Here is a 54051-nt window from a genome sequence, read left to right on the forward strand (position 1 = left end):
TCTCGTTGCCGTCGAGGTCGATGCCGCGCACGCGTGCGAAGGGGTACCGCGGCGTCTTCTGCCACAGACCGGGCACCGAGAGGCATCCCTCGTCGAGGAGCTCCACCTCGCCGGATGTCTCGACGATGACGGGGTTGATGACGTATCCGACGTCGCCGTCGACGTTGTAGCTGAACGCCCGCAGGTTGACCCCGATCTGCGACGCGGCGACGCCCGCGCGACCGGGAACCCGGACGCTGTCGAGCAGGTCGGTCACGAGCCCGCGCACACGGTCATCGACCTGTTCGACGGGGGCTGACACGGTCTTCAATACGGGGTCGCCGAACAGGCGAATGGGTCGTTCCGGCAATGCCGCTCCGTTCAATGGCCGCCGCGGTCGACGGGCAGCCCCTCCACGACGAGCGCGGCGAGCTCGCGTGCGGCGTGGCGCGTGATGGGACGGAGTTCGTCCCAGTGCACCACGGATCCGGCGGCCAGTTGGGGGTCGTACGGGATGCGCACGATCTCGCGGACCCTCGACTGGAAGTGGGCCTCGATCTCGTCGACCTTGACCAGGTGCGTACCCTGCGTCGCGAGGTTGATCGCGACGATCGCGTTGCGCACCAGGTCGCCGAAGCCGTTCGCCTCGAGCCAGGTGAGGGTCTCGGATGCGAGTCTGGCCTCGTCGACGCTGCCGCCCGAGACGATCACGATCGAATCGGCTCGCTGCAGCGTCGCGCGCATGACGGAGTGGACGATGCCGGTGCCGCAGTCGGTGAGCACGAGCGAGTAGTAGCGAGCCGCGAGCCCGGCGACGACGTTGTAGTCGTCGTCGTTGAACGCCTCGGACAGCGTCGGGTCGGTGTCGGACGCCAGGATGTCGAGTCGGGTCTCGTCGCGTGAGACGAAGGCCGAGAAGTCGGTGTAGCCGCCGATCGAGGACGCCCGGGTCACGACATCGCGAACGGTCTCACGCGTCTGTCGGTCGACGCGCTCCGCGAGCGTGCCGCGGTCGGGATTCGCGTCGATCGCGATGATGCGGTCGTCGCGCGCGTCGGCGAGGGCCATGCCGAGCAGCGTCGTGATCGTGGTCTTGCCCACGCCGCCCTTGCGGGTGAGCACGGGGACGAACCGCGCACCACCGTCGAATCGGCGCTGGATGCGCGTGCTCAGCTCTTTATACGCGCGGGCCTTGGCCGAGTCGCCGAGGTTCACCAGGTGCAGCGACGCCTCGTAGACGAAGCGGTTGAAGCCGCCGTGCGGAGCCGGTCGGGTCGTGCGGTTCAGGTCGATGAGGCGGTCGGCCGTGAGTGACTCGGAGGTCTCGGGCACCTCGGCGGGCGTCGCGGCAGCCGACGGCGCGTCCACGATCGCGACGTGGCTGCCCGTGTCGGTGCTCACCCGCTCGCGACGCGTGCGGGATGCGTCGGCCGCGAGCAGTGCACCGTAGGGCGAGGGGTCGGAGTGCGCGCCGGCGCGGGAGGATGCGCCGACGAGGGCCGGGGTGATGACCTCGACCGAGGTCGTCGTCGGCCCGGCGACGAGTCCGCCGGGATCGACCGCGACGTCGTCGATGGCCACGGCCACCTCGTCGTCGGGCATGACGGGCCTCGGCGACGGCGGAAGGTCGACCCGGATGTTCAAGCTGTCGGGAATCGCTCCCGCGGAATGGGCCCCGCCGGTCGCCTCGGGCGCGGACCGGTCGACCGCTGCCGTGCGCCCTCCGGGGCGCCTCGATGCAGCCTGGTCGTCTCCCCTGATGTCAGCCACCGATAACCCCTCCTCAGTGCGAACGTGAGCCCACGTTACCGTGAGCTCACGCTCAGCCTACAGCGGACGGACCACCACGAGGAGGTCCCCGGCCTCGACCTGCTGGGTCTTCGGGATGGCGACGCGCTCGACGACACCGGCGATCGGCGACGTGATCGCGGCCTCCATCTTCATGGCCTCGATCGACGCGACGCTCTGGCCGACGGCGATCTCGGCTCCCGGCTCGACCTGCAGGGTGACCACTCCGGAGAAGGGTGCCGCGACGTGGCCGGGCTGCGAGGCATCGGCCTTCTCGGCCGCGCGGGAGTCGACCTCGATGCTGCGGTCGCGCACGAAGACCGGGCGCAGCTGGCCGTTCAGGATGGTCATGACGGTGCGCATGCCCTTGTCGTCGGCCTCGCCGATCGCCTCGAGTCCCGCATAGAGCCGGACTCCACGATCGATCTCGACCACGTGCTCCGATCCCTGCCGGAGGCCGTAGAGGTAGTCGATCGTGTCGACCACGGAGAGGTCGCCGAAGAGCTCGCGGATCTGCTCGAACTGACGGGTCGGCGCCGGGAAGAGCAGGTTGTTGAGCATCGAGCGACGCGTCGTGCTGTCGCCGTCGAGGGCCTCGAGCTGCTCGGCCGTGAGCTCGGTGACGCCGATGCGCACGTCGCGGCCGGCGAGCACCTTCGTGCGGAACGGCTCGGGCCAGCCGCCGGGCAGGTCGCCGAGCTCGCCCGCCATGAAGCCGATGACGGAGTCGGGTACGTCGTACTTCTCGGGGTTCGCCGCGAAGTCCGCGGGGTCGGCCCGAACCGCGGCGAGATGCAGCGCGAGGTCGCCGACGACCTTGGACGACGGGGTCACCTTCGGCACGCGGCCCAGGATGTCGTTCGCCGCGGCGTACATGTCCTCGATGAGCTCGAATTCGTCGGCGAGGCCCAGCGCGATGGCCTGCTGGCGAAGGTTCGAGAGCTGGCCGCCGGGGATCTCGTGGTGGTATACGCGCCCGGTGGGGCCCGGGAGTCCGGACTCGAACGGCTTGTAGACGCGACGCACGGCCTCCCAGTACGGCTCGAGGTCGGCGACGGACTGCAGCGAGATGCCGGTGTCGCGCTCGGTGTGCGCGAGGGCCGCGACGAGCGACGATGCCGAGGGCTGGCTCGTGGTGCCCGCCATCGGCGCGCTCGCGACGTCGACCGCGTCGACGCCGGCCCGGGCGGCCGCGAGCAGGGTCGCGAGCTGGCCGCCGGCCGTGTCGTGGGTGTGCAGGTGCACCGGGACGTCGAACCGCTCGCGCAGGGCCGTCACGAGCTTCTCGGCCGCGGTCGGGCGCAGCAGGCCCGCCATGTCCTTGATCGCGATGATGTGCGCGCCCGCGGCGACGATCTCCTCGGCGAGGCCGAGGTAGTACTCGAGCGTGTAGAGGTCTTCTGCCGGGTCGAGCAGATCTCCCGTGTAACAGAGGGCGACCTCGGCGACCGCGGTGCCGGTGGCGAGCACCGACTCGATCGCGGGTCGCATCTGGTCGACGTCGTTCAGGGCGTCGAAGATGCGGAAGATGTCGACGCCAGTCGCGGCCGCCTCGCGCACGAACGCGTCGGTGACCTCGGTCGGGTACGGGGTGTAGCCGACCGTGTTCCGCCCGCGCAGCAGCATCTGGATGTTCACGTTCGGCAGTGCTTCGCGCAGCGCCGCGAGGCGCTCCCACGGGTCCTCTCCGAGGAAGCGGAGCGCGACGTCGTACGTCGCGCCGCCCCAGGCCTCGACCGAGAGCAGTTCGGGGGTCATCCGGGCGACGTACGGCGCCACGGCGACGAGGTCCTTCGTGCGCACCCGGGTCGCGAGGAGCGACTGGTGCGCGTCGCGGAAGGTCGTGTCGGTCACCGCGAGCGGCGTCTGCGCGCGGAGCGCGGCGGCGAAACCCGTCGGGCCGAGCTCGAGCAGCTGCTGGCGCGAGCCCGCGGGTGCCGGCGTCGCGAGGTCGATCGGGGGCAGCTTCTCGACCGGGCTGACGGTCGTCGGGGCCTGCCCGTTCGGCTGGTTCACGGTGACGTCGGCGAGCCAGTTGAGGATCTTCGTGCCCCGGTCCTTCGACACGCGACCGCGGAGCAGTTGCGGTCGCTCGTCGATGAACGAGGTGCTGAGGTCGCCGGCGATGAATGCCGGGTCGTCGAGCACCGCCTGCAGGAAGGAGATGTTCGTCGAGACGCCGCGGATGCGGAACTCGGCGAGGGCGCGTCGTGAGCGTGCGACCGCCGACGGGTAGTCGCGGGCGCGGCAGGTCAGCTTCGCGAGCATCGAGTCGAAGTGCGGGCTGATCTGGGCGCCCGGGTTGACGGTTCCACCGTCGAGGCGGATGCCGGCACCGCCGGGCGAGCGGTAGGTCGTGATCTTGCCGGTGTCGGGGCGGAACCCCGCGGTCGGGTCCTCGGTCGTGATGCGGGTCTGCAACGCTGCGCCACGAAGCCTGATGTCGCCCTGCTCGAGCCCGAGCTCCGCGAGCGTCTCGCCGGCGGCGATGCGCATCTGGGAGACCACGAGGTCGACATCGGTCACCTCTTCGGTGACGGTGTGCTCGACCTGGATGCGCGGGTTCATCTCGATGAAGACGTGCTCGCCGGCACGCTCGCCGGCCGTGTCGAGCAGGAACTCGACGGTGCCCGCGTTCACGTAGCCGATCGACTTCGCGAACGCGATCGCGTCGCGATAGAGCGCCGTGCGGATGTCGTCGGAGAGGTTCGGCGCCGGTGCGATCTCGATGACCTTCTGGTGACGACGCTGCACCGAGCAATCGCGCTCGAAGAGATGCACGGTCTCGCCGGTCGCGTCGGCGAGCACCTGGACCTCGATGTGCCGAGGGCGGAGCACCGCCTGCTCGAGGAACATCGTCGGGTCGCCGAATGCACTGTCGGCCTCTCGCATGGCCTCTTCGAGCGAGGCGCGCAGGTCGTCCTTCGTGTTCACCCGACGCATTCCGCGACCGCCGCCACCGGCGACCGCCTTGGCGAAGATCGGGAAGCCGATCTCGTCGGCCTGGGCGACGAGCGCCTCGATGTCGCGCGAGGGCGGGGTCGACTTCAGCACGGGGACGCCCGCGGCGATCGCGTGCTCCTTCGCGGTGACCTTGTTCCCGGCCATCTCGAGCACGCGGGTGGGCGGACCGATGAACGTGATGCCGGCTTCAGCCGCGGCCTGCGCCAGCTCGGGGTTCTCGGACAGGAATCCGTAGCCGGGGTAGATCGCGTCGGCGCCCGACTCCCGCGCGACGCGGATGATCTCCGACACGTCGAGGTAGGCGCGCACCGGGTGGCCGGGCTCGCCGATCTGGTAGGCCTCGTCGGCCTTCAGCCGGTGCAGCGAATTGCGGTCCTCGAACGGGTACACCGCCACCGTCTTCGCACCGAGTTCGACCGCCGCCCTGAACGCCCGAATGGCGATCTCTCCGCGGTTGGCTACCAGAATCTTCGAGAACATGCAGGCCTTTCGGTGGGGGTTTCCGCACAGCGAACGTTTAGGTTTCGCCCAAGCAATAGAGGTAGCGTATCTGTTCGTGCACGTACTCAGCGTCAGTTCCCTCAAGGGCGGTGTCGGTAAGACGACCGTCACGCTCGGGCTGGCGTCGGCGGCCTTCGCCCGCGGCGTCCGGACCCTCGTCGTCGACCTCGATCCGCAGTCCGACGTGTCCACCGGCATGGACATCCAGGTCGCCGGCCACCTCAACGTGGCCGATGTGCTGGCCTCCCCCAAGGAGAAGATCGTGCGCTCGGCGATCGCTCCGAGCGGCTGGGCGAGGTCGAACCCGCAGTCCACGATCGACGTCATGATCGGCAGCCCCTCGGCCATCAACTTCGACGGGCCGCACCCCTCGATCCGCGACATCTGGAAGCTCGAGGAGGCGCTCGCGAACGTCGAGTCCGACTACGAGCTCGTGCTCATCGACTGCGCTCCGTCGCTGAACGCCCTCACGCGCACGGCGTGGGCCGCGAGCGACCGCGTCGCGGTCGTGACCGAGCCCGGACTGTTCTCGGTCGCCGCCGCCGACCGCGCCCTGCGCGCGATCGAGGAGATCCGCAGGGGCCTCTCCCCCCGCCTTCAGCCGCTCGGCATCATCGTGAACCGCGCACGCGTGCAGTCGCTCGAGCACCAGTTCCGCATCAAGGAGCTGCGCGACATGTTCGGCCCGCTCGTGCTCTCGCCCCAGCTGCCCGAGCGCACGTCGCTGCAGCAGGCCCAGGGTGCGGCGAAGCCGCTGCACATGTGGCCTGGCGAGTCGGCCGAGGAGATGTCGGCGAACTTCGACCAGTTGCTCGACCGGGTGCTCCGCACCGCGCACATCGGCGACTACGCGGCGGCTCCGTACGAGCTGGAGACCCCCGCGCTCTGAGGCGGGGCGCACCACCGGGCCGTTCCGGCCGCGCTGAAGCGGTCGGGCAGGATCGGTCGCACGGTGGAACTGCACGCACGGTGAACGCCGACGAGGTCGCGAGCTTCGGACGAGCGCCGAAGGCTCGGCTCAGGAGATGCGGCGGGACTTCGCGCCGCGACGCGCGGCCAGCTCGTCCATGGGGTCCGTCGACTGCGTGTCGAGCTCGACCAGCGAGTTCTCGACCTCGCGGAGCACTTTGCCGACGGCGATGCCGAAGACGCCCTGTCCGCGGTTCACGAGGTCGATGACCTCGTCGTCGGACGTGCAGAGGTAGACGCTCGCGCCATCGCTCATGAGCGTGGTCTGCGCCAGGTCTTCGACGCCGGATTCGCGCAACTGCGTGACGGCGGTGCGGATCTGCTGCAGGGAGATGCCCGTGTCGAGCAGTCGCTTCACGAGCTTCAGCACCAGGATGTCGCGGAACCCGTACAGTCGCTGCGAACCGGATCCGGCCGCACCGCGAACCGTGGGCTCCACGAGCTGCGTGCGCGCCCAGTAGTCGAGCTGGCGGTAGCTGATGCCCGCGGCACCCGCGGCGACCGCGCCGCGATAGCCGGTGCCGTCCTCGTGCTCGGGCATTCCATCGGTGAAGAGGAGTCCGAGGTCGTATCGATCGCGCGCGCTCCGGTCGAGCTCACTCATGCGATCCCCTCACTCTCGTCCTGACACCCCGGCGGGGCATCGTCCACGCTACCGAGCGGAGCGGGTGCGACCAAACACATCCGGCCGAACGTCACGGCGTGTCGCGATCGCGTACAGGCGACGCTCAGCGGGCGAGCTTGGCGAGCGTCGCGCGCACGACCTCCGCGCGCACGCGTTCGAGCCGGGCGGCGAGTTCGGCGGCGTGCTCGGAGACGCGCGCCTTGCCCGCGGCATCCGATCGCCTCGAGGGCGCCAGCGCCCGATCGATGAGGGCCGCGTCGCGCTCGGCCGCGGCCCGCAACGCCCGGAGATGACGCGGTTCGATGCCCACGTCGCGGAGGGCGACGAGCGATGCCAGCACCTCGAGGTCTTCGGCGTCGTAGGGCTCGGACGAGGTCATGAGCGAGGCGGAGACCGCCTCGTCGAGGAGCCCTCTCGGCGCCTTCGCCGTCGCGATGAGCTCATCGCGCGAGTAACGACGCGCTCCGAGGAACCCGCTGGCATCGGTGGCGCCCGGCAGCGCGGGCGTGTCACCCGCGTCGACCGCCTCGAGGTGGGCCCGGATGACCTTGAGCGGCAGGTAGTGATCGCGCTGCATGGAGAGCACCAGCGTGATGCGTTCGACATCGGCCGTGGAGAACTTGCGATAGCCGGCCGCCGTGCGCGCCGGGGAGACGAGTCGCTGCTCTTCGAGGAATCGCAGCTTCGACGGCGTCAGGTCGGGGAACTCGGGCTGGAGGCGCGCGAGGACCTGGCCGATGCCGAGCAGGGGGGCCGAGCCGCTCGCGTGCGTGACGGCGGCGTGGCCCGACACTAGCTGCTCGCCAGCGGCGCCAGGTCGCGACGCGATGCGTAGAACGTGAGCCGGAACTTGCCGATCTGCACTTCGGCCCCGTCGCTGAGCAACGCGGTCTCGATGCGCACGCCGTCGAAGTACGTGCCGTTCAGCGAGGAGAGGTCCTTCACCTCGAACGCCGTGCGGTGCCGGACGAACTCGGCGTGCCGGCGCGAGACCGTGACGTCGTCGAGGAAGATGTCGGCATCGGGGTGACGGCCGACGGTCGTCACGTCGGTGTCGAGCAGGAATCGTGCCCCGCTGTTGGGTCCGCGCCGGACGATGAGCAACGCCGAGCCCGATGGGAGCGCCGCGATCGCCTCCTGCTCTTCGGCCGTGATATCGGCGTCGACGATCGACAGCTGCGCAGCGGCCTCTCGGCTGAAGCCGATGGTCGTTCCGGCCGTGTTGCTGTCTCCGAAGTCGCCGTTCGTCGTGCTGCGGCCGCCCTCGGCGCCGCCAGCCTGTGAAATGTCGGTATCCGCCACGCTAGCCTCCCTGTTCAAGCGTATCCGATCGAGACCCATCCGCCACCCGTGGAATCCGGATGACTCGTGCGGTCTCGATCGCATAGATGATGCCGGCCCACCAGTAGAGGAAGGCGCCCCAGATCGTGATGGCCCATCCGATCGGCGCGCTCACCGGCTGCACTGCCGGGAATGCGAGGCCGAGCATGATGACCGGCAGCCCGAAGAAGAGGGCGAAGGTGGCGACCTTGCCGAGTTGGTGCACGGGCAGCGGTCCGTAGCCGTGGTTCGCGAGCACCACCCCGAGGATGAGCAGGTACACGTCGCGCGCGACGATCACGATCACGATCCACCACGGCACGAGGGAGTTCGCGGCGAGGCCGACGAGCGCGGCGAAGATGTAGAGGCGATCGGCCGCGGGATCGAGCAGCTGCCCGAGGCGCGTGATCTGGTTCAGGCGCCGCGCGAGGAACCCGTCGAGCAGATCGGTGAGGCTCGCGGCGACGAGCACCACGAGCGCGGTGACGTACTCGCCGGCCACGACCGCCCAGAGGAAGAAGGGCACGAGCACGAGTCTGAGCATGCTGAGGATGTTCGGAATCGTCCAAACCTGCGATCCGACCGCCCCCGCGCTCCGCCCAGCCACATGCCGATCCTATCGACCCCTAGAATCCAGCCATGACTGCCCTCGCCGTGTGTCTGGTGCTCTGCGCCGCGATCACCGCCGCCACCTGGATCCTCTCGCTCATCACCCACGAGCATTCGTGGGTCGATCGCATCTGGTCGATCGCGCCGATCGCCTACGTCTGGGTGTTCGCGGTCTCGGCCGGGTACGACGCTCGGCTCGTGCTCATGGCCGTGCTCGTCACCGCGTGGGGCGCGCGCCTGACCTTCAACTTCGCGCGCAAGGGCGGCTACCGGCCCGGTGGCGAGGACTACCGCTGGGCAGTCCTGCGCGAGCGGATGCCGCGGGCGGCGTTCGCGGCCTTCAATCTCCTCTTCATCTCGATCTACCAGAACGCCCTGATCCTGCTGATCACGCTGCCGGCCTACACGGTCGCGGAGTCCGCGGGGTCGCCGCTCGGCGCGTGGGATGTCGTGCTCGCCGTCGTGTTCCTCGGGTTCCTCGTCGGCGAGACGGTGGCCGACGAGCAGCAGTGGCGGTTCCACCGGTGGAAGGCCGCAGAGCGTGCGGCGGGGCGCACGCCCGCCCCGGGATTCCTGCAGTCCGGGCTGTTCGCCGTGTCGCGGCATCCGAACTTCTTCTTCGAACAGGCGCAGTGGTGGGCGTTCTACGGCTTCGCGGTCGCGGCGACCGGGATCTGGCTGCACTGGACGATCGCGGGCGCCGTGCTGCTCACGCTGCTGTTCATGGGGTCGACCGTGTTCACCGAGTGGATCTCGCGCGGGCGCTATGCCGACTACGACGACTACCGCGCACGCGTGTCGGCGATCGTGCCGTGGTTCCCGCGCCCGGCGCGGGCCGCGACCTCCGTCACCGTCGAACGCTGACGGCTCGGCGCGTCAGAGCCTCGCGCGGAGGCCGGGCCAGGCCTCGGCGAACCGGGGATGCAGTGGGAGCGCGTCGACCTCGTCGATGGGCGTCCAAGCCACGGTGATGGACTCGGGGTCGCCGATCAGCGGCTCGAACCGGCGTTCGGCCGTGGCGACCACGGTCGTGTACGACCAGTAGCCGAGGTCGAGCACGCTCGAGAAGCGCACCGCGAGCGCATCGGCGGGCACTCCGGCCTCTTCACCGGCCTCGCGGAACGCGGCCTCACGCGCGGTCTCGTGCTCGTGCCTGGCCCCGCCCGGCATGCCCCACGTGCCGCCGAAGTGGCTCCATTCGGCGCGGTGCTGCAGCAGGACCTCGCGATCGGCGCTGACGACGAGCAGCCCGGCCGCACCGTAGCGCCCCCAGTACCGCGCCCCGTCCGGCCCCTCGACCCAGCCGTCTCCGCTCGCTCCGCTCATGTCTCCAGCATGGCCCACGGATGCCGGTGACGGCTCACTCCGTGACGTCCGGTGGCGCGATCGCGTCGGCGAGGTCGTCGAGGAAGCGGATGATCACCCGCTGCTCGGCGGGATCGCGAGATTCGGCCACGTGCCGCATGCGCGCGTGCATCGGTCCGAGCGTTCGCCGGAGCCGCGCATGCGCCTCCGGCATCGCGCGGAGGAGCAGGACCCGCCCATCGGTGGGGTGCGGTGCGCGCTCGAGGTCGCCGCTCGCGACCAGCCTCGCGACGATCTTCGCGGTCGCGGCGGTCGTGACGCCGAGCTCGCGTGCGAGGCCGGCGCTCGTCGGCGGGTGCTCGGCGCGTTCCTCGGCGACGATCCAGCGGAGGGCCGCGGCATCCGTGTCGCCCATGTCCATGTCGGCGCGGAGCCGGCGGCGCATCTCGACCTCGGCTGCGCGGTGCCGGCGCACGGCCTCGAGGAGCGCCACGGTCTGGTCGTCGTCGGAGTCGTACCAGTAGCGCTCCGTCGAACTTTCGATTGTTCCGTCGGACACCATGCAATGGTAACGTCTGACTCACTAACTTGGTTAGCGATTTGAGGAGGACCGATGACCACCGCCATCGAACTGATCGACGACGACGTCGTGCTGCTCGACGAGCTCGGGACTCCGATCGGCACCGCGCCCAAGAGCGCGGCGCACGGACCCGACACCGCACTGCACCTCGCCTTCTCCTGCCATGTGCTGAACGCCGACGGCGAGGTGCTCGTCACCCGGCGGGCGCTGTCGAAGCAGGCGTGGGCCGGCGTCTGGACCAACTCGTTCTGCGGACACCCGCGGCCTTCCGAACCCCTCACGGCCGCGGTGCGGCGACGGGCCGAGTTCGAGCTCGGCCTCGAACTCGATTCGCTCGAACTCGCCCTGCCGACCTTCCGCTACCGGGCGGTCGACGCCGACGGCACCGTCGAGAACGAGATCTGCCCGGTCTACATCGCCACCGTCTCTGGCGAGCCCGACCCCAATCCGCGCGAGGTGGTCGAGTACCGCTGGGTGCGGCCAGACGAGCTCCGGCGCGCGATCGAAGTCGCCCCGTGGGCGTTCAGCCCCTGGCTCGGACTGCAGGCGGGCAGGTTGGAGCTCTATCGTGACTGACCTCGCCTCGGCCGCTGCGGCGGCCGACCTCGACCTGGAGCACGAGCTCGGTGCGATCTTCGCCGACGCCCACCGCCGCGCCGGCGATCTCGATCCGCACTACGCCGCACTCTGGACCTCGCTCGCACGGCAGAGCTCGGGCGGCAAGCGCATCAGGCCGCACCTCGTGCGACTCGCCTACCGCGGCCTCGGCGGCACCGACGCGCAGCTGTCCACCCGCGTGGCGGTCGCGTTCGAACTGCTGCACACGGCGTTCCTCATCCACGACGACGTCATCGACCGCGACACCGTGCGACGCGGCGATCCGAACATCACCGCCAGGTTCGCCGCCCGCGCCCTGCGCAACGGCACCGACGAACGCACGAGCGCCATCTGGGGCGAGACGGCCGCCGTGCTCGCGGGAGACCTCGCCCTGAGCCTCGCGCATCGGGAGATCGCGCTCCTGCAGGTCGACGCCGGGCGGCGCGGGCGCCTGCTCGACATCCTCGATCGCGCCGTCTTCATCTCGGCCGCCGGCGAACTGGCCGACGTCGTGAACGCCGGAGCCCCCGAGCCGACGAGCATGCCGCGAGTGCTCACCACGCTCGAGCAGAAGACCGCGGTCTACTCGTTCGAGTGCCCGCTCGCGGCGGGCGCGGTGCTCGCCGGCGCCCCCGAATCCTCGATCGCCGCGCTCGAGCGGTTCGGACGCTTCATCGGCATCGCGTTCCAGATCACCGACGACGTGCTCGGCGTGTTCGGCGACCCCGCCGTCACCGGCAAGTCGGCGGCATCCGACCTGCGCGAGGGCAAGCGCACGGCCCTGATCGCGCATGCGGCCACCACCGCCGACTGGCCGCGCATCGCGGTCGGGCTCGGCGATCCCTCGCTCGACGACGCCGAGGCCGACGAACTGCGCGAGATGCTCCGCGGGTGCGGCGCCCTCGATGCCGCCCTCGAACTGGCCGAGGAGCACGTGACGCTCGCACGCTACGAACTCGACTCGGCCGACCTGCCGCCCGAGCTCACCGCGGAACTCGGCGCCATAGCCAGGCGAGCCGTGGAGCGCGCCAGATGAGCCGCGCCGTGGACCCGACGAGACGCGAGGCCGCGCCGTCCGCGCCGGCAGCGCAGGCCGCGCCGCCCGCGCCCCCCGCGCCCGCTGCGCAGCCCGCCCCATCCGCGCCGTCCGCCGACCGATCGGAGCTGCTCGAACGCTACGACGACGCGGCCGCAGCGAGCGCGGCGACGGTGATCAGCCGGTACTCGACCTCGTTCGGCGGCGCGGCCCGGCTGCTCGACGCACCGACGCGACGCGGCATCCGTTCGATCTACGCGCTGGTGCGCGTGGCCGACGAGCTCGTCGACGGCACGGCCGCGGCCGCGGGTCTCGCCGCGACCGAGATCAGGGCAGTGCTCGACGAACTCGAGGCCGAGACCGAGACCGCCATGGCCAGGGGATTCTCGACGAACCTCGTCGTGCACGCGTTCGCGACGACGGCGACGGCGGTCGGCATCGACGCGAGCCTCACCCGCCCGTTCTTCGCGTCGATGCGGCGCGACCTCGACCCGAGTCCGATCCGCGCCGACGAGGTCGGACCCTACATCCACGGCTCGGCCGAGGTCGTCGGGCTCATGTGCCTCGCCGTCTTCCTGGCGGCCGAGGCGCCACGACCGACTCGGGCGAGCGGGAGCGGGCCGGCCGAACCGACGGAGCAGGCCGACCCCGAACGACGGCACCGGCTCGAGGTCGGAGCGACCCACCTCGGCGCCGCGTTCCAGAAGATCAACTTCCTGCGCGACCTCGAGACGGACTGGCGCATGCTCGGCCGCAACTACTTCCCGTGGTGCGATCCCGAGGCGTTCACCGAGGACGACAAGCGCCGGATCCTCGACGACATCGATCGGGACCTCGACATCGCTGGCCGGTCGATCCCCGAGCTGCCGCGCCGGGCACGGGGGGCAGTGCTCGCCGCGCACGGCCTGTTCGCGGCGCTCACCGCACGGTGCCGGGCCACTCCGGCCGAGGTGCTCATGACGACGCGCATCCGAGTTCCCGATGCCGCGAAGCTCGCGATCGTCGCACGCGCGATGATCGCCTCGGCCGGAGGTGCACGATGATCGACGGCTCGGAGCGCATCGCCGTGATCGGAGGCGGCATCGCCGGTCTCGCGACGGCGGCGCTGCTCGCGCGCGACGGGCACCGCGTCACGCTGCTCGAGGCCTCCCCCGTCGTCGGCGGGCGCGCCGGCACGTGGAGTCGCGACGGCTTCCGATTCGACACGGGCCCGTCGTGGTACTTGATGCCCGAGGTGTTCGAGCACTTCTTCCGCCTGTTCGGCTCGAGCGCCGAGCAGCACCTGACGCTCACGAAGCTCGACCCCGGCTATCGCGTGTACGGCGACGGGTACGACGCCCCGATCGACATCCGCTCGACCCGGGCCGAGAACGTCGCGCTCTTCGAATCGGTCGAGCCGGGCGCTGGTGCGGCCCTCGAACGCTACCTCGACTCGGCGGCATCGACATACGACATCGCACGCCGCCGGTTCCTCTACACGAACTTCGACGGCGTGCGCGGGATGCTCGCACCCGAGGTGCTCAAGGGCGGCGCGCGGCTCGCAGGCCTGCTGACGACGCCGCTCGAGCGGTTCGCGGCGCGCGCGGTGCACGATCGGCGCCTGCAGCAGGTGCTCGGGTATCCGGCGGTGTTCCTCGGCTCGTCGCCGTCGATGACGCCCGCGATGTACCACCTGATGAGCCACATGGATCTCGAGCAGGGCGTGTTCTACCCGCAGGGCGGGTTCACGAGGCTCATCGAGGCGATCGCGTCGATCGCCTCCGACGCCGGCGTCGAGATCGTGTGCAATGCCCGCGTCGAGCAGATCGAGATCACGGGCGATGCCGAGCCGTCGGTCACCGGCGTGCGGTTCCGCGAGGCGTCGGGCGCGGTGCGCCGGGTTCCCGCGCATCGCGTCGTCTCGGCCGCCGACCTGCACCACACCGAGACCGAGCTGCTGCCCCCGCATGCGCGCACCTACCCGGAGACGTGGTGGGATCGCCGAACGTCGGGGCCCGGCGCGGTGCTCGCGATGCTCGGCGTGCGCGGCGAGGTCGCCGGCCTCGCGCACCACACGCTCTTCTTCACCGAGGACTGGCACGAGAACTTCGGCCGCATCTTCGGTGCGGACCCGTCGGTGCCCGACCCGGCGTCGTTCTACGTGTGCATGCCGAGTGCGACGGATGCCACGGTCGCACCTCCGGGCGACACCAACCTGTTCGTGCTGATCCCGGTGCCCGCCGACGTGTCGATCGGATGCGGCGGCGAGGACGGCCGCGGCGACCGGCTCGTCGAGGCCGCCGCCGACCGGGCGATCGCCCGCATCGCGGAGGCGACGGGCACGGCCGACCTCGCGTCGCGCATCGCGGTGCGCCGCACCGTCGGCCCCGCCGACTTCGCGGCCGACCTGAACTCGTGGCGCGGCGGCGCGCTCGGGCCGGCGCACACCCTGCGGCAGAGCGCGTTCCTGCGCGGCTCGAACCGCTCGCGTCGCGTGCGCGGCCTCCTCTACGCCGGCGGGTCGAGCGTGCCGGGCGTCGGCTTGCCGATGTGCCTCATCTCGGCCGAGAACGTCGTGAAGCGCGTGCGGGGCGACCGGTCGAGCGGGCCGCTGCCGGAGTCGGGCGAGGCGCTGCCCGCGCGTCCGGGTCCGCCTGCGAGGATGACCGGATGACCGGCTTCGCCTACCTCGCCGCGCTCCTCGTCTCGATCGGCGCGATGGCCCTCGTGGATGCGCGGTGGCGGCTCGCGTTCTGGCGGCATCCGCTCGCCGCCGCGTGCGCGGTCGGCGCTGGCACGGCGCTCCTGCTCGTGTGGGACGTCGTGGGCATCGGGTTCGGCGTGTTCTACCGCGGCGACTCCGTCTGGGCCACCGGGGTGCTGCTGGCGCCGGAGCTGCCGATCGAGGAGCCGGTCTTCCTGGCCTTCCTCTGCTACCTCTCGCTCGTGGTCGTGCTCGGCGTCGAGCGGCTGCTCGCGAGCCGGCATCAGATCGACGACTCGGCTCAGGCCGAGTCGCGCACGGGATCATCCGCCGGGCCCGCCGATCGAGGGGCGGATGCCGCACCGGAGGTCCGCGCATGACGTACCTGCTGATCTGCGTGCCGTTCCTGTTGGCCTCGACCGTCGTCGCCGTGATCTCGCTGCGCCGGATGCCGGCGGGCACCCGCGCACGTCGCGTGCTCGCGCTGGCGATCGGGGCGGCGATCCTCCTCGTGCTCACGGCCGTGTTCGACACGGTGATGATCGCGGCCGGCCTGTTCGGCTACGCGGAGGGCACGAGGCTCGGCGCGACGATCGGCCTGGCCCCGGTGGAGGACTTCGCGTACCCGATCGCCGCGGTGCTGCTGGTACCCGCGGTGTGGACCCTCGTGGCGTCCCGACGGCGCGGGTCGCACGATCCAGGGTCGGCTCGACCCACGGCCCCCGCGCCCGCCGGGTCGTCGTCGTGACCGCGGTGCCGAGCGTGCCGACGCGATCGAGGGTCGGGCAGGTGCTGCTGTCGTCGCGACCCGTCAGCTGGATCAACACGGCGTTCCCGTTCGCGGCCGCCTACCTGCTGACCGCCGGCGTGGTCGACGTCACGTTCGTCGTCGGCACGCTGTTCTTCCTCGTGCCGTACAACCTGCTGATGTACGGCGTGAACGACGTCTTCGACTACGAGTCCGACCTCCGCAACCCGCGCAAGGGCGGTGCCGAGGGCGCACTGCTCGACCCGTCGCTGCACCGCACCGTGGTCTGGGCCGGGGTGGTCACGGCGGCCCCGTGCCTGGTGGTGATGCTCTGGTCGGCGGGCGCGGGGCATCCGTGGTCCTGGGTCGTGCTCGCCGCGAGCCTCTTCGCGGTCGTCGCGTACTCGGTGCCCGGGCTGCGCTTCAAGGAGCGCCCGGTGCTCGACTCGATCACCTCGAGCTTCCACTTCGTGAGCCCGGCGCTCTACGGGCTCGCCGTCGCCGGGGCGACCGCGACGCCCCAGCTGGCGGCGCTGCTCACGGCGTTCTTCTGCTGGGGCATGGCGAGCCACGCGTTCGGCGCGGTCCAGGACGTCGTGCCCGACCGGGAGGCCGGCATCGCGTCGATCGCGACCGCGTTCGGCGCACGCGCGACGGTTCGCCTCGCGCTCGCGCTCTGGGCGCTCGCCGGACTGCTCATGCTCGCGACCGAGTGGCCGGCACCGCTGGCCGCACTGCTCGCCGTGCCCTACCTCGTGGTGGTCTGGCCGTTCCGGTCGGTCGACGACGCCCACTCCGGCGAGGCGAATCGGGGCTGGCGTCACTTCATCGCGCTCAACTACGCGGTCGGGTTCGTCGTGACGATGCTGCTCATCTGGTGGGCGGCGATCCGTGCGTAGGGCTTCGGCCCGCGCGTAGGCTTGCCGCATGCCGACGCCGCTCTCCGACTCCCCAGTGCGCATCGACGCCTGGCTCTGGGCCGTCCGGCAGTACAAGACCCGCTCGGCGGCGACGGCCGCGTGCCGCGCGGGGCACGTGCGGGTCAACGGCGAGCGTGCGAAGGCGGCGCAGTCCGTGCGGCCCGGCGACGAGGTGCGCGTGAGGGTCGACGGATTCGACCGGCAGCTCGTCGTTCGGCAGACGCTCGTGAAGCGGGTGTCGGCGACGATCGCGGCGACGGCCGTCGAGGACCGCACTCCGCCGCCGCCACCACGCGAGAGCGTCGCGATCGTTCCCGTGCGCGACCGCGGCGCCGGGCGACCCACCAAGCGCGAACGACGCGACCTCGAGAAGCTCCGCGGCAGGGAGGCCTGATGCAGAAGGAATTCACCCACGAACCCGACGCCGATCGCTACGTGCTGCGCCTCGGCGGCGAGGTCGCGAGCGTGCTCGACTACCGCGTGCTCGGCGACGCCGTCGCGATGACGCGCGCGTTCACGAATCCGCGCCATCGGGGTTCGGGGTTCGCCGGTGAGCTCGTCGCATTCGCGGTCGACGACGTCGAGGCGACATCCGCCCGGCACATCGTGCCGAGCTGCTGGTACGTGGCCGAGTGGTTCGACCGCCATCCCGAGCGCGCGCACCTGCTCCGCCCGCGCACGACCTGAGGTCGGGCTGCGAGCGGAGCCGTGGTGGCGCGATCGGCGCTGTCGGCGCCCCGATCAGCGCGGTTCGGCGATCAGTACCAGTTGACCGACTGCGAGTGCGACCAGGCGCTGCACGGCGAGCCGTAGGACCCGTTGATGTAGCCGAGTCCCCAGGTGATCTGGGTCGCGGCGTTGGTCGCCCAGTCGGCGCCGGCGGTGGCCATCTTGCTGCCGGGCAGCGACTGCGGGATGCCGGTGGCACCGCTCGACCCGTTGTAGGCCGTGTACGACCAGCCGGACTCCTTCGCCCACAGCTTGTCGAGGCACTGGAACTGGTCGTCGCCCCAGCCGTACATGGAGGCGGCGAGCGATCGCGCGGTGTCGCGGGCACCCGCGGGCGTGTTCGCCGCGGCGAGCGTCTGGGCGGCCTCGGCCGCGGCCTGCGCCGCGGCGCGCTGCTGCTCGAGGTCGAAGGCCTGGGTCGCGGCCGCGGTCTTCGCGGCCTCGGCCTTGGTCTGCTTCGTGAGACCGACGACGTCCTCGGTCGGGATGACCTCGTAGTCGCTCAGCGATGCGACGGAGGCCTGCAGGCCCGACGCGTCGACCTTGCCGTCGGCGGCGGCGAGCGTCGCGTTGGCCAGCGTGATCGTGTCCTTCGCCTGCGACTCGGCCTTCGCCGCGGCGATGCCGCTGTACACGCCGAGGCCGTCCCGGCTGAGGCCGGTGGCCTGGGTGAGCTGCGCGGTCGCGTCGATCCGCTCCTGCGTCTTCACGGCGTCCTGCACGGCGAAGCCGGTACCGACGACGAGGCCGAGGGCGGCGACGGCGCCGACCGCGACGAGGCGCCGGCGGCCGACGCGTCGCGCGCGGGTGCCGCGACGGGTGGGGGTGGGTTCGGGGGTATTCGAGCGTTCTGACGTTGCAATCGAAGTGGTTCGCATGAATCCTGAAGGCTCGGAATCGGGGGAAACGGGGGACGCACCCGCCGAGCTCGGGCACAAGTCACACACTTTGCCGCCCGATGCTGTACAGATCCTCACTTCTTCCTGAGCAGAGCATGACCGCGCCCCGCGCTGCCCCGTGAATACTGGGGGGATGCCGCATTCCTCCGAATCCCCTGAGTTCCCCGCCCCCGGCACCCGGTGTCCGTGCACGAGCGGACTCACGTTCGGCGAGTGCTGCGGCCGGTGGATCGTCGACGGCCTGCCCGCCCCGACCGCCGTACAGCTCATGCGCTCGCGCTTCACGGCGTTCGCGCTCGGCGATGCCGGGTACCTGCTCGCGACCTGGCATCCGTCGACTCGTCCCCGCGAGCTCGACCTCGACCCGACGGTCAGCTGGACGCGTCTGGACATCCTGCGCACCGAGCGGGGCGGACCGCTCGATCGCGCCGGCGTGGTCGAGTTCGCGGCATTCTCCCGGCACGACGGCGAGCGTGGGGTGCAGCAGGAGGCCAGTTCGTTCGTACGCGAGGACGGACGCTGGTCGTACGTGGCCGCGATCGACTGATCGGGCGGCCCGAGGCGGTTCTGGCTGCTCTGGCGGCCCTGACGCTCTGACTGCTCGACCCGGTGGCGCCCCTGGTCAGGCGTCGAGCGTGCCGCCCTCGTCGAGCGGCCCGCCGTCGAGGGCGAGGTAGGCGCGTTCGACGGCGCCGATGAGGCCCTCGGGCGGGACCGGCCATTCCGCGTGTGCGGCGAGCGCGGCGTCGACGGACAGTCCTCGGCTGTACGCCTGGGCGAGCCGTTCGGCGATCAGCCCGAGCATGCCCGCCTGTCGCGCGACGAACGCGCGGTCGACGATGGCGCCATGACCGGGAACGACGAGGTCGCCCTCCCGCATCCGGGCCCCGAGTGCGCCGAGCACCACGGGCCAGGCGAGCGGGTACGAGCCGGACCCGTACATCGGCGGTCCGGACTCCTCGACCAGGTCGCCGAGCACCCAGACCCGCACCTCCGGAACGAACAGCACGAGATCGGTGTCGCTGTGCGCCGGCGGCTGAGGGAGCAGGTGCACCGTACGGCCGCCGAGGTCGAGTTCCACGGGCGCCTCGATCGGATGCGTCGGCGGCACGAGCTCGACGTCGGCCCAGGCGCGGCCAGGCTCGCGCGACGGGTCGAGGCGCCACGCGGCGAGCCTGGGCGCCTCGTAGCGCTCGAAGTGGCGTGCGATCGCGGCATGACCGTGGATCGGGACCTCCGTCGCCGGCGCCCGGAAGACCTGGTTGCCGAACGTGTGATCGAAGTGCGCGTGGGTGTTGACCAGGCCCAGCACCGGCCGGTCGAAGCGCGAGCGGATGTCGGCCAGGATCTCGGCCCCCTCGGCCGGGTCGGCACCGGCATCGACCACGAGGAGCCCGTCGGCGCCCTCGACGACCACGACGGAGAGGTCGAACGGACCGCCCCTGCGCTGGTGCACGCCATCGGCGACGGTGATCCAGGCCGGCATGGGCCGAGCCTAGTCCGGCGGGGCCCGTCCGCTCCCGGACAAAGGCAATGCAGAGGTTCGCGTCGTACGGTGGATCCCGTGACTGCGACCCGACCCACCGCCGACCACGACGCCGGCGGGCGTGGCCTCACCGAACGGGCCCAGCGTGCGATCGAGGCCATCGACGGCACCACGCTCGAAGAGATGCGAACCCTGCGCGACGACACCGAGCGGTTCATGCTCCGGTACAAGTTCGGCATGGACGAGGTGCTCACCAAGCTCTCGATCCTGCGCGAGGAGTTCGCGCAGACGCACGCGTACAACCCGATCGAGCACATCTCGAGCCGCCTGAAGAGCCTCGACAGCGTCATCGAGAAGCTCGAGCGCAAGGGCATCGAGCCGTCCTTCGACTCGATCCGCGAGACGATCACCGACATCGCGGGCGTTCGCGTGACGTGCAGCTTCGTCTCCGACGTGTACCGGGTCGCCGAACTGCTCACCGCGCAGGGCGACATCCGGGTGCTGAAGAAGAAGGACTACATCGCCGAGCCGAAGGCGAACGGCTACCAGAGCCTGCACCTGATCGTCGAGGTACCGGTGTTCCTCTCGACCGGCACGCATCACGTGGCCGTCGAGGTGCAGGTGCGCACGATCGCCATGGACTTCTGGGCGAGCCTCGAGCACAAGATCTACTACAAGTACGACCGGCAGGTTCCCGATGCCCTGCTCGAGGACCTGACCGATGCCGCGCGCACGGCCTCCGAGCTCGACGCGCGCATGGAGCGGTTGCACCGTGAACTGCATGGCGCGCCGGTGCGACCCGCCTCGACGCGGCCGATCGCGGTCTGAGTTCAGGCGAGGTCGGCGAGCACGGCTCGGCCGGCGTCGGTCAGCCGGAGCGAGCGGTCCTGCGACAGCCCGACCGCCCAGCCTCGATCGAGGAAGGCCAGTCGGATGCGTGCGCCGGCGACGCCGGCGAGGTGCGGCCGGCGCTCGGTCCAGTCGAGGCATCCGCGCACCGCAGGGCGCCGGCCCGGTGCGGACGGGGGCTCGTCGTCGAGCCCGAGGCGCCTCGCAAGCGGGCCGCTGCCGGTGATCTCGCCGACGCGCCCCGAGGTGAGCGGCGCGACCGATCCCTCCTGCACGAGCGCGTCGGCGATGACGAGCGCCACGCGGCCGGCGAGGTGGTCGTAGCAGGAACGGAGCTCGGCGAGCCGCACGGCCGTGGTCGACTGGCGGAGCGAGGTCACGGGCCGACGCGGCGCGATCCGCTGCAGTGCCTCCACCGCGTCGGCGACGCTCGCGTCGGCGAGTTCGAAGTACCGATGCCGGCCGATCCGCCGGTCGACGAGCAGCCCGCCTTCGACGAGTCGGGCGAGGTGCGCGCTCGCGGTCGGCGGGCGCACGCCCGCGATCGCCGCGAGCTCGCTCGCCGGGCGCGAGCCGCCGTCGAGGAGCGCGACGAGCATCGCCGCCCTGGCCGGTTCGCCCATGAGCCTGGCGGGGTGCGAGAGGTCTGCATCGCCGTTCACGAGCCCAGCGTACGCCGACGACGATTCGCCGCAGGGCGAACCGTTCCGGGCATAGCGTCGAGGCATGGTCACCATGATCACCGATCCCTCGAACGCGCGGCGCATCCTCGCCGACCTCGACCACCTGGTCCCCGAGGCGGATGCCGGGTCCGCACGCTCGACCGAGCGATTCCGCGCCGCGACCTCGCGCTTCGTCAACGGGACGGTGCACGATGCACGACGCGAGCGCCTCGAGCGGCGGCTCGCGGCGCTCGAGCCCGGGGAACTCGCGCGCACGGCGACCCGGCTCACGCGTCGGGCGCGGGCGCGCGACGAGCCGACGCACCGGATCGCGCGGACGGTGCCGGTCGCGTGCCTCGCCGAGCACCTGGGAATCGGCACCCCTGATGCGCTCCCCCGGCTCATCGCCGGAATCTCCGCGGTGTACGCGGGAGGAACCGCAGCAGGGGCATCGTCGGCCGCCGCCGTCCCTGACGCAGACGCAGCCACCGCAGAGGCACTCCAGACGGCACGCGGCCATGAGGACCCCGCACTCGCCGTGCAGCTGCTCGTCCAGGCGCACCTCGCCACCGCGGCGCTCATCGACGGCGCGCTCCGCACGATCGCCGACGAACCGGCCATCACCACCCGGGCGGCACTCGTGCGGACCCTGCGCCTGGATCCGCCCGTGCCGACGACTCGGCGCGTGGGCCCCAACGGCGGGGTCGTCATCCTGTCGCTCGCCGACGACGGCGCACCCGACGACGCGACGCCCCCCGAGGCGAGCGCCGCGCTCGCCTTCGGCGCCGGACCCCGCGCGTGCCCCGCACCGGCGCACGCGCTCGCGATCGCGGCGGCGATCGTCGACGCGCTCCGCGAAGCCGGGATTCCGGTCGAGCTCGGCCGGACCGCCGGAGGCGCCGGATGATCACGCCGGCGGAGTTCGCCTCACGGCACCGGGCCGGCGACCCGCTCCTGCTGCCGAACGCCTGGGACGGGGCATCCGCCAGATGGCTCGCAGCACGCGGACACGACGCGATCGGCACGACCAGCCTCGGCGTCGCCATCGCGAACGGGCGGCGCGACGGAGCCGGCGAGACCGCCGACGCGACGATGCGACTCGCGGAGCAGCTGACCGCCGGCGGCATCGGCGTCACGGTCGACATCGAATCCGGGTTCGCCGACGATCCCGCTCAGGTCGGCGCCTTCGCGCGCCGGCTCGAGGAGCTCGGCGTACTCGGCGTGAACCTCGAGGACTCCGACGCATCCGGCGCACTCGTCGACCCGGAGCTCGCGGCGGCGAAGGTGGCGGCCGTGCGGGCCGCGGCACCGGCGCTGTTCGTGAACGCCCGCACCGACGCGTTCTGGCTCGACGAGGGCGGACCGGTCGCCGAGCGGGAGGCGACGGCCGTCTCACGAGCTCGGCGGTATCTCGAGGCCGGCGCCTCCGGCGTGTTCGTGCCCGGCGTGCTCCCCCTCGAGACGATCGCGCGCGTCGCGTCGCGCGTGCACGCTCCGCTCAACGTGCTCGTGCAGCCCGGGGTGGCGTTCGCCGACCTCGCCGCGTGCGGTGTGGCGCGGGTGAGCACGGGCTCGCTGCTCTTCCGGGCGGCCCTCGGCGCGATCGACGACGCCGTGGCCGGTGGGCTCGGGCCGACGGCCGGAACCGCTGGCGGGATCCCGACCTACGCGGAGGTCGTGGCGCTGGCGGGATCCCGACCTACGCGGAGGTCGTGGCGCTCGCGGGCGCCGGCGGGTGACCCGAGCGCCGACGCACGTCAGTCAGTCGTCAGTCGTCAGTCGTCGGCGGCGTCGTCGGGGTCGGGCTTGCGGGCGCGGCTCGGTTGCACGCGCATGGGCTCACCCGGCATCTTCGGGAAGTCAGGAGGGAACGGCAGCTCGCCGAGGCCGTCGGCGAGGTCGCGCTGCCACCACTCGAGCAACGTGTCGAGCCGCCCGGGGTGGTCGTGCATGCCGGCCCACGGGTCGCCGACGTCGGCGAGGCGCGCCGGCACGGTACGGATCGTGAGCGAGGTGGGGTCGGCCGTCTCGAGCTCGTCCCACTCGAGCGGGCACGAGACGGGGGCGTGCGGCAGCGGTCGCGGACTGTAGGCGCCGGCCATCGTGCGGTCGCGGTTGGCCTGGTTGTAGTCGATGAAGATGCGGTCGCCGCGCTCCTCCTTCCACCAGTTCGTGGTCACGCGGTCGGGCATGCGCCGTTCGAGTTCGCGCCCGAGCGCGATCACGGCGTGGCGCACGTCGAGGAACTCGTGTTGGGGCTCGACGGGCGCGAACACGTGGATGCCGCGGCTGCCCGAGCTCTTGACGAACCCGGTGAGCCCGACCTCGCCGAGCAGGTCGCGCAGGGCGAGCGCGATGGGAACCGCCTCGGCGAACCCGGTGCCGGGCTGTGGATCGAGGTCGATGCGCAGCTGGTCGGGGTTGTCGGTGTTCGTCGCCCGAGACGCCCACGGATGGAACACGATCGTGTTCATCTGCGCCGCCCACACGGCTGCGGCCGGCTCGTCGAGCACGACCTGCGGATGCCGCCGGCCGCTGGGGTACGTGACCGTCACCGAACGCAGCCACTCCGGAGCGCCCCGCGGCGGGTTCTTCGAGAAGAACTGCTCGCCGTCGATGCCCTCTGGGAACCGCTGCAGGGACACCGGCCTGCCGCCGTTCGCCTCGATGAACGGCTCGCCGACGGCGACGAGGTACTCGGCGAGATCGAGCTTGGTGATGCCGACGTCGGGCCAGAGCACGCGGGATGGCGACGAGACGCGCACCTGGCGTTCGCCGTCTGGTCCGGGAACGATGAGCTGTGCCGCGTCGCCTGCCATGCCAGCGACGCTACTGCACGCCGCCGACGGGCCGCGAGGGCCGACCGCTCACGCGGCCGCGTATCGTCCAGCCGAGCGTTCTCGGGCCTTCTGCGCCTCGACCTCGCGGTTCTTCGGCGGCGCGTTCGTGACGAGGTCGTCGAGGAGGTGCTGCGTGATGTGCGCGATCTCGGCGACGGCGCGTTCGAAGGCCTCGGCGTTCGCCTTCGAGGGCTTCGTCGATCCGCTCACCTTGCGCACGTACTGCAGCGCTGCCGCCTGCACCTCGTCGCTCGTCGCGGCGGGCTCGAAGTTGTGGAGGGTGTGGATGTTCCTGCACATGCCTCGAGCCTACGACGAAGCGTCGAGGATGTCTCGGGTCGGCGAGCTAGGCCTCGGTTCGGCGCGCCTCGCGCTCGAGGTCGCGGGCGGCATCGGCGGCGGCCGCCTCCTCGGCGGTCGGGGCCGTGCCGCCGAGTCGCTTCGGCTGCCACCACTGGCCGGTGCCGTCGACCGGATACTCCCGCTGGACGCGATCGACGAGTTCCTGCAGGCGGACCTTCAGCCGTTCGGTCGCGACGTGCGGCTCTTCATCGGCGCCGACCGAGATGGGCGATCCGAACGCGAAGCTCACCGGAACCCCGAACCGTTCGAAGAAGCCGACCTTGTGACGCTTCGTGAGCAGGCGGTGCCCGCCCCACACGGCGACGGGGATGATCGGCACGCCGGCCTCGGCGGCGAGTCGGGCCGCCCCGGTCTTGAGGTCGCGCACCGTGAACGAGGCACTCACGCCCGCTTCGGGGAACACGCCGAGCAGCTCGCCGTCGCGCAGCGCCTCGACGGCTTTCGCGTACGCCGCGGCGCCCGCCTTCATGTCGACCGAGATGTGCCGCATGCTGCGCATGAGCGCACCGACGACGGGCTTGTCGAACACGCTCTGCTTCGCCATGAAGCGGATGCGGCGGCGGTTGCCGAGCCAGGTGACCCATTCGACCAGGGCGAACTCGAGATAGCCGAAGTGCGTCATGGCGAGCACGGCGCCACCGGTCGTCGGCACGTGCTCGATGCCGGTGACCCTGCGCTTGAGCCGCAGCGCGCCGAAGAGGCCGCGGCCGACGACGATCGCCGTGCTGTAGATGGGATCGCTGCGCCGTCCGGTCATGAGATCAATCGTACGGGGGCGCACTGCGCACCGCCTGTGCGATGTCGCCGCCGGGCGTCACGATCGAGGAGACGGGTCGCCGGGCACCGGCTGCAGGCGGAACAGCCGCACCACGCGTCCGGAGTCGCGCTCGTACGCCCGATACCCCGGCCACTGCGCCTCGATCAGCGCCCACGCGGCGTCGCGCTCGGCCTCCGTGTCGATGCGCGTCGCGCGCACGGCGAGGTCGCGGCCCCGAACCGTGATCGAGGCATCCGGCTGTGCGGCGAGGTTGTAGGTCCAGCCCGGATGCCGCGCCATCGCGAAGGTCGTGCCCGCGACGATCGCCCGCCCTTGCCCGTCAGGCGTGTACATGAGGGGCGTGTCGCGCGCCTCCCCCGTCTTCGCGCCGACGGTATGCAGCACGAGCGAGGGCACGAGCAGGGCGCTGAGCTGCACGCGGCCGCCGGTGATCCAGCCGAGGACGGCCTCGATCGGCGGCAGCAGCACGGGTGCGACCGCACGGAACACCCGCGTCCTCGTGAGCGGCGCGACGAGGCCCCGCACGACGTGCTGCACGGTCGACGGGCGCGGTCGCCCGTCTGGGAGGGCATCGTCCCGAACGGCACGCCGCGGCCCGCGAGCGACGCCGGTCGCGCGGCCGTCGGCTCGCACGCGCTCGAGGACCCGCTCCCGCTCGAGCCCCCATTCGCGTTCGCGCCGGTCCTCGACACCCGTGATGATGTAGGCCGATGCGATCAGGATCACCTGGGAGGAGAGGTTCAGCCAGAGCAGCAGCGCGATGAGTGAGCCGAACGAGGCCAGCAGCGGGTTCGAGGTCGCACCGCCGACGAACAGCCCCGAGAGCTCCTGCAGCACCGTGAGCCCCGCACCGCCGATCAGGGCGCCCACCCACAGCGTGCCCGCGCTCGGGCGCATACCCGAGAGCACCAGGAACATGCCGGCGACCACGACCGTGTCGATGACGAAGATCACCAGCACCGCGACCGCACCGGTGAGGAACACGTAGCTCTCGGCGGACCGCGAGAGGCCGATCCAGCCGAAGAGCAGGTCGAGCGCGGCAGTGCTGAAGAGCGTGATCGCGGCGGCGCCGACGAGCAGGGCCCCGAACCCGATCGCGAGCAGGAGGTCGCGCAGCATCGTCCAGACGAAGAAGCGCTGCGGGTCGGGCTGTCCGCCGATCCGGCGAATCGCGACGCGCATCGAGCCGATGGCCCCGATCATCGCGGTGACGAGACCGATGAGGGCGAGCGCCCCGGCGATGCTCAGCGTCACGGGTTGCACGAGGTCGTCGGGGTCGATGAGCGCGCCCTCGCCGATGAGCCCCGGTATGGCCTGCTCGACGGTCTCGACGAGCGCGTCCATCGCCTGGGGGTTGCCGTCGAGCCAGATGCCGGCGATCGCGAAGCCCAGGAACACGCCCGCGAACACCGAGAAGAGCGTGCGATAGGTGACGCTGTCGGAGAGGGCGGGGCCGTGCACCTTCATGTAGCGCAGGTAGGCGCGAACGGGCTTGAGCGCCATGGCCCAGGCGATCAGCGCGTTCACGCGCGCCATGAACCCCGTCTGCTCCGGCAACCGCTCGGGCTCCTTGATCTCGCCACCAGCCATGCGGTCAGGCTATCGAGCGCGGATGTCGCGCGCAGGCGCTTGACTCCGGGCGCGCCGGATGCGATGCACGGCCTCGCAGCGACCGCCAGCGGCATCCGGAGACGGGCCGACCGACGCCCGCTCGCGGCATCCGGAGACGACGATGGCGTCCGAGCCGGAGCTCGGACGCCATCGGTGCGTCACCGCGTGATCGGAGGGATCAGTACCAGCCCTGCGACTCGGAGGTGTTCCAGGCGCCGCACGCGCTGCCGTAGCGGCCGGCGATGTAGCCGAGGCCCCACGAGATCTGCGTGGCGGGGTTGGTGGCCCAGTCGGCACCGGCCGAGGACATCTTGCTGCCGGGGAGGGCCTGCGGGATGCCGTAGGCGCCGCTCGGGTTGGACGCGTAGACGTTCCAGCCCGACTCGCGGTTCCAGAGCGCGACGAGGCAGCCGAACTGGTCGTCGCCCCAGCCGTAGCGCGACGCCATCATGTCGCGTGCGATGGCCTGCGCCTCGCTCGGGTTCGAGGGGGCGCTCGGCGTGGCGCCACCGCCCGACGACGAGCCGGACGGGGTCTTCGCCGCGGCGGCCTCGCGGGCGGCCGCCTCGGCCGCTGCCTTGGCTGCGGCTTCGGCGGCGGCCTTCTCGGCCGCGACGCGGTCGGCCTCGGCGACGGCCATGGTCACCTCGGCGGTCTGCTTCTGCGTGGTGCCGACGAGCTCGAAGACCTTGCTGGGGCTGAGCCGTTCGTAGGAGTCGAGCGCGGCGACGGTCGTGGCGAGCGCCGAGGCGTCGGCCTTGCCCTGCGCTGCGGCGAGCGCCTGGCCTGCGACGGTCAGGGTGTCCTTCGCCTGCTTGTCGGCGCGCGCGTCGAGCACGGCGCCGTGGTCGACGGCGAGACCCTGTCGCGAGTCGCGCTCGGCGGCGAGGGCGAGCGCTGCGGTCTCGTCGACGCGCTGGGCCTTCGCGGTGGCCTCGCTCTGCACGGCGTAGCCGGTGCCGACGAGGGCTCCGACGGCGATGATGGCGCCCGCGGTGAGCACCGGGGCTCGGAAGCGACGGAAGGCTCCGGTCGCCCGACGACCGCGGCGGGTCACCTCGGTCTCGTTGTTCGTGGGGGTGGTGCCGGGGGAAATCTGGGTCGTGCTGGGGGAAGAAGTCTCGTTCTGCATGTCTTTCACCTGGGCGGCGACGACGCGCCGGGGGGCGCTTCGAGCCTTGCTTGGCGTTCCACGGACGCGGGGGCGCCCGGGCGAAGTCGCCAGTCTGCCGAGGAGTTCTGTACAACCCCTCAGTTCTTCCTGTGAATGTCATCCGAGGTATTGACGAAAGCTCAACGATCACGTTTTGGAAACATCGCCTGATGGAAGGCGCAATTCGAGGCTGATCTGCACCGCATCCAACGCCTGGAGCGCCTCGGTGAGCGCCGTCGAGCTGAATGCGCCCTCGTCGCGGAACGTCGAGAGCGCCGCCCGCTGTTCGCCGATCACGCGCAGTCGCAACCGCAGTCCGCGCTCGGATCGCGCCGTGACGGCCGCGCTGGAACCGTCACCTGACGCGTCCGGCGACGCACCTGCCCGAGCGACGTCCGCGGCGGCCGCGTCGGCCGTCACCCGCCGCGCGATGTCGCGCAGGCGGTCGTCGAGCTGCTCCCGATCGGCGTCGACCGCCGCCCGGTCGAAGCGTGCGGGCTTGACCCAGCGCACCAGCATCGGCAGCGTGCCGCCCTGCACGATGAGGGACGCCGCAGCGACCACGAAGGCGACGAACACGAGCAGCGAGCGCTCCGGCGTATCCGACGGGAGCGTCTGCGCGGCGGCGAGCGTGACGGCTCCGCGCATGCCGGCCCAGACGATCACGCTGCCCTCGCGCCACCCGAGCGGTTCGGCGGTGAAGTAGTCGATGTCGGCGACCTTGCGCCGGATCCTCCGGCGGAACACCGCGAGCCTGGCCTTGGACACCGTCGGCCCCTGCTCGCCCTGCTGCGGTCCACCGCGCCGGTCGAGCCGGAGGGGATGCTCCTCGTCCACCCGGTCGAGCCGCTGCTGCATGTCCGCGAGCGGCCCGCGCATCTCGACGCCGCGTCGCACCCGCCTTCGCTGCAGGCCGAGGGTCGAGAGCACGTAGAGCGCGCGCACCACGATCACCGCCAGCAGTGCGACGGCCGCGAGCACGAGCCCCGCGACGAGTCCGGACCTGCCGCCCTGGACATCGGCCACGATCGCCGACATCTCGAGTCCCATCACCAGGAACACGGCCCCTTCGAGGATCAACTCGACGGTGCGCCACGCCTGCGTGTCCGACGCGCGGTGCTGCGGCGAGAGCCGCGTCAGCGCCCCGCGGCCCGTGACGAGCCCGGCGACCACGGCCGCGACCAGCCCGGAGGCGCCGAGCGCCTCGCTCGGCACCGCGGCGAGGAACGGCACCGTGAACGAGATCACCGTGTTCGCCGTCGGGTCGGCGACGCGCTCCCGCACCCAGAGGTTCGCCTTGCCCACCACGTAGCCGATCACGACGGCCACCACCACGGCGAACACGAAGTCGCCGACGACCTGCCAGAAGGTGACGGATGCCGCGGCCGCGACGATCGCCGAACGCAGCAGCACGAGCGCCGTCGCGTCGTTCAGCAGGCTCTCGCCCTCGAGGACCGTCACGATGCGCGGACTCACCCCGATGCGCTTCACGATCGAGGTCGCGACCGCGTCGGTCGGGCTCACGATCGCACCGAGCGCGATGCCCCCGGCGAGCCCGAGGTCGGGGATCGCCCAGGAGAAGAACAGCCCGAGCAGCACCGAGCTCACGACGACGAGGCCCACCGACAGCCCGCCGATCGCGCTGAACTCGCGGCGGAACTCCATGGCCGGCATCTGGACGGATGCCGAGTAGAGCAGCGGCGGAAGCACGCCCGCGAGGATCCACTCCGGGTCGATCTCGACGTCGGGCACGAACGGCAGCAGGCTCGCCCCGATGCCGACGATCACGAGCAGCAGTGGGGCGGCCACGCCGAGCCGCGGGCCGAAGACCGCCGCTGCGGCGATGCCGAGCAGGCCGAGCACGACCACGACGAGCAGTTCCACCGGCCCTCCCTCCGCACCTCGCACGGATGCGGCATCCGGACCACGGGGCTGGGGAAAGTCTCGCGCACCGCGGACGGCCTGTCACGAGGCGGCGACGGTCGGACGGACCGCGCTCACAGCGAAGTCACAGCGTGGGAGCGCGACATCCGGAACAGCACGCCCCGCTCGATGGTTTTCTCTCATGTCGCGCCTCGCACGGCGACCAGCGACCCAGAGGGTGCCGCAGCCAGCGGTGCCCCATGAAGGAGGAACGAATGTCGAACGACTACCGCAGCACTCCCGAGGCGCTCGCCCGCCTCACGCCCCTCCAGCGCAGCGTCACGCAGGGCGACGGCACCGAGCCGGCCTTCCGCAACGAGTACTGGGACAACCACGACGACGGCATCTACGTCGACGTGGTCTCGGGGCAGCCGCTCTTCTCCTCGACCGACAAGTACGACAGCCGGTCGGGGTGGCCCAGCTTCACGAAGCCGCTCGACGCCACCGCCGTGACGGAGCATGTCGACCGCACGCTCTGGATGAAGCGCGTGGAGGTACGCTCGTCGGGTGCCGACAGCCACCTCGGCCACGTGTTCGACGACGGGCCGGCCGACGCCGGCGGGCTCCGCTACTGCATGAACTCGGCGGCACTGCGCTTCGTGCCCGTCGCCGAGCTCGAGGAGCAGGGCTACGGCGACTTCCGCAGCCTGTTCACGACGACGGATGTCGCGGCCGCGACATCCGAGAAGGAGAACGCATCATGACGAACCAGACCGAGACCGCGATCCTCGCCGGCGGCTGCTTCTGGGGCATGCAGGACCTGATCCGCAAGCGCCCGGGCGTCGAGTCGACGCGCGTGGGCTACACGGGCGGCAGCAACGCCGAGCCCACGTACCGCAACCACCCCGGCCACGCCGAGGCCATCGAGATCGTCTTCGACCCCGCGCAGACGAGCTACCGCGAGCTGCTGGAGTTCTTCTTCCAGGTGCACGACCCGTCGACGCTGAACCGTCAGGGCAACGACATCGGCACGAGCTACCGCTCGGCGATCTTCCCGCAGAGCCCCGAGCAGCAGGAGGTCGCGCTCGACACGATCGCCGACGTCGACGCCTCCGGCCTCTGGCCCGCGAAGGTCGTCACCACGATCGAGGAGGCCGCCCCGTTCTGGGAGGCCGAGCCCGAGCACCAGGACTACCTCGAGAAGTACCCGAACGGGTACACGTGCCACTTCGTGCGCCCCGGGTGGAAGCTGCCCAAGCGCGACGCCTCGACCGTCGCGTAGGCCGCGGGGTCGCCTCGCCGACGCGCGTCGTCGATGAACGCGAGCGGATGCCCCGCCGGACCCGGTCCGGCGGGGCATCCGTCGTTCACGGCACCCGCACGACCGGCATGGTGCCGGCATGCAGCTTCGCGAACGTAGGCTTGATCCCATGGCCGCGCCCGATCCGAACCCGCTCGCAGACGCCCTGCCGACGGATGCCGCGCCGCCGACCCTGCTCGACGCGACCGCCGAGGCGTTCAAGGCGGCGTTCCGAGACCACCCGGCCGGTGTCGCCCTGATCACCGCGACGACCCCGACCGGACCGGTCGGCCTCACGGCGTCGAGCGTCGCCTCGGTCTCGGCAGCGCCCGCCGCGCTCTCCTTCTCGGTCACGCGCGCCACCGGCTCGGCCGGCGGACTGCTCGCGGCCGAGTCGGTCGTGGTGCACCTGCTCTCGGCCGACCAGGTCGAGGTCGCGCGGGCGTTCGCCCGGTCCGGTGCGCCGCGCTTCACGCCCGATCAGGGCTGGCACGCGCTGCCGACCGGTGAGCCATGGCTCGTCTCCGCACCCGTCGCGCTGCGAGCGCGCATCACGCACACGCTGCCCGTCGGCGGCTCGTCGCTCGTGGTCGCCGAAGTGCTCGACGTGCACCTGGGCGAGCGTGCGCCGTCGCTCGTGTACCGCGACCGACGGTTCCATGCGATCGACGACGCATCGCCGCAGGTCTGACGATGCACTCGACGACACCGCCACGCCGTCGCCGGCGACGGCGCCGGCGCCGGCTCTCGGTCGCGCTGCTCTCGGTGCAGCTCCGCCGCTACGGCCTCGTCGGCATCATCGTGCTCACCGCCATCGGCACGCTCATCGCGGCGCTCATCGGCTGATCCGGCGCGAGGAGCGGGTCGCCTCCGACGCTCAGGCGGCGACGCCCAGCCGGTCGAGCGCGTCCTGCACGATCGTGAGACCGGCGAGTCCCGGCATCCCGCTGATGCTCTCGTCGACCTTGCGGGCCGCGCGCCGGCCCTCCGGGCCGCTCATGAGGTGCGTCATGACGTGCCGTACGTCGTCCTCCGACGAGATGCTCGAGCCGACCGGAGCCCAGAAGCGACTGAGCGCGAACCGCGTCACCTTCTGCGCCTTCGTGCTCGCGGCGAGCCGTTCGCGGGCCTGCGACGTGTAGAACGCGACGTGCCTGGCCTCCTGCTTGGCGATGCGGCGAAGCAATTCGGCGAGCACCGGATGCTCCTCGAGCTCGGCCATGCGCTGGTACGCGGTGATCGCCGACCACTCGTTCGCGGCCCCCCACGACATGTGGACGGCCACGAAGTCCTGGCCGACGAGGCCGCCGAGCACCGACTGCTTGATCGGGTCGAGCCGGTCCTTCCACCCGAGCTTCATGCGGTTCGCCTTGAGCGCGTCGTAGTCGACCGTGATGTCGTGCACCGCGAGCACGGCGGCGAGCGCCTCGCCGTGCCAGAACTCCTCACGGTTCCACATCGTCATGAACGCGCTCATGTCGGCCTCGCGGTGCGACGGCGTCGTGAGCAGGTCGCGCGTGTAGCAGACCGTGTGATACTCGACGTCGGCCATGTAGCGCAGGGTGCGCAGCGACGACTCGGGCAGCGGCTCGTGGCGGAACACCTCGAGGTCGAGGTCGCTCCACGCGACGCTGACGGAGGTCGCGGTGTACCGGTCGATGTCGAAGGCCATGCTCCCCTGCTCTCTCGGGTTCGTCGCGTTCAGGCGCCGAGGCGTCGCATCACGGCGGACGCGGTGCGGTCGTCGATGCCCGGGATCGAGCAGCGGATGTCGCGGGCCAGTCCCGCACGCGACGCGGCGTCGGGCACGGCGAACCTCGCGAACGCCTCCCGCTCGGTGGTCGCGACCGAACCGCGGCCGAGCGGCCACGCGGATCGCGAGAGCTCCCGTCGTGCGAGTCCGACCGACCGCGGCGACGCCGACAACCGGCGCGCGGCCTCGCCGGCGAAGAACTCCGTGTGCCTGGCCTTGATCGCCCTGATGCGCGCGACCGCGTCGGCGAAGGCCGGATTCGAGGATGCTGCTGCGGCAGCCACCGGTTCGGCGTCGGGTTCGGCCCCGGGTTCGGCCCCGGACTCGAGGCGTGCATAGGCGAGGTCGAGCACGAGATCGTCGACGACGCCGAGCGCGAGATGGGCGCCGACCACGTCTGGCCCCTGTCCGAATCCGGCGAGCGCACGACGGATCGGCCCACGGCCGGCGGGTGCACGGCCCGGAGTCGCGGCCGTGCCGTCTCGTGCGGCGTTCGCCGCGGCATCCGGGCCGCCGTCGCCGCCGGCCGCCACGGCCGCCCCGGCGATCGACCTCAGCGCGTCGGCGATCCAGTACTTCTCGTACGCCCACGACACGAGGAACGCGGTGACGCGTGCATCCTTGTGGGTCGGGGTCACGAGCACGTTGCGGAGGTGCTCCATCGTGGCGCCCTCGAACTCCGCGAGGGTCACGATCGTGCGAACCGCCGCTCGCGACAGTCCGGCATCCCGCATCGCGTCGAGGTCGAGCTCGGCGCGCAGGCTGCCGTGCGCGGTGCGCGCGAAGCCGCGGACGTCGAACGGCGCCGGCCCGGACCCCGCTGCGGGGGTCCGGCCGACGCCGACGGACTGGGTCATGTGCCGAGGCTACCCCGCGGCCGGCGACCCGGCACCGGGTGCCGGGTGGGCGATCGCGAGGCGCGGCATCCGCTCAGAACTTCTCGCCGAGCGCCTTCGCCTTGATGGCGTTGAACTCGCCATCGGTGATGACGCCCTGGTCGCGCAGTGCCGCGGCCTTCGTGATCTCGTCGGCCGGATTCGCGAACGAGACCTTGCGCACCTCCTCGTCGGAGTACTCGACGATCTCGGGGCGCCGTGACGACGAGCGCTCCGCCATGCCCTGCCCGCGAACGATGAGGTACACGAGGCCGGTCACGAACGGAAGGAACACCAGCAGCAGGATCCACAGCGCCTTCATCCACCCGCCGATGTCATGCGAGCGGAAGATGTCGATCGCGATGTAGATCAGCGTGAACAGGTAGGCGATGTAGGCGAAGATCCAGAAGCTGAACCAGATCCAATCCCACACGGTGGCGAACAATCCCATGGCGGGCCCTTTCGATCGGGGCACGAAAGCCGATCGTGCCATCTGGCGCTCAACCTATCGGCGCACGGCCCGCCGCGGAAGAGGCGCGCCCGTCAGCGACGCACCCGACCATGCGGGCCGACAGCGCCTGCCCCGGCTCGTCCAACCGCGTTTTCAGGATGAGATCGGTCATGGGCGCATATCGCCGTCATGATCGATGTGGTCCTGAAAAGGTGAGCCGAAGCCTTCGCGATCGCCGCATGCCGACTCCCCCTTGCGGCGTGCGCCGCCGCGAGACCAGCATCACCCGTGGGCGGACGCCGGCGCAATGCCCGCGGTGACCGTCCGGGTCTCCGTCGGCGTCGAGATGCAGGACGGTAGAGTGGCGATCGGTCGGGCTCGGACGAAGGAGTCTTCATGAGGGCGCTGCTCACCGGGTCGACGGTCGCCATCCTCGTGATCGCGTGGGCGACCACGGGGTGGGCTCTCGCGTTCGGCCACGACCTCGTCGCGCATCCGCCGAACGCCGCCGTCGGCGTGCTCATGTTCCTCGTGATCCTGGCGGCGATCATGGTCGCGGCCTTCGGCGTCGTGCACCAGGCGGAGCACCTCGCCGAGAAGGTCGGCGAACCGTTCGGCACGCTCATCCTGACGCTCACCGTCGTGGTCATCGAGGTCGCCCTGATCGCGTCGGTCATGCTCGGCCCCAGCGGTTCGGCGACGATCGGCCGCGACTCGCTGTTCGCCGTGATGATGATCATCATCAACGGCGTGATGGGCCTGGCCATCTTGCTCGGAGGCCTGCGCCACGGCCCCCAGAACTACAACACGGTCGGCACCTCGGTCTACCTCGCGGTCATCGTCGCGCTGTCGCTCTGCACGCTCGTGCTGCCGAACTTCACGGGTTCGACGCCCGGCGGAACGCTCACCTCCTTCCAGTCGATCGGCATCGCCGTGCTCGCCGCCGCGCTCTACGCGTTCTTCCTGGTCATGCAGGTCGGTCGGGACCGGAGCCTCTTCGTGCAACCGGTGGTGCCGGCCGCGGCGGTTTCCGCGTCCGCGTCGGCGTCGGCGTCGGCGTCGGCGCCGGCGTCGGCACCGGCGTCGGCGCCGGCACCGGCGTCGGCGCCGAGTTCACCGGCGGCGCCCGAGCATCCCGCCGTCGCACGCGGGGAGCTGGTCGCGCGAGCCGCCCTCCTCATCGTGACCGTGCTCCCGATCGTGCTGCTCTCGCATGACCTCGGCGTGCTCGTCGACCTCGGCATCGACGCCACCGGCGCCCCGGTCGCGCTCAGCGGCGTCGTCATCGCGATCATCGTGTTCACGCCCGAGGCGGTGACCGCGATCCGCGCCTCGCTCGCGGACCAGAACCAGCGCGCCTTCAACCTCGGGCTCGGCGCCTTCACCTCGACCGTCGGCCTGACGATCCCCGTCATCCTCGTGATCGGGCTGGTCAGCGGCCAGGAGGTCGTCCTCGGTGAATCGCCCGCGAACATGGTGCTCATCGCCATCACCCTCGCCATGACGTTGATCACGTTCTTCTCGCCCCGTACGACCGCCGTGCACGGCGCGGTGCACCTCATGCTCTTCGGGGTGTACGCGATCCTGCTCTTCGCACCCTGAAGACCCTCCGGCCCGTCGCGTTCGGTCGCGTCGGTCGGCGGTCAGCGCCCGCCGCGCCCGGCGAACAGCGCGTGGAGCAGCGGCAGCACGGACGCGATCATGAGCACGGTGCCGAACCCGGCGTCGTCCACGCGGAGGACCGCCCCGGCGACGAGCAGCGCGGCGAACAGGGTCGCCGACACCACGCGCCGTGCGGTGCGCTCGAGCCGGGCGACCCTCCGCTCGAGCGACGGGTTCGACACCGCGACGGACCCCTCGTCGATGCGGGTCACGAGGGAGTCGAGTCGCTTCGGCAGGCCGATGGCGATGCCCGCGATCTCGACGGCCTGCTTCGCGAGGTCCTGCACGACGTTGCCGCGCTCGTCGCGGATGAGCTTGGTCGCGTACGGCTCGATCGAGTCCCAGAGGTTGAACTCGGCATCCAGCGCACTACACACGCCGGAGGTGAGCGACATCGCGCGGACGATGAGCAGGAAGTTCTCGGGCAGCTGGAACGGCAGCGACCGCACCACGTGGCCGAACTCCTCGGCGAAGTCGCGGAACTCCCGCGGATCCACCTCGCGCAGCTCGGCGAAGCCCATGCCGCCGAACCGGGCGAACAGCTGCGTCATGGCGCGCTCGAGCTCGCCCGTGTCGGCCGACGGGAGCAGCACCCCGATGTCGCGCACGGCGTCGACGAGCCCCTTGCCGTCGCGCGAGGCGGCCGCGATGAGCAGCTTGCGCAGGCCGCTGCGCGTGCCGGCGGGAACCGTGCCCATCATGCCGAAGTCGATGAACGTCAGCTTCCACGGCCGCTCCGTCGAACCGTCGACGACCGCCAGCGGCGTGACGAAGATGTTGCCCGGGTGCGGGTCGGCGTGGAAGAAGCCGTTCGTGAAGAGCTGGTCGAACATGACGGCGGCGAAGGCCGGGGCCACGTCGGCCGGATCGATGCCGGCGGACGCCAGCGCCGCGGCATCCGTGACCTTGATCGCCGTCACGTCCTCGAGGGTGAGCACGCGCCGGGTCGTGCGCTCCCACACGATCGCCGGCACGCTCACCCGGGCGTCATCGGCGAACTCCGCCGCGAAGCGCTCGGCGTTCGCGGCCTCGTGCAGGTAGTCGATCTCCTCGAGGCTGGTCTGCGCGAACTCCTCGACGAGCGCGTGGGTGTTCACGCGGTCGGAGACGAGTCGCACATGGCTGAGCCACCCGGCCACCTTGCGCAGGGCGGCGAGGTCGACGTCGACGATCCGGTCGATGCCCGGCCGTTGCACCTTGACGACGACGGAGTCCAGCCCGGTGTCGGCCGCGTCGGTCGGCGCGAGCCGGGCACGGTGGGCCTGGCCGAGGGATGCCGCGGCGATCGGCTCCTCGTCGATCGAGGCGTAGGCGCGGTCGAGGGGCATGCCGAGCTCCGCCTCGGCGAGGGCGCGGATCGCCGCGAACGGCACCGGCGGCACCTCGTCCTGCAATCCGGCGAGCTCGGCCGTGATCTCGGGCGGCAGCACGTCGAGGCGCGACGACATGAACTGCCCGACCTTGATCATGAGGCCGCCGAGATCGATCGCGAGCACGTGGAACCGCTGGGCGAAGCGCCGCATCCGCTTGGAACGCGTGCGCTCGGCCACCCGGGCGAGCCCGATGCGCGGGAGGAACAGCTCGTACCACCAGGTGACGGCGAGGTTCCAGCCCGCGAACCGCAGGATGCGGCGATAGCGTGCGCGCGTATTGCCGGCACCGGGCACCGAATCGCCTCGATCCCGAGGAGCGGATGCCACCCGCGTCAGTCCTGGGCGAGGATCGCGTAGAGCCGTCGTCGCGTCTCGTCGAGCGCGGCAACGGCCTGCTGCACCTGCTCGGGGGTGCCGGTGCGCCCGACCTGCGCGGCGGCCTGCGCGAGCTCGAAGCCCGCCTTGGGCAGTGCCGTCGGCCCCGTGCCGTCGCCGGCGCCGGCGCCCGTGCTCGGCGGGGCCCACGGAGCGGAGGCGCCGGAATCGGCGACCGACGCGCGGCCCCCTTCGGTGAGCGAGTAGGTCTTGCGGCCGTTCGACTCCTCGGCGCTGATGAGGCCCTCGTCGGCGAGCAACTGCAGGGTCGGGTAGACCGAGCCGGCGCTGGGCTTCCACGTGCCGCCGCTGCGCTCCTCGATCTCGTGGATGATCTGGTAGCCGTGCATGGGCTGCTCGGCGAGCAGTGCGAGCACCGCCGCACGCACGTCGCCGCGGCCCATGCGGCTGCCCGCGCGCTTCTCGAAGGTCGATCGCAACTGCTCGAAGGCCTGCCAGATGCCGTCGGCCGGGATGCCGGCGCCGAATCCGCCGGTGGGGAACGAACCACTCATGACAACCTCTTCCGTCGCGTGTGAACGATACTCAACGATATAACGCGAGCGGCCTGAGCGATAGGGGTGCAGCGCATGCAGGCGATACCGTCGAGTACGGGTGCAGCACCCCACGATGGAGGCAGGACGGCAATGGAGCATTTCGACACGATCGTGGTCGGCGCGGGGGTGGCGGGCCTCACGGCCGCTCGACTGCTGGCGAGGGCCGGCCGTCGGGTCGTCGTGCTCGAAGGCCGCGACCGGGTCGGCGGTCGCGTCTGGACCGACCGTGCCGACGGGCTCGTCACCGACCTCGGCGCGTCCTGGATCCACGGCGTCAGCGACAGCCCGGTGGCCGCTGCGGCCGAGGCGTTCGGCATGCGCACCGCCGAGTTCACGGTCGGCGGGTACCAGCCCGACAGTCGCCCCATCGCGTACTACGGGCCCGATGCCGAGCGTCTGTCGGATGCCGGTGCGCGACGCTTCGCCGCCGACATCCACGCCGTCGACGCGACCCTGCTCGAGGTCGTCGCGGCATCCGCCCCGGATGCCTCGTACCGCGACGTGACCGAGGCGGCGCTCGCCGCGCAGGCGTGGGACGCCGAACGCGCCCAGCGCGTGCGCGAGTACCTCGAGCACCGTTCGGAGGAGCAGTACGGCGCGTGGATCGAGGACCTCGCGGCGCATGGCCTCGACGACGACTCGATCGACGGCGACGAGGTGGTGTTCCCCGACGGCTACGACCGCCTGCCCGAGCATCTCGCCGAGGGGCTCGACCTCCGCCTCGGGCACGTCGTCTCGCAGGTGCGATGGTCGCCGGAGGGCGTCGTCGTCACGACCGATCGCGGGTCGTTCGCCGCGGACACCACGGTCGTGACCGTGCCCGTCGGCGTGCTGAAGTCCGACGACTTCGTCATCGAGCCGCCGCTTCCCGAGCCGATCGCCGCCGCCCTGGGCCGGCTCGAGATGAACGCGTTCGAGAAGGTCTTCCTGCGGTTCCCGACGAGGTTCTGGGACGACGGCGTCTACGCGATCCGGCAGCAGGGACCGCAGAGCCGCTGGTGGCACTCCTGGTACGACCTCACCCCGCTGCACGGCACGCCGACGCTGCTCACCTTCGCCGCCGGTCCGGCCGCTCGCGAGACGCGCGACTGGCAGGACCGCCGGGTCGTCGAGTCGGTGCTCGCCCAGCTGGCACGGCTCTACGGCGATCGCGTCGAGCAGCCGACGCACGTGCACCGCACGGACTGGCAGGGCGACCCGTTCGCTCGCGGCTCGTACGCCTACATGACCGTCGGCTCGACGACGGCCGACCACGACGACCTCGCGACGCCGGTCGGCGGCGTGCTGCACCTCGCGGGCGAGGCGACGTGGACGGATGACCCGGCGACGGTCCCGGCGGCCATGCTGTCCGGGCACCGGGCGGCGGCGAACGTCCTCGGGCGCGACCTCCCGATCGACGAGGTGTGGTCGAGCTGACGCGTCGTCAGCCCTGCATCCGCGGGTCCCGGGTCGGATCCCAGTAGACGGCCGGGCACCCCTCGTCGATGGCCTCGGCGTGCCGTTCGAAGTGCCACGGCTCGTTGTCGTAGGTCGGGCAGAGACCGTAGCGGGCACCGTGCTCCTGCAGCCAGTCGATCGCGTCGTACGACCCGACGTCGACCGCGTTCCCCGCGACATGCTCCGACGTCTCCGCGGTGGCCACCCACCTGGCCGCCTCCGCCTCCGAGCCGTACTCCGCGACCGCCTCCTCGAGGAGCTGCTCCTGGTAGCCGGGCGACCGCCAGCCGCTGCTGACGAACACCTCGATGCCCTCCTCGGCGGCATCGGCCGCCGCCGCGCGGAGGGCGCCCAGCAGCGCCGGGTCGAGGTTGACGACCCCGGGGTACTGCTCGTCGAAGGCGCCCACCCCGTCGGGCAGGACGCCATCGGCCTCGGTTGCGGCACCGTCCGCCGCGAGCTCCGCCGTGCCGCCCTCCCCCGGCGGCCGCTCGCCGAACGCGCCGGCGGCGGGGAACGCGGAGGACCCGAGCGCGGATCCGAGCATCACCGCGCCGCCGCCGACGAGGACGAGCAGGCCGACGACCGCGGTCAGGAGGCCCATGCGGGCTCGGGTTCTGGATGGTGCGTTGCGACTCATGTCGCCAGCCAAGCCGCCGAGATGTTGCAGGGCCGTATCCGGTTTCGGATACGCCGACGATATGCCCCGGCTCCTAGCATGGCCATCATGCGAGTGCTGGTGGTGGAGGACGAACCGTTCATGGCGGAGGCCATCCGCGACGGGCTGCGCCTGGCGGCCATCGCGGCCGACCTCGCCGGCGACGGCGACACCGCCCTCGAGCTGCTGGGCATCAACGCCTACGACATCGCCGTGCTCGACCGCGACATCCCCGGGCCGTCCGGTGACGAGATCGCCGAGCGCATCGTCGCCTCCGGAAGCGGGATGCCGATCCTGATGCTCACCGCGGCCGACCGCCTCGACGACAAGGCGTCCGGCTTCGGCCTCGGCGCCGACGACTACCTGACGAAGCCCTTCGAGCTCCAGGAGCTCGTGCTCCGGCTGCGCGCACTCGACCGGCGGCGCGCGCACAACCGGCCGCCCGTGCGGGAGATCGCCGGGCTGCGACTGGACCCGTTCCGCCGGGAGGTCTTCCGCGACGGACGCTACGTCGCCCTCACGCGCAAGCAGTTCGCGGTGCTCGAGCTGCTCGTCGGCGCCGACGGCGGCGTCATCAGCGCCGAGGAGCTGCTGGAGAAGGCCTGGGACGAGAATGCCGACCCCTTCACGAACGCGGTGCGCATCACGGTCTCCGCGCTGCGCAAGCGGCTCGGCGAGCCCTGGCTCATCACGACGGTGCCGGGCGTCGGCTACCGCATCGACCCCGCGGCATCCGCCGGCGCCGGCATCGGCACCGAAATCGACACCGTTCCGGGTCGCGATGCGTAGGGCGCCCGGCATGAGCGCCCGCCTCAAGCTCACCCTCAGTTACGCGGGGTTCCTCATGTTCGCGAGCTTCCTCCTGCTCGCGGCGGTGTGGCTGTTCCTCCTCCGATACGTGCCCGCGCAGGCGGTCAACACGATCGGCGGGTTCGTTCCCGGTCGCGACGACCTCATCCGCGCGTTCGGCCCGGTCGTCACGGGGGTCCTGCTCTTCCTGCTGGTCTTCGGCCTGCTCGGCGGATGGTTCCTGGCCGGCCGCATGCTCGTGCCCTTGGCCCGGATCACGGAGGCGACGCGCCGGGCGGCCAACGGCTCCCTCTCGTACCGCATCGAGCTCGAGGGGCGGAACGACGAGTTCCGCGAGCTCGCCGACAGCTTCGACGCCATGCTCGCGCGGCTCGAGGCGCACGTCGACGAGCAGCGCAGGTTCGCGGCGAACGCGTCGCACGAGCTGCGCACCCCGCTCGCGATCACGCAGACCCTGCTCGAGGTCGCCCGCGACGATCCCGACCGGGTCGACGCCCAGCTCGTCGAACGCCTGAGCGCCGTCAACGCCCGCGCCATCGACCTCACGGAGGCACTGCTCGTGCTCAGCCGCGCCGACCAGCGCTCGTTCGCGAGGGAGGTCGTCGACCTGTCGCTCCTCGCGGAGGAAGCGGCCGAGACCCTCCTCCCGCTCGCGGAGCGCCGCGGCGTCGCCGTCGAGACGACCGGGGAGATCACGCCGGCGCTCGGCTCGACCGCGCTCCTGCTGCAGCTGATCACGAACCTGCTCCACAACGCCATCGTCCACAACCTGCCAGAGCACGGCACCGCGCGGGTCGGCACGGCCGTGCACGCCGATTCCGTCACGCTGACGGTCGAGAACACCGGCGAGCAGCTTGCGCCGCATTTGGTCGCCACGTTCACCGAACCGTTCCTACGGGGCACCGAGCGCATCCGCGGCGACCACGGCGGGGTCGGCCTGGGCCTCGCGATCGTCAAGCGCATCGCCCAGGCGCACGACGGCACCCTCACGATCGAAGCTCGCCCCGGGGGCGGCCTTCGCGTGACGGTGCGTCTCCCGGCCGTGCCGACGGACGCCGTCCGGTGAGCGTGGACCGATGAGCATCCGCGAGCGGATGCGCCCGTCGACGAGTGACGAAGCCGCACGAGCCCGGCGCGCTCGCCGCCTGCTGGGCGCCTCGTTCGCGGCGTACCTCGCCCTCCTCTTCTGGATCGTGCTCTGGAAGCTCGAGCTCCCGTACGTCGGTTCCGGCGCCCTGCGCCAGGTGAAGCTCGTGCCGTTCGTCTCGGACGCCTGCAACGGCGCCAGCGCGCCGTCGGAAGTCGTCGCGAACGTCCTGCTCTTCGTGCCGTTCGGCGTCCTCCTCGGCCTGCTCGCACCGGCGTGGCCGTGGTGGAGGACCGTCGCCGTGCTCGCCGCGGCGAGCCTCGCACTGGAGGTCGCGCAATACGCGCTCGCGGTCGGCAGCTCCGACGTCACCGACCTCGTCACGAACACGCTCGGCGGCGTGCTCGGGCTGGGCCTGCTCGTGCTCGTGCGCCGCAGGCTCGGCGAGCAGACCGTTCCGGCGATGGCGCGGGTCTGCGCGGTCCTGACCGTGCTCGCCCTGGTCGGCACCGCGCTCATCGTCGCGTCGCCGTTGAACTTCGGCCCGCAGCCCGACGTCCGGTTCCCACTGCACGGAGCCTCTGGCGCCGCATCCGGACCGGCGGCGGCGGCGGCGGGCGAGCCTCGCCTCGACGGGGAGCTGCGCGAGGAGCGGTGCCGCTGAACTCCGCTCAGTCCCGACGCGCGAGACGCGCCAGGCGCGCGGTGCGCCGCGACCTCGCCGCGAGCAGCACACCGCCGCCCAGCAGCAGCGCCGCGAGCGCGAGCACCCGGGTCGGTTCCGTGCCGGTCCTCGCCAGGCCGGCGCTCGGCGAACCGCCGCCGGGTGTCCCGCCGCCGTCTCCAGCGGGCTCGGGCGGCTCCGGCGCGACCGACCCGGTGACCGACCACACGCCCTGCGCGTCGTTGTCGGTCTCGGATGCCGCGGTGTCGGTGTCGAGGGTCGGGACGACGAGCGGATTCAGCCGCTCGACGACGTCGTCGACGAAGCCGTCGGCGTCGAGGTCGACCGGTTCGGCCGGCGCGACGTAGGCCACGTTGCGCATCGTGGTCGTGTCGCTCGGCACCGAGAGGATGCGGACGACCACCGTCAGCACGGGACCGTCGTCGCCCGCGGGGATCGAGTCGCCCGACGTCGCGACGGCGTCGGCCACGGAATACCCGTCGCCCGTCATGGAGACCAGCTCCACCGTGTCCGGGAGCAGCTGCGTGATCGTCCAGCCGACCGGTGCCGCCCGGGGGCCGTCGTTGTGCGGGGTGAGCGTCCAGGTGACGAGGTCGCCGATGCCGAGCACCTCATCGTCGGCGACGTCGAGCGCTTGCTCGAGCGAGAGGTCGATGCAGGTCATCGGATAGAGCACGGGGGCCTCGGTCAGCTCGTACACGGCGGCACCGCCGCCCTCGTAGTAGGAGGCACCGTCGAGGAAGCCGGTCGCCCGGCACTCGGATCCCCAGTCGTTCGGGTCGCCGTGGTCGCGGGCGTCGACGGCGATCGGCCCGTCGACGGGCAGGGCGCGCGCGACCGGTGTCGCCGCGGCATCCTCACCGGTCACGGCATTGGCGTAGGCCTGCACGGCCGTGGATGCCGCCGGGAACACGTTGCCGGTCGCGAGCACCGGGTCGCGCAGGGTGCGCCGTGCCGCATCGGGCGCTGCGGGGTCTGGCGACCCGACCGAGATCCAGGTGCCGCTGCCGCTGAACGCGTTGCCCAGCACCTCGATGCCCGACGACGAGTACGAGCCGGGCTCGGCGCCGTCCTCCCACAGCGGCGCGACGGAGATCGCGATCGCGTCGGCCTCCTGCTCGACGGCGTTGTCGGAGATCAGGAGCCCGTGCGCGCCGCCCGCGGTGACGAAGTCCGGCTGACCGCTCACCGTGTTGCGGAGGATCTCGACGCCGGTGGTGCCCTGCAGCACGTGCACACCGCCGCCATTGCCCGTCATGACGTTGTCGTGGATCGAGATGTCGTGGCTGATGCCGTTCTCGGGCGTGGTCACGACGAGGACGCCGACGGCGGCGTTGCCGGTGAACGACGAGGCGCTCACGTCGAGGTTCGCGACGCTGCGGCCGTACAGGGCGCGCTCGACGACGTTCGCCACCGTCGCGTTCGTCACCGTCGCGCCATCCGTCGCCGAGTAGAAGAAGCCGTACGACCCGCCGTCGATGCTCGCGTCGTCGACGTTCACGTCCTGCGACCCGTACGCGCGCAGGATCGCGGCGCCCGTTACGGGGGTCGGTCCTTCACGACCGTCCACGACGATGTCCGAGGCGTTCACGCCGACGGACTGGTGGATGACGAGGGCCGCGCCGGTCAGTTCGGCGTCGATGCCCGTGATGGTCGCGTTCTCGGCGCCGAGGAGGTAGACGCCGCTCGAGGCGTTCGGTGCGCCGACCACGGTGAGGTCGGTGATCGAGATGTCGACGCGATCGGACTCGGGGTCCATCGACGACTGGGCGCCGACCGCGTAGAGGAAGCCCGTCGCGCTCTCGTTCGTGATCGTCGCCCTGCCCGCGTTCACGAGGTTGATCCCGGTGCCGTTCTCGCCCCAAACGCCGGCGTCGAGCACGGCGTCGGAGACCGACGCGCCCTGCGTCGAGCCCAGGGTGATGGCGCCGAAGGCGGTGATCCGCGGCGCGGTGATGAGCGGGCCCGTCCCGGTGTTCAGCAGGTGGGTGGTGATGCCGTACATCATGCCCGTCACGCTCGGCGCCTCGATGACGGCGTCGGTCGCCTTGAAGACGAGGATGCCGGTCGACTGGTTCGCATCGGCGCCGGTGATGCCGGGCCGGACCACGCTGGGGGCGGTGGTGGCCCCGAGCGAGATGCCCTCGCGGCTCGCACCGTCGATCGTCGGCTCGGTGATGGTCGGCCCGTCGGCCGCGTTGGTCGTGCTCGTGCCGATGCCGCGGGCGAACCCCTGCACGGTGACGCCGTCGACCACCGCACCGCTCGAGTTGGCGAGGTCGATGCCCGTTCCGGTCGCGTCGGGCCCGGTGGCGACGACGTCCGTCACGTGCGGCTCGGATGTCGCGCCGAGCGAGATGCCGGACGTCGACGCCGTGACGCTGCCGCCCGAGACCACGATGCCGCTCGCCGTCGACGCCGCAGTGGCGAGGATGCCGGTCGCGACGCCGGTGATGTCGGCGTCGGTGATCGTCGCCGAGGCTGTCGTCAGGTTGACGCCGTACGACGAGAGCTCTCCGCCGCCGTCCATCGTGTATCCGTCGATCACGATCCCGGTCAGGCCGGCGCCGAGTTGGACCCCCGTCGGCCGCGCGACGGCACTCGGATTGCGCACCGTGACGGCGTCCAGCGTGACGCCGGACCCGGTGACCGACACGGTGGCACCCGTCGACGCGACGCCCAGCGAGACATCCGGAGCCAACGCGAGGCCACCGGCGCTGACCGTGATGCGGGTGAAGAGCACGGAGGGGGAAGCGCTGTCGAGCGTGACCGACCGGGTGACGGCCAACGAGCCGGTGAACGCGTAGTCGTTCGCATCGAACGAGACGGTGCCGCCGTCGGGCGCGGCGTTGATCGCGGCCTGGAGGCTCAGCACCGGACCTCCGCCCGGGCGGAGGTCCGGCGTGCCGACCCAGGCGATGGGGAGGCTGTTCGCGTTCGGCACGAGGCCGGGGCGCGGCGGCGGCGGGGACTCGACGATGGAGTCGTCTGGGACCGGTGCCGGCTCGTCGAGGCCCTCGGGCACCGGGCCGTCGTCGGGCGGCTCCGGGTCGCCGGTCTCGGGGTCGTCCGGATCCGCGAGGGCCGGAACCAGGCCGATCGCCGACGCGGGCTCGGCCGGCACGACCGACATCGCCGCTGCGCCCGCGACGCCGACCAGCGTCGCGAGGCAGAGCGCGGCGCCGAGCGCCACCGCCCGCCGCCGTCGTTCGGACCTCGCGAGCACGCCGATCATGCTTCCCCCCAACGCGCCGATGGGACCCACCCCGAACCGCACCGGCGACTCCCCCCAGCGTAGCGACGCCTCGCCGGATGCGCACCGATCCCGAGTAGTGACCACATAAGGTATTCTGGTCACAACGATCGGAGGCCCCCGTGAACGTCCGTCGCACGACCGTCGCCGTGACCGGTGCGACCGTCTCCGTCCTCGAGTGGACGCCTGGCCGCACCGGCCTCGGCGACGGCCTCGACCTCGGCGACGGCCTCGGCGACGGCGACGGCGACGGCCCCACGGTGCTCCTCCTGCACGGCGGCGGGGCCGACAGCGCCGAGCTCTCGTGGGGCGAAGTCGGCCCGGCGCTCGCGAAGGCCGGCTTCCGCGTGCTCGCACCCGACCACCCGGGCTTCGGACGAAGCCCTCGAGCCGAGTGGCCGCTGACCCAGGAGCACCTCGTGCGGTACGTCGGCGAGCTCGTCGACGCCCTCGATCTCGACGACTACGTGGTCGGCGGACTCTCGCTCGGCGGGGGTCTGACGCTCGGCCACCTGCTCGATCGCCCCGGTCGGGCGCGCGGCGCGATGCTCATGGGATGCTTCGGCATCATGCCCAGGCTCGCCGACGGGCCGCTCGGGCGCCTGAGCCACGCGGCGACGTTCCTGCTGCTTCGATCCGGCCTCCTCGCGGCGATGACCCGGTCGTACGCACGGGATCCGGCCGCGATGGAACGCGGACTCCGTGACATCGTGCGCAACCCGTCGGCCCGCACGCCCGAACTGGTGCGGGCGGTCATCGCGGAGGCTGCGGCATCCGACGGCCTGGAGGTCTTCGGCCAGTGGCAACGCGAGCAGGTGCTCTGGGGCCGGCTGCGGACCGACTACACCGATCGGCTGCATGAGATCGAGGCGCCGACCCTGCTCGTGCACGGCGACCACGACCGCGGGGTGCCGATTGCGCGAGCGAGGTCCGCGGCCCGCCTCCTCCCCCGCTCGGAGCTGCTGGAGGTCCCGGATGCCGGGCACTGGGTGCAGCGCGATCGGCCCGACCTCGTGATCCCGGCCATGGTCGGCTTCCTCCGGCGGGTCGGCTGATGCCCCGCCCGCTCGTGCCCGACCGGCGCGAACGCCTCCTCGATGCCGCCGAGCGCCTGATCCTCGAGCGCGGCTTCGACGCGATGGGCATCGCCGCCGTCGCCGCGGAAGCCGGCATCGGCAAGGGGGCGGTCTACCTCGAGTTCGCGGGCAAGCGCGACCTTCTCGACGCCGTGCTGCGCCGCGCGACCCGACGCCTGCGCGCCCGCGTGCGGCTCGAGGTCGGCGATGCGCCCGGCCTCGGTGCCGCCTACCGCGCAGCGGCGCGGGCCCTGCTCGACGACCCCCTGATGACCGCCGCGTTCCTCGACGATCGCGCGGTGCTCGGTGCGCACGTCGACACCGTCGCCGACGATCGATACCGACGACGCCATGAGCGCGTCGTCGGCTGGGTGCGCGGCCTGCAGGCCCGCGGGGCGCTGATGGCGGATGTCTCGCCCGAGCATGTCGCGCTCGCCCTGTCGAGCGCGACCATCGGCCTCCTGTCGGCGGGCAGGCTGCTCGGGCCGATGACGCCGGCGGAGCTCGAGGGCGCGATCGAGGCGCTCGCCCGCATGGCCGCGACCTTCGAGTCCGAGCCGTCGGAGGACGCGTGAGCGACCAGCCCCCGGGCCCGTGCATTGCGGGTGCGTCGCCGTGTTGCGCGCAGTGACACCCGACCTTGCGCCACGGCGTTCGCCCGCCGCACAGTGAGCGGATGTCCGACCCCGTCATCTCCACGACCGCAGCCCCGCCGAACACGGATGCGGCTCACCCCGACGCGCCGACCGCGGATGCGCCGCACGCCGACGCGACCGTTCTCGACAACGCCGCCTGGTACTCGCTCGCCGGCCCCCACGCCTCGTTCGCGATCGGCAACGATCTCGTCCGGCGCTATCCCGACGACGTCGCGCCGTTCGTCGCGGTGCGCACGTGGGAGGATCCCGGCGTCTGGGACGCCCTGATCGACCTCGTCGGCCACGGCGAGGTCATCGGACTCTCGGGCTTCGACGGCGACCTGCCCCCGGGATGGCAGGTGGTCGGTCGCGGCGCCGGCGTGCAACTGGTGGAGACCGACGCGCTCCGCCCGCGCCCCGACGAGGAGGCGATCGTGCTCGGCGCCGACGACGTGCCCGAGATGCTCGCGATCGTCGAGCGCAACCAGCCCGGCCCGTTCCGCCCCCGCACCCACGAACTCGGGCGCTATGTCGGCATCCGTCGCGACGGACGCCTCGTGGCGATGGCCGGCGAGCGCCTGCATCCCGACGGATGGACCGAGACCAGCGCGGTGTCCACCGACGACGCGTACCGCCGACAGGGTCTCGCGTCGCGCCTCGTGCTCGACGTGGCCTTCCACATCCAGCAGCGCGGCGACCGCGCCCTGATGCACGCCGAGGCGTCGAACGTCGGCGCGATCGCCGCATACCAACGGCTGGGCTTCGCGCTCCGCCGGCGTTCGGTGTTCGCCGCGGTGCGCACTCCGGCGTAACGGGAACGCCGGCTCCGCTGCCGCCGTCAAAGAACGTCAGGCCGCGTCACGAGACGACTTGTGCGGGCCTCGACCCGACCTCCCTCAGCGCAGCGGCAGCGGTGAACGCGACTTCGTGACGCCGAACGCGAACGTGGTGGTGATGCCGGCGATCGCCGGGATGGCCCGCAGCTGACCGCGCATGAGCTCCTCGTACTCGCTGAAGGACGCCACCGCGACCTTCGCGAGGTAGTCGTCGTCGCCCGCGAGCAGGTAGGCCTCGACCACCTCGGGGATGCCGCGGAGCCGCTCCTCGACCGCATCGACCACGTCCGTCGCGTGCGACGAGAGCCGGAGCCGCACGAATGCGGTGATGGCCAGACCGACGGCCCCGGCCGCGATCTCGGCGGCGTACCCGGTGATGACGCCGTCGTCCTGGAGCGCTCGGACCCGGCGCAGGCAGGGCGACGGCGAGAGGCCGACGCGGTCGGCGAGCTCCTGGTTGCTGAGGCGCCCGTCCTGCTGGAGTTCGAGCAGGATATGACGGTCGATGGCATCGAGGGAGCGCATTGGCATATTCTGCCAAACCGCTATTCATTCGTGGCATGATCGGCAATCGGCTGCCGTGACCGATTTCCTATCGTTGCGACGTGCTCACGATTCCGCCCTCGCGAAACCTGGCCATCGGCGTCGTCGCCATGGCGGTCGCGGTGCTGCTCTGGGCGTCGTTCGCCCTCACCCTGCGGGCAGTCGGCAGCTCCTCGTTGACCACGATCGACCTGAGCGTGCTGCGGTTCGCGACGCCCGTGCTGGCGCTCTCGCCGTGGTTGCCTCGGGCGATCCGCGAGGTGCGGGCGGCACGGTGCACGACGGTCCTCCTTCTCCTCGTCGGCGGCCTGCCGCACTTCCTCGTCTCCGCGCTCGGCGCCCACCTCGCCCCCGCGGCGCTCGTGGGGCTCGTCATCCCGGGAACGGTGCCGCTCTTCGTGACGGCGCTCGCCGTGCTCGGCGGGCGCACCCGGGTTCCCGCCCGCCACTTGGCATCCGTCGCCGTGATCGTCGTCGGCGTGGCCGCTGCTGCCGTGCTGGCCTCCGCCTCGGCCGCACCGCTCGGGATCGCCGCGCTGCTCACGGCCGGATTCGTGTGGGCGGTCTACACGGTCGGGCTGAAGCGGAGCGCGTTGAGCCTCACGAGCACGGTGCTCGTCGTCTGCGTGCCGTCGGCGGCGGCAGCCCTCGTGCTCGCCTGCTCGGGCGCGATGCCGTCGAACCTGCTCGCCGGCACCGCGCTGCCGAACGACATCCTCCTGTTCACGGTCCTCCAGGGCCTCGGCACCGGGATCCTCTCGACCATCGCGTACGCCTACGCGGTCAGGGCGCTCGGCAGCGGCATCGCTGCGACGGCCGGCGCGCTCAGCCCCGTCGTGGCGGCGGGCCTCGCCGTGCCGCTCCTCGGCGAGCCGGTCACGGTCGGGATCGTCGTGGCGATGTCGATCGTCGTGGCGGGCGTCGTCCTCTTCAACGCCCCGCGACGCCGACGCCCGCTCGAGCAGGCAGACGGATGCCGCGTGCCCGGCGATCGGAGGGCCGGCCACCGCCTTCGCGCCCGGTCGGGCCGCGGCGGACCCGCGCACGTCCGGCTCTCCTGAACTCCTGAATTCCGCGACTCAGAAACGCCGCGACTCCGCGAACCCGCGACTCCCATACTCCGCGATTCCGCGATGATGGAACTGAACACGAGGAGGCGCCGTGAACGACGAGACGATGACCGACGATGATCTCGGCCGGCTGCATCGCTGCATCCGTCTCGCCGCCGATGCCCGCGATCGCGGCGACCACCCGTTCGGATCACTCGTGGTCACGGCAGCCGGCCGCACCATCGAGGCGATGAACACGGTCGTCACGCAGCACGATCCGACCGGCCACGCAGAGACGAACGTCGTCCGCGCGGCCGCCGCTGCGATGTCGGCCGAGGAACTCGCGAACAGCACGCTCTACACGAGCACCGAGCCGTGCGCGATGTGCTCGGGCGCCATCTACTGGAGCGGCATCCCCCGCGTGGTGTACGCGCTCGGCGAGGACGCCCTGCGCGACCTCGTGGCCGAGCAGGAGGGCGTGCCCACGCTGGCACTGCCGTGTCGCGAGGTGTTCGCGCGCGGTGGCCGCACGGTGCAGGTCGCCGGTCCCGCCGATCTCCCTGAGGCGGTCGCGGTGCACCACGGGTTCTGGGGCTGACATGACCGACGTGGAGCGACTGTTCTCGTACGGCACGCTGCGGCTCCCCCGGGTGCAGCGCGAGACGTTCGGCGCCGAGTTGCCCACCGCACCCGACACGCTCGTCGGGTGGCGGCTCGGCACGCTTCGGATCACGGATGCCACGGTGCTGGCCCTGAGCGGCGCGAGCGAGCACCCGATCCTCGACCGCACGGGCGAGGCGTCCGACCGGGTGGAGGGCTCGGTGCTCGTGCTCACGCCCGAGCAGCTGGACGCCGCGGATCGCTACGAGGTCGACGACTACGTGCGCGTGCCCGTGACCCTCGAATCCGGGCTCGCGGCGTGGGTGTACGTCGCGCGCTGACGGGCGATCGCGAGACGAGGCGACATGCAGATCGATGAGGGCGACGAGCCGAGGTTCCAGAGCCCCGAACCGTGTCCGCAGTGCGGCGACGTGCTCGACGGCGGCGTGCTCGCGCTCGACGACAACGTCCTGACGATCACGCTGCGCTGCCTCGTGTGCGGCTACTCGGCGCTGGTCGATCCGTTCGCCTGAGCGCCGGCCCCGGAGCTCCCGCCCGTATCGGCATCGCCCCGACGGCGTCGTGTCGACGTGTAGACGCGCTCGGCGATCCAGAGCACGACGCCGATCGCCAGGAGCGCGATCGCGATGGCGTACTGGCCGGCGGGCCGACCGGAGGTCCACGGGAACACGAGGTACAGGCACGTGATCGCACCGATCACCGGCAGCGCCGTCGGAGTGCGGAAGTGCTTGTGGTCGACGGGCTGCCGGCGCAGCACGAGCACGGTCACGTTGACGATCGCGAACACGGTGAGCAGCAGGAGCGAGGTCGTGCCGCCGAGCAGTGCGACGATCGAACCCTCGGCGTCGAGCGAGACGTACGCGATCAGGCCCGCGGCGAGCGCGCTCGTGAACAGGATCGCCGCCCATGGCGTCTGCCTCTTCGGCGCGACCTTGCCGAGGAACGGCGGCAGCACCTGCTGCCGGCTCATGCCGTAGAGCAGCCTGCTCGCCATCATCATGTTGATCAGCGCGGTGTTGGCGACCGCGAACATCGAGATGAACGGCAGCAGGTCGTTGATCGGGAACCCGGGTGCCGCAGCCTCGACCGCGGTGACGAGCGGCGTCTCGCTGCCGACGAGGTCGCCGATCGGCACGAGGGCGACCACGGTGATCGACACCAGCACGTAGATCACCGCAGCGATGCCGAGCCCGCTCAGCATCATCTTCGGGAAGATCCGGCTCGGGTCCTTCGTCTCCTCCGCCATGTTGACCGAGTCCTCGAAGCCGACCATGGCGAAGAACGCGAGCGAGGTCGCCGTGCTGACCGCGAGCAGCACGCCCTTGTCCTCGTGCGTCTCGAAGGCCACGACCCTCGACCAGTCGGCGTTGCCGCCGGCGATCGCCCACATGCCGATGAGGATGACGAGCAGCAGGCCCGACAGCTCCACGAGGGTCAGCACGACGTTCAGCCACACACTCTCGCTCACGCCGCGCAGGTTGACCAGCATGATGAGCAGGATGAACGCCAGCGCGATGAGCATCGTCGTCACCGTGGCATCCGGGATCCCGAAGGCGACGAGGAGGTTCGCCGCGAACGCGCGCGAGGCCGTCGATGCCGACGTGATGCCGGAGGTCATCACGATGAAGCACACGATGAACGTGAAGAAGTGGATGCCGAACGCCTTGTGCGTGTACAGCGCCGCACCGGCGGCCTGCGGGTACTTCGTCACGAGCTCGAGGTACGAGAACGCCGTGACGGTCGCCACCGCGAACGCGAGCAGGAACGGCAGCCAGGCGGCGCCGCCGACCTCCGCGGCGACCTGGCCGGTGAGCGCGTAGATGCCGGTGCCCAGGATGTCGCCGACGATGAAGAGCAGCAGCAATCCGGGTCCGAGCACCCGTTTGAGTTGCGGCTGCTCCGGCTCGACGGCCTTCACCACCTGCGTCCAGGACGGATCGTCGCTCATGTCGTGGCCCCCTTCGCCCGAAGCCAGCCGACCACATCTCCCGCGCCGGCTCAACCCTTGATCACGGCGTGTCGGTGCCGACCCTCCGACGCGCGAAGGTGTCGAGACGTTCGCGCTTGGTCCGGATCAGGTGCGCCGCGATGGCCTCCTGCGCGGCGACGGGGTCGCGATTCCGGATCCCCTCGAGCACTGCATCGTGCTCGAGCATCGACTCGTGCGCATCCTGCCGGTGGAAGGCATCCTGGTCGAAGATGCGCAGCCGGACGATCAGGCCCTGGAGCATGGCGATGAGCGTGGTGTTCTCCGAGGCCGCCCAGAGATGCTCGTGCCAGCGGGCGTGGAGTCGCCGAGCGACGGCGGGGTCCTCCTCCTGCCGGGCCTCGCGCTGCAACTGCGTGAGCTCGGCCAGCTGCAGGTCGGTGCGACGCACGGCGGCGGCCTGTGCGGCGGCCTGTTCGAGCGCGATGCGCACGTCGTAGATGTCGATCACGTCTTCGGGGGTGCCCGACTGGATGCGGTAGCCCCGCAACGAGCGCACGATGAGCCCCTCCTGCTCGAGGCGGTTCAGCGCCTCGCGGATCGGGGTGCGGGACACGCCGTAGAGCTCGGTCAGCCGGCCCTCGACGAGCGGTTCGTCCCAGGGGAAGCGCCCGGCGAGCAGGTCGTCCCGCAACTGCACGTGGAGGGGTGCGCGCGACATGGATGCTCCTCGACTGCTCGGATAGGTGTACGGATCGGATGGATCTGTATACAGAAAGTACACGTTCAGCAACACGTGCACACACGGCCCTCGCTCGGCCGCATAGTTGTGGGATCCCACCCGAGTTTCCGAGGAGCCAGACATGACCCAGCAGAGCGCGACCGACACCGCCACCCAGGTCGACGGCGACGACCCTCGAACGTCGCCCTTCCGCTGGCGCGTGATCGACATCGTCGTCGCGAGCGTGCTCGGCGTCGCGTCCGGACTGGTGTTCGTGCTCTGGAACATCCTCTCCAACCCGATCAGCGCGCCCGTCGGCGCCGTGCTGCCCGGGCTGCAGGCGATCGTCGGCGGCGGCTGGCTGTTCGCCGGCATCCTCACGGCGCTCGTCATCCGCAAGCCGGGCGCTGCCCTGTTCGGCGAACTGGTCGCCGCTGCGGTCTCGGCGCTCGTCGGCAACCAGTGGGGGCCGCTGACCCTCGAGTCCGGCCTCGTGCAGGGCCTCGGCGC

Annotated in this window: 59 protein-coding genes and 1 pseudogene (2 of these 60 running past the window's edge); 32 read left to right on the forward strand and 28 right to left on the reverse strand. The window is 71.6% G+C overall.

All coding sequences use genetic code 11. The annotated features are described in order from the left end of the window. The 3 genes from def to ABIC29_RS15170 all read right to left on the reverse strand — a co-directional run. Nucleotides 1-349, reverse strand: the 5' portion of a protein-coding gene (def, locus tag ABIC29_RS15160; RefSeq protein ID WP_116085165.1) for a peptide deformylase. It extends 143 nt beyond the left edge of the window; 349 of the gene's 492 nt are visible here — the first part of the coding sequence; it begins with the start codon at nucleotides 347-349; the stop codon falls past the left edge of the window. An 11-nt stretch (nucleotides 350-360) separates the two neighbouring features. Continuing rightward, nucleotides 361-1635 (reverse strand): MinD/ParA family ATP-binding protein, encoded by a 1275-nt coding sequence (locus tag ABIC29_RS15165; RefSeq protein ID WP_502915499.1) that lies wholly within the window; start codon nucleotides 1633-1635, stop codon nucleotides 361-363. Nucleotides 1636-1806: 171 nt separating this feature from the next. Then, on the reverse strand, nucleotides 1807-5211 hold the full coding sequence (locus ABIC29_RS15170) for a pyruvate carboxylase (RefSeq protein WP_354246658.1): 3405 nt from the start codon (nucleotides 5209-5211) through the stop codon (nucleotides 1807-1809). A gap of 76 nt (nucleotides 5212-5287) precedes the next feature. Here ABIC29_RS15170 and ABIC29_RS15175 point away from each other — a divergent pair, with 76 nt between their 5' ends. After that, a complete protein-coding gene (locus ABIC29_RS15175; protein ID WP_116085173.1) occupies nucleotides 5288-6121 on the forward strand; it encodes a ParA family protein in 834 nt (277 codons plus the stop codon). 129 nt (nucleotides 6122-6250) lie between these two features. On the opposite strand, the gene ABIC29_RS15180 is transcribed toward ABIC29_RS15175, so the two are convergent. The 4 genes from ABIC29_RS15180 to ABIC29_RS15195 form a co-directional block, all read right to left on the reverse strand. Further along, the gene (locus ABIC29_RS15180) at nucleotides 6251-6805 is read right to left on the reverse strand and encodes a MerR family transcriptional regulator (protein ID WP_116085176.1); all 555 of its coding nucleotides are present in this window, start codon (nucleotides 6803-6805) and stop codon (nucleotides 6251-6253) included. A 124-nt stretch (nucleotides 6806-6929) separates the two neighbouring features. Further along, complete coding sequence (gene ftsR / locus ABIC29_RS15185; protein ID WP_116085179.1) at nucleotides 6930-7619, reverse strand: transcriptional regulator FtsR; 690 nt, start codon at nucleotides 7617-7619, stop codon at nucleotides 6930-6932. Then, the gene (locus tag ABIC29_RS15190) at nucleotides 7619-8128 is read right to left on the reverse strand and encodes an FHA domain-containing protein (RefSeq protein WP_502915497.1); all 510 of its coding nucleotides are present in this window, start codon (nucleotides 8126-8128) and stop codon (nucleotides 7619-7621) included. Before ABIC29_RS15190 ends, ftsR begins: the two co-directional genes overlap by 1 nt. Nucleotide 8129: 1 nt before the next feature. After that, on the reverse strand, nucleotides 8130-8753 hold the full coding sequence (locus ABIC29_RS15195; RefSeq protein WP_354246661.1) for a CDP-alcohol phosphatidyltransferase family protein: 624 nt from the start codon (nucleotides 8751-8753) through the stop codon (nucleotides 8130-8132). 32 nt (nucleotides 8754-8785) lie between these two features. On the opposite strand from ABIC29_RS15195, the gene ABIC29_RS15200 reads away from it, so the two are divergent. Further along, nucleotides 8786-9619, forward strand: a complete 834-nt coding sequence (locus ABIC29_RS15200; RefSeq protein ID WP_116085186.1) for a DUF1295 domain-containing protein — start codon at nucleotides 8786-8788, stop codon at nucleotides 9617-9619. Between the two features lie 12 nt (nucleotides 9620-9631). Here the strand turns inward: ABIC29_RS15200 and ABIC29_RS15205 are convergent, their stop codons facing one another. Continuing rightward, nucleotides 9632-10081, reverse strand: coding sequence for an NUDIX domain-containing protein (locus tag ABIC29_RS15205; protein WP_055858580.1), 450 nt, complete (start codon nucleotides 10079-10081; stop codon nucleotides 9632-9634). 34 nt (nucleotides 10082-10115) lie between these two features. Further along, the gene (locus tag ABIC29_RS15210) at nucleotides 10116-10619 is read right to left on the reverse strand and encodes a MarR family winged helix-turn-helix transcriptional regulator (protein ID WP_354246666.1); all 504 of its coding nucleotides are present in this window, start codon (nucleotides 10617-10619) and stop codon (nucleotides 10116-10118) included. Nucleotides 10620-10673: 54 nt separating this feature from the next. Between ABIC29_RS15210 and idi the strand changes: the two genes are divergently transcribed. The 9 genes from idi to ABIC29_RS15255 are packed head-to-tail and all read left to right on the forward strand — an operon-like array spanning nucleotide 10674 to nucleotide 17311. Beyond that, complete coding sequence (idi, locus tag ABIC29_RS15215; RefSeq protein WP_199471751.1) at nucleotides 10674-11216, forward strand: isopentenyl-diphosphate Delta-isomerase; 543 nt, start codon at nucleotides 10674-10676, stop codon at nucleotides 11214-11216. Beyond that, the gene (locus tag ABIC29_RS15220) at nucleotides 11209-12273 is read left to right on the forward strand and encodes a polyprenyl synthetase family protein (protein WP_158551855.1); all 1065 of its coding nucleotides are present in this window, start codon (nucleotides 11209-11211) and stop codon (nucleotides 12271-12273) included. The genes idi and ABIC29_RS15220 overlap by 8 nt, the downstream gene beginning before the upstream one ends. Beyond that, on the forward strand, nucleotides 12270-13316 hold the full coding sequence (locus tag ABIC29_RS15225) for a phytoene/squalene synthase family protein (protein WP_354246671.1): 1047 nt from the start codon (nucleotides 12270-12272) through the stop codon (nucleotides 13314-13316). The genes ABIC29_RS15220 and ABIC29_RS15225 overlap by 4 nt, the downstream gene beginning before the upstream one ends. Then, nucleotides 13313-14926, forward strand: a complete 1614-nt coding sequence (crtI, locus tag ABIC29_RS15230; protein ID WP_158551857.1) for a phytoene desaturase family protein — start codon at nucleotides 13313-13315, stop codon at nucleotides 14924-14926. The genes ABIC29_RS15225 and crtI overlap by 4 nt, the downstream gene beginning before the upstream one ends. Further along, the gene (locus ABIC29_RS15235) at nucleotides 14923-15336 is read left to right on the forward strand and encodes a lycopene cyclase domain-containing protein (protein ID WP_354246673.1); all 414 of its coding nucleotides are present in this window, start codon (nucleotides 14923-14925) and stop codon (nucleotides 15334-15336) included. Before crtI ends, ABIC29_RS15235 begins: the two co-directional genes overlap by 4 nt. Next, nucleotides 15333-15704 carry a lycopene cyclase domain-containing protein gene (locus ABIC29_RS15240; protein ID WP_354246676.1) on the forward strand — a complete coding sequence of 124 codons (372 nt, stop codon included), beginning with the start codon at nucleotides 15333-15335 and terminating at the stop codon, nucleotides 15702-15704. The genes ABIC29_RS15235 and ABIC29_RS15240 overlap by 4 nt, the downstream gene beginning before the upstream one ends. Then, nucleotides 15701-16603, forward strand: a complete 903-nt coding sequence (locus ABIC29_RS15245) for a prenyltransferase (RefSeq protein WP_354246679.1) — start codon at nucleotides 15701-15703, stop codon at nucleotides 16601-16603. Before ABIC29_RS15240 ends, ABIC29_RS15245 begins: the two co-directional genes overlap by 4 nt. Before the next feature lie 28 nt (nucleotides 16604-16631). Next, nucleotides 16632-17018 carry an RNA-binding S4 domain-containing protein gene (locus ABIC29_RS15250; protein ID WP_116085199.1) on the forward strand — a complete coding sequence of 129 codons (387 nt, stop codon included), beginning with the start codon at nucleotides 16632-16634 and terminating at the stop codon, nucleotides 17016-17018. Further along, complete coding sequence (locus ABIC29_RS15255; protein WP_116085201.1) at nucleotides 17018-17311, forward strand: GNAT family N-acetyltransferase; 294 nt, start codon at nucleotides 17018-17020, stop codon at nucleotides 17309-17311. The genes ABIC29_RS15250 and ABIC29_RS15255 overlap by 1 nt, the downstream gene beginning before the upstream one ends. 71 nt (nucleotides 17312-17382) lie before the next feature. Here the strand turns inward: ABIC29_RS15255 and ABIC29_RS15260 are convergent, their stop codons facing one another. Continuing rightward, nucleotides 17383-18231, reverse strand: a complete 849-nt coding sequence (locus ABIC29_RS15260) for an aggregation-promoting factor C-terminal-like domain-containing protein (protein ID WP_116085204.1) — start codon at nucleotides 18229-18231, stop codon at nucleotides 17383-17385. A gap of 154 nt (nucleotides 18232-18385) precedes the next feature. Here ABIC29_RS15260 and ABIC29_RS15265 point away from each other — a divergent pair, with 154 nt between their 5' ends. After that, nucleotides 18386-18799: a YchJ family protein gene (locus ABIC29_RS15265; RefSeq protein ID WP_116085206.1), complete on the forward strand. Its 414-nt coding sequence runs from the start codon at nucleotides 18386-18388 to the stop codon at nucleotides 18797-18799. Nucleotides 18800-18874: 75 nt separating this feature from the next. Here the strand turns inward: ABIC29_RS15265 and ABIC29_RS15270 are convergent, their stop codons facing one another. Beyond that, nucleotides 18875-19738 (reverse strand): MBL fold metallo-hydrolase, encoded by an 864-nt coding sequence (locus tag ABIC29_RS15270; protein WP_354246684.1) that lies wholly within the window; start codon nucleotides 19736-19738, stop codon nucleotides 18875-18877. Between the two features lie 183 nt (nucleotides 19739-19921). Between ABIC29_RS15270 and ABIC29_RS15275 the strand changes: the two genes are divergently transcribed. Further along, nucleotides 19922-20566, forward strand: coding sequence for a GTP pyrophosphokinase (locus ABIC29_RS15275; protein WP_116085510.1), 645 nt, complete (start codon nucleotides 19922-19924; stop codon nucleotides 20564-20566). A 2-nt stretch (nucleotides 20567-20568) separates the two neighbouring features. Here ABIC29_RS15275 and ABIC29_RS15280 read toward each other — a convergent pair whose 3' ends face one another. After that, on the reverse strand, nucleotides 20569-21249 hold the full coding sequence (locus ABIC29_RS15280; RefSeq protein WP_158551858.1) for an ArsR/SmtB family transcription factor: 681 nt from the start codon (nucleotides 21247-21249) through the stop codon (nucleotides 20569-20571). 64 nt (nucleotides 21250-21313) lie between these two features. On the opposite strand from ABIC29_RS15280, the gene ABIC29_RS15285 reads away from it, so the two are divergent. Both ABIC29_RS15285 and ABIC29_RS15290 read left to right on the forward strand, forming a co-directional pair. Continuing rightward, nucleotides 21314-22156 carry a hypothetical protein gene (locus ABIC29_RS15285; protein WP_354246687.1) on the forward strand — a complete coding sequence of 281 codons (843 nt, stop codon included), beginning with the start codon at nucleotides 21314-21316 and terminating at the stop codon, nucleotides 22154-22156. After that, nucleotides 22153-22806: pseudogene (locus ABIC29_RS15290) on the forward strand (isocitrate lyase/PEP mutase family protein); the annotation flags it as partial. The gene ABIC29_RS15285 and the pseudogene ABIC29_RS15290, both read left to right, overlap by 4 nt. Before the next feature lie 218 nt (nucleotides 22807-23024). Here the strand turns inward: ABIC29_RS15290 and ligD are convergent. From ligD to ABIC29_RS15320, 6 genes are all read right to left on the reverse strand, one after another. Next, nucleotides 23025-24068, reverse strand: a complete 1044-nt coding sequence (gene ligD / locus ABIC29_RS15295; RefSeq protein ID WP_354246690.1) for a non-homologous end-joining DNA ligase — start codon at nucleotides 24066-24068, stop codon at nucleotides 23025-23027. Between the two features lie 48 nt (nucleotides 24069-24116). After that, nucleotides 24117-24389: a DUF2277 domain-containing protein gene (locus ABIC29_RS15300; protein ID WP_354246693.1), complete on the reverse strand. Its 273-nt coding sequence runs from the start codon at nucleotides 24387-24389 to the stop codon at nucleotides 24117-24119. A gap of 46 nt (nucleotides 24390-24435) precedes the next feature. Continuing rightward, nucleotides 24436-25209, reverse strand: a complete 774-nt coding sequence (locus ABIC29_RS15305) for a lysophospholipid acyltransferase family protein (protein ID WP_354246696.1) — start codon at nucleotides 25207-25209, stop codon at nucleotides 24436-24438. A gap of 57 nt (nucleotides 25210-25266) precedes the next feature. After that, entirely contained in the window at nucleotides 25267-26820 is a 1554-nt protein-coding gene (locus tag ABIC29_RS15310; RefSeq protein WP_354246699.1) for a YhjD/YihY/BrkB family envelope integrity protein, read from the reverse strand. A gap of 199 nt (nucleotides 26821-27019) precedes the next feature. Then, nucleotides 27020-27973 (reverse strand): aggregation-promoting factor C-terminal-like domain-containing protein, encoded by a 954-nt coding sequence (locus tag ABIC29_RS15315; RefSeq protein WP_199471771.1) that lies wholly within the window; start codon nucleotides 27971-27973, stop codon nucleotides 27020-27022. 168 nt (nucleotides 27974-28141) lie between these two features. Beyond that, a complete protein-coding gene (locus tag ABIC29_RS15320) occupies nucleotides 28142-29878 on the reverse strand; it encodes a cation:proton antiporter (RefSeq protein ID WP_116085227.1) in 1737 nt (578 codons plus the stop codon). A gap of 254 nt (nucleotides 29879-30132) precedes the next feature. Between ABIC29_RS15320 and msrB the strand changes: the two genes are divergently transcribed. The 4 genes from msrB to ABIC29_RS15340 all read left to right on the forward strand — a co-directional run bounded on the left by msrB (nucleotide 30133) and on the right by ABIC29_RS15340 (nucleotide 32003). Then, a complete protein-coding gene (gene msrB / locus ABIC29_RS15325) occupies nucleotides 30133-30621 on the forward strand; it encodes a peptide-methionine (R)-S-oxide reductase MsrB (RefSeq protein WP_354246703.1) in 489 nt (162 codons plus the stop codon). Then, nucleotides 30618-31139, forward strand: coding sequence for a peptide-methionine (S)-S-oxide reductase MsrA (gene msrA, locus ABIC29_RS15330; RefSeq protein ID WP_354246706.1), 522 nt, complete (start codon nucleotides 30618-30620; stop codon nucleotides 31137-31139). The genes msrB and msrA overlap by 4 nt, the downstream gene beginning before the upstream one ends. A 148-nt stretch (nucleotides 31140-31287) precedes the next feature. Next, on the forward strand, nucleotides 31288-31848 hold the full coding sequence (locus ABIC29_RS15335) for a flavin reductase family protein (RefSeq protein ID WP_116085234.1): 561 nt from the start codon (nucleotides 31288-31290) through the stop codon (nucleotides 31846-31848). A gap of 2 nt (nucleotides 31849-31850) precedes the next feature. Continuing rightward, a complete protein-coding gene (locus tag ABIC29_RS15340; protein ID WP_158551860.1) occupies nucleotides 31851-32003 on the forward strand; it encodes a hypothetical protein in 153 nt (50 codons plus the stop codon). Between the two features lie 31 nt (nucleotides 32004-32034). Here the strand turns inward: ABIC29_RS15340 and ABIC29_RS15345 are convergent, their stop codons facing one another. From ABIC29_RS15345 to ABIC29_RS15355, 3 genes are all read right to left on the reverse strand, one after another. Further along, complete coding sequence (locus ABIC29_RS15345; protein ID WP_116085236.1) at nucleotides 32035-32829, reverse strand: ferritin family protein; 795 nt, start codon at nucleotides 32827-32829, stop codon at nucleotides 32035-32037. A gap of 29 nt (nucleotides 32830-32858) precedes the next feature. Further along, nucleotides 32859-33767 (reverse strand): hypothetical protein, encoded by a 909-nt coding sequence (locus tag ABIC29_RS15350; protein ID WP_354246710.1) that lies wholly within the window; start codon nucleotides 33765-33767, stop codon nucleotides 32859-32861. 73 nt (nucleotides 33768-33840) lie between these two features. Continuing rightward, nucleotides 33841-34236 (reverse strand): SHOCT domain-containing protein, encoded by a 396-nt coding sequence (locus tag ABIC29_RS15355; protein ID WP_116085241.1) that lies wholly within the window; start codon nucleotides 34234-34236, stop codon nucleotides 33841-33843. Between the two features lie 396 nt (nucleotides 34237-34632). Between ABIC29_RS15355 and ABIC29_RS15360 the strand changes: the two genes are divergently transcribed. Further along, nucleotides 34633-35838 (forward strand): calcium:cation antiporter, encoded by a 1206-nt coding sequence (locus ABIC29_RS15360; RefSeq protein WP_354246713.1) that lies wholly within the window; start codon nucleotides 34633-34635, stop codon nucleotides 35836-35838. Nucleotides 35839-35879: 41 nt separating this feature from the next. On the opposite strand, the gene ABIC29_RS15365 is transcribed toward ABIC29_RS15360, so the two are convergent. Further along, nucleotides 35880-37598 (reverse strand): ABC1 kinase family protein, encoded by a 1719-nt coding sequence (locus ABIC29_RS15365; protein WP_354246714.1) that lies wholly within the window; start codon nucleotides 37596-37598, stop codon nucleotides 35880-35882. Nucleotides 37599-37603: 5 nt separating this feature from the next. Continuing rightward, on the reverse strand, nucleotides 37604-38161 hold the full coding sequence (locus ABIC29_RS15370; protein ID WP_354246717.1) for a PadR family transcriptional regulator: 558 nt from the start codon (nucleotides 38159-38161) through the stop codon (nucleotides 37604-37606). A 132-nt stretch (nucleotides 38162-38293) separates the two neighbouring features. On the opposite strand from ABIC29_RS15370, the gene ABIC29_RS15375 reads away from it, so the two are divergent. Next, complete coding sequence (locus ABIC29_RS15375; protein ID WP_354246720.1) at nucleotides 38294-39619, forward strand: flavin monoamine oxidase family protein; 1326 nt, start codon at nucleotides 38294-38296, stop codon at nucleotides 39617-39619. Nucleotides 39620-39626: 7 nt separating this feature from the next. Here the strand turns inward: ABIC29_RS15375 and ABIC29_RS15380 are convergent, their stop codons facing one another. Next, nucleotides 39627-40244, reverse strand: coding sequence for a D-alanyl-D-alanine carboxypeptidase family protein (locus ABIC29_RS15380; RefSeq protein ID WP_354246723.1), 618 nt, complete (start codon nucleotides 40242-40244; stop codon nucleotides 39627-39629). 123 nt (nucleotides 40245-40367) lie between these two features. On the opposite strand from ABIC29_RS15380, the gene ABIC29_RS15385 reads away from it, so the two are divergent. Genes ABIC29_RS15385 through ABIC29_RS15395 form a run of 3 tightly spaced genes read left to right on the forward strand, consistent with a single transcriptional unit; the run spans nucleotide 40368 to nucleotide 42859 of the window. Beyond that, nucleotides 40368-41087 carry a response regulator transcription factor gene (locus ABIC29_RS15385; RefSeq protein ID WP_354246726.1) on the forward strand — a complete coding sequence of 240 codons (720 nt, stop codon included), beginning with the start codon at nucleotides 40368-40370 and terminating at the stop codon, nucleotides 41085-41087. Nucleotides 41088-41097: 10 nt separating this feature from the next. Continuing rightward, a complete protein-coding gene (locus tag ABIC29_RS15390) occupies nucleotides 41098-42174 on the forward strand; it encodes a sensor histidine kinase (RefSeq protein ID WP_354246728.1) in 1077 nt (358 codons plus the stop codon). 10 nt (nucleotides 42175-42184) lie between these two features. Next, nucleotides 42185-42859: a VanZ family protein gene (locus ABIC29_RS15395; protein ID WP_354246731.1), complete on the forward strand. Its 675-nt coding sequence runs from the start codon at nucleotides 42185-42187 to the stop codon at nucleotides 42857-42859. A 7-nt stretch (nucleotides 42860-42866) separates the two neighbouring features. Here ABIC29_RS15395 and ABIC29_RS15400 read toward each other — a convergent pair whose 3' ends face one another. After that, nucleotides 42867-46106, reverse strand: a complete 3240-nt coding sequence (locus tag ABIC29_RS15400; protein ID WP_354246734.1) for a NosD domain-containing protein — start codon at nucleotides 46104-46106, stop codon at nucleotides 42867-42869. A 149-nt stretch (nucleotides 46107-46255) separates the two neighbouring features. On the opposite strand from ABIC29_RS15400, the gene ABIC29_RS15405 reads away from it, so the two are divergent. The 3 genes from ABIC29_RS15405 to ABIC29_RS15415 all read left to right on the forward strand — a co-directional run bounded on the left by ABIC29_RS15405 (nucleotide 46256) and on the right by ABIC29_RS15415 (nucleotide 48656). Further along, a complete protein-coding gene (locus ABIC29_RS15405) occupies nucleotides 46256-47188 on the forward strand; it encodes an alpha/beta fold hydrolase (RefSeq protein ID WP_354246737.1) in 933 nt (310 codons plus the stop codon). Beyond that, on the forward strand, nucleotides 47188-47784 hold the full coding sequence (locus ABIC29_RS15410; RefSeq protein ID WP_354246740.1) for a TetR/AcrR family transcriptional regulator: 597 nt from the start codon (nucleotides 47188-47190) through the stop codon (nucleotides 47782-47784). The genes ABIC29_RS15405 and ABIC29_RS15410 overlap by 1 nt, the downstream gene beginning before the upstream one ends. 101 nt (nucleotides 47785-47885) lie before the next feature. Continuing rightward, nucleotides 47886-48656: a GNAT family N-acetyltransferase gene (locus tag ABIC29_RS15415; protein WP_354246743.1), complete on the forward strand. Its 771-nt coding sequence runs from the start codon at nucleotides 47886-47888 to the stop codon at nucleotides 48654-48656. A gap of 84 nt (nucleotides 48657-48740) precedes the next feature. Here the strand turns inward: ABIC29_RS15415 and ABIC29_RS15420 are convergent, their stop codons facing one another. Further along, the gene (locus tag ABIC29_RS15420) at nucleotides 48741-49205 is read right to left on the reverse strand and encodes an Lrp/AsnC family transcriptional regulator (RefSeq protein WP_354246746.1); all 465 of its coding nucleotides are present in this window, start codon (nucleotides 49203-49205) and stop codon (nucleotides 48741-48743) included. Nucleotides 49206-49285: 80 nt separating this feature from the next. Between ABIC29_RS15420 and ABIC29_RS15425 the strand changes: the two genes are divergently transcribed. The 4 genes from ABIC29_RS15425 to ABIC29_RS15440 all read left to right on the forward strand — a co-directional run bounded on the left by ABIC29_RS15425 (nucleotide 49286) and on the right by ABIC29_RS15440 (nucleotide 51405). After that, entirely contained in the window at nucleotides 49286-50284 is a 999-nt protein-coding gene (locus ABIC29_RS15425) for a DMT family transporter (RefSeq protein ID WP_354246749.1), read from the forward strand. A gap of 100 nt (nucleotides 50285-50384) precedes the next feature. Next, the gene (locus ABIC29_RS15430) at nucleotides 50385-50870 is read left to right on the forward strand and encodes a nucleoside deaminase (protein WP_354246752.1); all 486 of its coding nucleotides are present in this window, start codon (nucleotides 50385-50387) and stop codon (nucleotides 50868-50870) included. 1 nt (nucleotide 50871) lies between these two features. Next, nucleotides 50872-51213, forward strand: a complete 342-nt coding sequence (locus tag ABIC29_RS15435; protein ID WP_354246755.1) for a gamma-glutamylcyclotransferase family protein — start codon at nucleotides 50872-50874, stop codon at nucleotides 51211-51213. Nucleotides 51214-51237: 24 nt separating this feature from the next. Beyond that, nucleotides 51238-51405: a hypothetical protein gene (locus ABIC29_RS15440; RefSeq protein ID WP_354246758.1), complete on the forward strand. Its 168-nt coding sequence runs from the start codon at nucleotides 51238-51240 to the stop codon at nucleotides 51403-51405. On the opposite strand, the gene ABIC29_RS15445 is transcribed toward ABIC29_RS15440, so the two are convergent. Beyond that, a complete protein-coding gene (locus ABIC29_RS15445) occupies nucleotides 51375-52841 on the reverse strand; it encodes an APC family permease (protein WP_354246761.1) in 1467 nt (488 codons plus the stop codon). The two genes, ABIC29_RS15440 and ABIC29_RS15445, sit on opposite strands and share 31 nt — an antisense overlap. 61 nt (nucleotides 52842-52902) lie before the next feature. Further along, nucleotides 52903-53541 (reverse strand): GntR family transcriptional regulator, encoded by a 639-nt coding sequence (locus ABIC29_RS15450; RefSeq protein ID WP_354246764.1) that lies wholly within the window; start codon nucleotides 53539-53541, stop codon nucleotides 52903-52905. Between the two features lie 142 nt (nucleotides 53542-53683). Here ABIC29_RS15450 and ABIC29_RS15455 point away from each other — a divergent pair, with 142 nt between their 5' ends. Beyond that, a protein-coding gene (locus ABIC29_RS15455; protein ID WP_354246767.1) for an ECF transporter S component crosses the window boundary here: on the forward strand, nucleotides 53684-54051 show its 5' portion. 277 nt of this gene lie beyond the right edge of the window; only the first 368 of its 645 coding nucleotides appear in the window; the start codon lies at nucleotides 53684-53686; its stop codon lies beyond the right edge, outside the window.

This window comes from Agromyces sp. PvR057 (genome assembly GCF_040547485.1).
Classification (GTDB): Bacteria; Actinomycetota; Actinomycetes; order Actinomycetales; family Microbacteriaceae; genus Agromyces.

What these genes read in the sequence shown, in the direction of transcription:
- ABIC29_RS15170 (WP_354246658.1), bottom strand. Translation starts at nt 5,211, where the DNA reads ATGTTCTCGAAGATTCTGGTAGCCAACCGCGGAGAGATCGCCATTCGG.
- ABIC29_RS15180 (WP_116085176.1), bottom strand. Translation starts at nt 6,805, where the DNA reads ATGAGTGAGCTCGACCGGAGCGCGCGCGATCGATACGACCTCGGACTC.
- ABIC29_RS15200 (WP_116085186.1), top strand. Translation starts at nt 8,786, where the DNA reads ATGACTGCCCTCGCCGTGTGTCTGGTGCTCTGCGCCGCGATCACCGCC.
- ABIC29_RS15205 (WP_055858580.1), bottom strand. Translation starts at nt 10,081, where the DNA reads ATGAGCGGAGCGAGCGGAGACGGCTGGGTCGAGGGGCCGGACGGGGCG.
- idi (WP_199471751.1), top strand. Translation starts at nt 10,674, where the DNA reads ATGACCACCGCCATCGAACTGATCGACGACGACGTCGTGCTGCTCGAC.
- ABIC29_RS15225 (WP_354246671.1), top strand. Translation starts at nt 12,270, where the DNA reads ATGAGCCGCGCCGTGGACCCGACGAGACGCGAGGCCGCGCCGTCCGCG.
- crtI (WP_158551857.1), top strand. Translation starts at nt 13,313, where the DNA reads ATGATCGACGGCTCGGAGCGCATCGCCGTGATCGGAGGCGGCATCGCC.
- ABIC29_RS15235 (WP_354246673.1), top strand. Translation starts at nt 14,923, where the DNA reads ATGACCGGCTTCGCCTACCTCGCCGCGCTCCTCGTCTCGATCGGCGCG.
- ABIC29_RS15240 (WP_354246676.1), top strand. Translation starts at nt 15,333, where the DNA reads ATGACGTACCTGCTGATCTGCGTGCCGTTCCTGTTGGCCTCGACCGTC.
- ABIC29_RS15250 (WP_116085199.1), top strand. Translation starts at nt 16,632, where the DNA reads ATGCCGACGCCGCTCTCCGACTCCCCAGTGCGCATCGACGCCTGGCTC.
- ABIC29_RS15255 (WP_116085201.1), top strand. Translation starts at nt 17,018, where the DNA reads ATGCAGAAGGAATTCACCCACGAACCCGACGCCGATCGCTACGTGCTG.
- ABIC29_RS15260 (WP_116085204.1), bottom strand. Translation starts at nt 18,231, where the DNA reads ATGCGAACCACTTCGATTGCAACGTCAGAACGCTCGAATACCCCCGAA.
- ABIC29_RS15265 (WP_116085206.1), top strand. Translation starts at nt 18,386, where the DNA reads ATGCCGCATTCCTCCGAATCCCCTGAGTTCCCCGCCCCCGGCACCCGG.
- ABIC29_RS15270 (WP_354246684.1), bottom strand. Translation starts at nt 19,738, where the DNA reads ATGCCGGCCTGGATCACCGTCGCCGATGGCGTGCACCAGCGCAGGGGC.
- ABIC29_RS15275 (WP_116085510.1), top strand. Translation starts at nt 19,922, where the DNA reads ATGCGAACCCTGCGCGACGACACCGAGCGGTTCATGCTCCGGTACAAG.
- ABIC29_RS15285 (WP_354246687.1), top strand. Translation starts at nt 21,314, where the DNA reads ATGGTCACCATGATCACCGATCCCTCGAACGCGCGGCGCATCCTCGCC.
- ligD (WP_354246690.1), bottom strand. Translation starts at nt 24,068, where the DNA reads ATGGCAGGCGACGCGGCACAGCTCATCGTTCCCGGACCAGACGGCGAA.
- ABIC29_RS15300 (WP_354246693.1), bottom strand. Translation starts at nt 24,389, where the DNA reads ATGTGCAGGAACATCCACACCCTCCACAACTTCGAGCCCGCCGCGACG.
- ABIC29_RS15305 (WP_354246696.1), bottom strand. Translation starts at nt 25,209, where the DNA reads ATGACCGGACGGCGCAGCGATCCCATCTACAGCACGGCGATCGTCGTC.
- ABIC29_RS15310 (WP_354246699.1), bottom strand. Translation starts at nt 26,820, where the DNA reads ATGGCTGGTGGCGAGATCAAGGAGCCCGAGCGGTTGCCGGAGCAGACG.
- ABIC29_RS15315 (WP_199471771.1), bottom strand. Translation starts at nt 27,973, where the DNA reads ATGCAGAACGAGACTTCTTCCCCCAGCACGACCCAGATTTCCCCCGGC.
- msrB (WP_354246703.1), top strand. Translation starts at nt 30,133, where the DNA reads ATGTCGAACGACTACCGCAGCACTCCCGAGGCGCTCGCCCGCCTCACG.
- msrA (WP_354246706.1), top strand. Translation starts at nt 30,618, where the DNA reads ATGACGAACCAGACCGAGACCGCGATCCTCGCCGGCGGCTGCTTCTGG.
- ABIC29_RS15335 (WP_116085234.1), top strand. Translation starts at nt 31,288, where the DNA reads ATGGCCGCGCCCGATCCGAACCCGCTCGCAGACGCCCTGCCGACGGAT.
- ABIC29_RS15340 (WP_158551860.1), top strand. Translation starts at nt 31,851, where the DNA reads ATGCACTCGACGACACCGCCACGCCGTCGCCGGCGACGGCGCCGGCGC.
- ABIC29_RS15345 (WP_116085236.1), bottom strand. Translation starts at nt 32,829, where the DNA reads ATGGCCTTCGACATCGACCGGTACACCGCGACCTCCGTCAGCGTCGCG.
- ABIC29_RS15350 (WP_354246710.1), bottom strand. Translation starts at nt 33,767, where the DNA reads ATGACCCAGTCCGTCGGCGTCGGCCGGACCCCCGCAGCGGGGTCCGGG.
- ABIC29_RS15355 (WP_116085241.1), bottom strand. Translation starts at nt 34,236, where the DNA reads ATGGGATTGTTCGCCACCGTGTGGGATTGGATCTGGTTCAGCTTCTGG.
- ABIC29_RS15360 (WP_354246713.1), top strand. Translation starts at nt 34,633, where the DNA reads ATGAGGGCGCTGCTCACCGGGTCGACGGTCGCCATCCTCGTGATCGCG.
- ABIC29_RS15370 (WP_354246717.1), bottom strand. Translation starts at nt 38,161, where the DNA reads ATGAGTGGTTCGTTCCCCACCGGCGGATTCGGCGCCGGCATCCCGGCC.
- ABIC29_RS15375 (WP_354246720.1), top strand. Translation starts at nt 38,294, where the DNA reads ATGGAGCATTTCGACACGATCGTGGTCGGCGCGGGGGTGGCGGGCCTC.
- ABIC29_RS15380 (WP_354246723.1), bottom strand. Translation starts at nt 40,244, where the DNA reads ATGGGCCTCCTGACCGCGGTCGTCGGCCTGCTCGTCCTCGTCGGCGGC.
- ABIC29_RS15385 (WP_354246726.1), top strand. Translation starts at nt 40,368, where the DNA reads ATGCGAGTGCTGGTGGTGGAGGACGAACCGTTCATGGCGGAGGCCATC.
- ABIC29_RS15390 (WP_354246728.1), top strand. Translation starts at nt 41,098, where the DNA reads ATGAGCGCCCGCCTCAAGCTCACCCTCAGTTACGCGGGGTTCCTCATG.
- ABIC29_RS15395 (WP_354246731.1), top strand. Translation starts at nt 42,185, where the DNA reads ATGAGCATCCGCGAGCGGATGCGCCCGTCGACGAGTGACGAAGCCGCA.
- ABIC29_RS15410 (WP_354246740.1), top strand. Translation starts at nt 47,188, where the DNA reads ATGCCCCGCCCGCTCGTGCCCGACCGGCGCGAACGCCTCCTCGATGCC.
- ABIC29_RS15415 (WP_354246743.1), top strand. Translation starts at nt 47,886, where the DNA reads ATGTCCGACCCCGTCATCTCCACGACCGCAGCCCCGCCGAACACGGAT.
- ABIC29_RS15420 (WP_354246746.1), bottom strand. Translation starts at nt 49,205, where the DNA reads ATGCGCTCCCTCGATGCCATCGACCGTCATATCCTGCTCGAACTCCAG.
- ABIC29_RS15435 (WP_354246755.1), top strand. Translation starts at nt 50,872, where the DNA reads ATGACCGACGTGGAGCGACTGTTCTCGTACGGCACGCTGCGGCTCCCC.
- ABIC29_RS15440 (WP_354246758.1), top strand. Translation starts at nt 51,238, where the DNA reads ATGCAGATCGATGAGGGCGACGAGCCGAGGTTCCAGAGCCCCGAACCG.
- ABIC29_RS15445 (WP_354246761.1), bottom strand. Translation starts at nt 52,841, where the DNA reads ATGAGCGACGATCCGTCCTGGACGCAGGTGGTGAAGGCCGTCGAGCCG.
- ABIC29_RS15450 (WP_354246764.1), bottom strand. Translation starts at nt 53,541, where the DNA reads ATGTCGCGCGCACCCCTCCACGTGCAGTTGCGGGACGACCTGCTCGCC.